General features: G+C 63.9%; 53 protein-coding genes, 1 tRNA gene and 1 pseudogene (1 of these 55 cut by a window edge). 30 read left to right on the forward strand and 25 right to left on the reverse strand.

From position 1 onward, the window contains the following. A pseudogene (locus C486_RS21205) lies at positions 1-196 on the reverse strand (hypothetical protein); the annotation flags it as partial. Between the two features lie 69 nt (positions 197-265). On the opposite strand from C486_RS21205, the gene C486_RS18250 reads away from it, so the two are divergent. Beyond that, positions 266-820: a GNAT family N-acetyltransferase gene (locus tag C486_RS18250; protein WP_008458841.1), complete on the forward strand. Its 555-nt coding sequence runs from the start codon at positions 266-268 to the stop codon at positions 818-820. A gap of 56 nt (positions 821-876) precedes the next feature. Here the strand turns inward: C486_RS18250 and C486_RS18255 are convergent, their stop codons facing one another. Both C486_RS18255 and C486_RS18260 read right to left on the reverse strand, forming a co-directional pair. Beyond that, positions 877-1,737 carry a hypothetical protein gene (locus tag C486_RS18255; RefSeq protein WP_008458843.1) on the reverse strand — a complete coding sequence of 287 codons (861 nt, stop codon included), beginning with the start codon at positions 1,735-1,737 and terminating at the stop codon, positions 877-879. Further along, positions 1,727-3,118 carry an outer membrane protein assembly factor BamB family protein gene (locus C486_RS18260; RefSeq protein ID WP_049910706.1) on the reverse strand — a complete coding sequence of 464 codons (1,392 nt, stop codon included), beginning with the start codon at positions 3,116-3,118 and terminating at the stop codon, positions 1,727-1,729. Before C486_RS18260 ends, C486_RS18255 begins: the two co-directional genes overlap by 11 nt. A 121-nt stretch (positions 3,119-3,239) precedes the next feature. On the opposite strand from C486_RS18260, the gene fen reads away from it, so the two are divergent. After that, the gene (gene fen, locus C486_RS18265; RefSeq protein WP_008458847.1) at positions 3,240-4,217 is read left to right on the forward strand and encodes a flap endonuclease-1; all 978 of its coding nucleotides are present in this window, start codon (positions 3,240-3,242) and stop codon (positions 4,215-4,217) included. A gap of 52 nt (positions 4,218-4,269) precedes the next feature. Here fen and mvaD read toward each other — a convergent pair whose 3' ends face one another. Then, positions 4,270-5,253: a phosphomevalonate decarboxylase MvaD gene (mvaD, locus tag C486_RS18270; RefSeq protein ID WP_008458848.1), complete on the reverse strand. Its 984-nt coding sequence runs from the start codon at positions 5,251-5,253 to the stop codon at positions 4,270-4,272. 204 nt (positions 5,254-5,457) lie between these two features. Between mvaD and nth the strand changes: the two genes are divergently transcribed. Then, a complete protein-coding gene (nth, locus tag C486_RS18275) occupies positions 5,458-6,141 on the forward strand; it encodes an endonuclease III (RefSeq protein ID WP_008458850.1) in 684 nt (227 codons plus the stop codon). Positions 6,142-6,241: 100 nt separating this feature from the next. Then, a complete protein-coding gene (locus tag C486_RS18280; protein WP_008458852.1) occupies positions 6,242-6,502 on the forward strand; it encodes a hypothetical protein in 261 nt (86 codons plus the stop codon). A gap of 82 nt (positions 6,503-6,584) precedes the next feature. On the opposite strand, the gene C486_RS18285 is transcribed toward C486_RS18280, so the two are convergent. Beyond that, positions 6,585-7,382, reverse strand: a complete 798-nt coding sequence (locus tag C486_RS18285; protein WP_008458855.1) for an NAD(+)/NADH kinase — start codon at positions 7,380-7,382, stop codon at positions 6,585-6,587. A gap of 78 nt (positions 7,383-7,460) precedes the next feature. Next, positions 7,461-8,771 carry a M28 family peptidase gene (locus tag C486_RS18290; RefSeq protein WP_008458858.1) on the reverse strand — a complete coding sequence of 437 codons (1,311 nt, stop codon included), beginning with the start codon at positions 8,769-8,771 and terminating at the stop codon, positions 7,461-7,463. 138 nt (positions 8,772-8,909) lie between these two features. On the opposite strand from C486_RS18290, the gene C486_RS18295 reads away from it, so the two are divergent. The 3 genes from C486_RS18295 to C486_RS18305 all read left to right on the forward strand — a co-directional run bounded on the left by C486_RS18295 (position 8,910) and on the right by C486_RS18305 (position 10,823). After that, on the forward strand, positions 8,910-9,974 hold the full coding sequence (locus C486_RS18295) for a polyprenyl synthetase family protein (protein ID WP_008458859.1): 1,065 nt from the start codon (positions 8,910-8,912) through the stop codon (positions 9,972-9,974). 134 nt (positions 9,975-10,108) lie between these two features. Next, positions 10,109-10,525 carry a DUF7541 family protein gene (locus tag C486_RS18300; protein WP_008458861.1) on the forward strand — a complete coding sequence of 139 codons (417 nt, stop codon included), beginning with the start codon at positions 10,109-10,111 and terminating at the stop codon, positions 10,523-10,525. A gap of 49 nt (positions 10,526-10,574) precedes the next feature. Beyond that, entirely contained in the window at positions 10,575-10,823 is a 249-nt protein-coding gene (locus C486_RS18305) for a DUF6684 family protein (RefSeq protein WP_008458863.1), read from the forward strand. Positions 10,824-11,319: 496 nt separating this feature from the next. Here the strand turns inward: C486_RS18305 and C486_RS18310 are convergent, their stop codons facing one another. The 3 genes from C486_RS18310 to C486_RS18320 all read right to left on the reverse strand — a co-directional run bounded on the left by C486_RS18310 (position 11,320) and on the right by C486_RS18320 (position 13,833). Next, positions 11,320-12,060, reverse strand: coding sequence for an NAD(P)-binding oxidoreductase (locus C486_RS18310; protein ID WP_008458867.1), 741 nt, complete (start codon positions 12,058-12,060; stop codon positions 11,320-11,322). A 106-nt stretch (positions 12,061-12,166) separates the two neighbouring features. Next, on the reverse strand, positions 12,167-12,994 hold the full coding sequence (locus C486_RS18315; protein WP_008458869.1) for a CBS domain-containing protein: 828 nt from the start codon (positions 12,992-12,994) through the stop codon (positions 12,167-12,169). 419 nt (positions 12,995-13,413) lie between these two features. Then, positions 13,414-13,833, reverse strand: a complete 420-nt coding sequence (locus tag C486_RS18320) for an SRPBCC family protein (protein ID WP_049910707.1) — start codon at positions 13,831-13,833, stop codon at positions 13,414-13,416. 118 nt (positions 13,834-13,951) lie between these two features. Here C486_RS18320 and C486_RS18325 point away from each other — a divergent pair, with 118 nt between their 5' ends. From C486_RS18325 to C486_RS18340, 4 genes are all read left to right on the forward strand, one after another. Next, positions 13,952-14,872 (forward strand): ABC transporter ATP-binding protein, encoded by a 921-nt coding sequence (locus C486_RS18325; RefSeq protein WP_008458873.1) that lies wholly within the window; start codon positions 13,952-13,954, stop codon positions 14,870-14,872. Next, on the forward strand, positions 14,869-16,725 hold the full coding sequence (locus C486_RS18330; RefSeq protein WP_008458874.1) for an ABC transporter permease subunit: 1,857 nt from the start codon (positions 14,869-14,871) through the stop codon (positions 16,723-16,725). The genes C486_RS18325 and C486_RS18330 overlap by 4 nt, the downstream gene beginning before the upstream one ends. Then, positions 16,715-17,869 carry an ABC transporter permease gene (locus C486_RS18335; protein ID WP_008458876.1) on the forward strand — a complete coding sequence of 385 codons (1,155 nt, stop codon included), beginning with the start codon at positions 16,715-16,717 and terminating at the stop codon, positions 17,867-17,869. The genes C486_RS18330 and C486_RS18335 overlap by 11 nt, the downstream gene beginning before the upstream one ends. Before the next feature lie 82 nt (positions 17,870-17,951). Next, positions 17,952-19,814 (forward strand): formate/nitrite transporter family protein, encoded by a 1,863-nt coding sequence (locus C486_RS18340; RefSeq protein ID WP_008458878.1) that lies wholly within the window; start codon positions 17,952-17,954, stop codon positions 19,812-19,814. 90 nt (positions 19,815-19,904) lie between these two features. Here C486_RS18340 and C486_RS18345 read toward each other — a convergent pair whose 3' ends face one another. After that, the gene (locus C486_RS18345; protein WP_008458881.1) at positions 19,905-20,126 is read right to left on the reverse strand and encodes a YgaP family membrane protein; all 222 of its coding nucleotides are present in this window, start codon (positions 20,124-20,126) and stop codon (positions 19,905-19,907) included. Positions 20,127-20,264: 138 nt separating this feature from the next. On the opposite strand from C486_RS18345, the gene C486_RS18350 reads away from it, so the two are divergent. Continuing rightward, positions 20,265-20,921 (forward strand): helix-turn-helix domain-containing protein, encoded by a 657-nt coding sequence (locus C486_RS18350; RefSeq protein ID WP_008458884.1) that lies wholly within the window; start codon positions 20,265-20,267, stop codon positions 20,919-20,921. Positions 20,922-21,553: 632 nt separating this feature from the next. On the opposite strand, the gene C486_RS18355 is transcribed toward C486_RS18350, so the two are convergent. The 4 genes from C486_RS18355 to C486_RS18370 form a co-directional block, all read right to left on the reverse strand. Further along, positions 21,554-21,796: a hypothetical protein gene (locus tag C486_RS18355; RefSeq protein ID WP_008458887.1), complete on the reverse strand. Its 243-nt coding sequence runs from the start codon at positions 21,794-21,796 to the stop codon at positions 21,554-21,556. Positions 21,797-21,901: 105 nt separating this feature from the next. After that, on the reverse strand, positions 21,902-22,579 hold the full coding sequence (tenA, locus tag C486_RS18360; protein WP_008458888.1) for a thiaminase II: 678 nt from the start codon (positions 22,577-22,579) through the stop codon (positions 21,902-21,904). A gap of 119 nt (positions 22,580-22,698) precedes the next feature. Next, positions 22,699-23,238 (reverse strand): CBS domain-containing protein, encoded by a 540-nt coding sequence (locus tag C486_RS18365; RefSeq protein WP_008458890.1) that lies wholly within the window; start codon positions 23,236-23,238, stop codon positions 22,699-22,701. Positions 23,239-23,421: 183 nt separating this feature from the next. Continuing rightward, complete coding sequence (locus tag C486_RS18370) at positions 23,422-23,778, reverse strand: DUF555 domain-containing protein (RefSeq protein WP_006186775.1); 357 nt, start codon at positions 23,776-23,778, stop codon at positions 23,422-23,424. Between the two features lie 304 nt (positions 23,779-24,082). Here C486_RS18370 and C486_RS21835 point away from each other — a divergent pair, with 304 nt between their 5' ends. Then, complete coding sequence (locus tag C486_RS21835; protein WP_008458893.1) at positions 24,083-24,253, forward strand: hypothetical protein; 171 nt, start codon at positions 24,083-24,085, stop codon at positions 24,251-24,253. 167 nt (positions 24,254-24,420) lie between these two features. Beyond that, a complete protein-coding gene (gene psmB / locus C486_RS18375; RefSeq protein WP_008458895.1) occupies positions 24,421-25,152 on the forward strand; it encodes an archaeal proteasome endopeptidase complex subunit beta in 732 nt (243 codons plus the stop codon). Positions 25,153-25,276: 124 nt separating this feature from the next. Here psmB and C486_RS18380 read toward each other — a convergent pair whose 3' ends face one another. Next, on the reverse strand, positions 25,277-26,401 hold the full coding sequence (locus tag C486_RS18380; protein ID WP_049910711.1) for a Gfo/Idh/MocA family protein: 1,125 nt from the start codon (positions 26,399-26,401) through the stop codon (positions 25,277-25,279). Between the two features lie 342 nt (positions 26,402-26,743). Between C486_RS18380 and C486_RS18385 the strand changes: the two genes are divergently transcribed. Beyond that, positions 26,744-27,439: a ThuA domain-containing protein gene (locus tag C486_RS18385; protein ID WP_008458899.1), complete on the forward strand. Its 696-nt coding sequence runs from the start codon at positions 26,744-26,746 to the stop codon at positions 27,437-27,439. 9 nt (positions 27,440-27,448) lie between these two features. On the opposite strand, the gene C486_RS18390 is transcribed toward C486_RS18385, so the two are convergent. Next, entirely contained in the window at positions 27,449-28,741 is a 1,293-nt protein-coding gene (locus tag C486_RS18390; RefSeq protein ID WP_008458902.1) for a TIGR00341 family protein, read from the reverse strand. Positions 28,742-28,846: 105 nt separating this feature from the next. Next, positions 28,847-29,698 carry a translation initiation factor eIF-2B gene (locus C486_RS18395; protein WP_008458906.1) on the reverse strand — a complete coding sequence of 284 codons (852 nt, stop codon included), beginning with the start codon at positions 29,696-29,698 and terminating at the stop codon, positions 28,847-28,849. 203 nt (positions 29,699-29,901) lie between these two features. On the opposite strand from C486_RS18395, the gene C486_RS18400 reads away from it, so the two are divergent. The 6 genes from C486_RS18400 (at position 29,902) to C486_RS18425 (ending at position 34,920) form a co-directional block, all read left to right on the forward strand. After that, on the forward strand, positions 29,902-30,222 hold the full coding sequence (locus tag C486_RS18400) for a hypothetical protein (RefSeq protein WP_008458907.1): 321 nt from the start codon (positions 29,902-29,904) through the stop codon (positions 30,220-30,222). 312 nt (positions 30,223-30,534) lie between these two features. Continuing rightward, positions 30,535-31,770 carry an eCIS core domain-containing protein gene (locus tag C486_RS18405; protein WP_008458910.1) on the forward strand — a complete coding sequence of 412 codons (1,236 nt, stop codon included), beginning with the start codon at positions 30,535-30,537 and terminating at the stop codon, positions 31,768-31,770. A gap of 87 nt (positions 31,771-31,857) precedes the next feature. Continuing rightward, a complete protein-coding gene (locus tag C486_RS18410) occupies positions 31,858-32,715 on the forward strand; it encodes a hypothetical protein (RefSeq protein ID WP_008458911.1) in 858 nt (285 codons plus the stop codon). 141 nt (positions 32,716-32,856) lie between these two features. Continuing rightward, positions 32,857-33,933 carry an Mrp/NBP35 family ATP-binding protein gene (locus C486_RS18415; RefSeq protein ID WP_008458913.1) on the forward strand — a complete coding sequence of 359 codons (1,077 nt, stop codon included), beginning with the start codon at positions 32,857-32,859 and terminating at the stop codon, positions 33,931-33,933. Next, entirely contained in the window at positions 33,930-34,205 is a 276-nt protein-coding gene (locus C486_RS18420; protein ID WP_008458915.1) for a hypothetical protein, read from the forward strand. The genes C486_RS18415 and C486_RS18420 overlap by 4 nt, the downstream gene beginning before the upstream one ends. A 112-nt stretch (positions 34,206-34,317) precedes the next feature. Further along, the gene (locus tag C486_RS18425) at positions 34,318-34,920 is read left to right on the forward strand and encodes a uracil-DNA glycosylase (protein ID WP_008458917.1); all 603 of its coding nucleotides are present in this window, start codon (positions 34,318-34,320) and stop codon (positions 34,918-34,920) included. A gap of 29 nt (positions 34,921-34,949) precedes the next feature. Here C486_RS18425 and C486_RS18430 read toward each other — a convergent pair whose 3' ends face one another. Further along, a complete protein-coding gene (locus C486_RS18430; protein ID WP_008458918.1) occupies positions 34,950-35,168 on the reverse strand; it encodes a hypothetical protein in 219 nt (72 codons plus the stop codon). A gap of 111 nt (positions 35,169-35,279) precedes the next feature. On the opposite strand from C486_RS18430, the gene C486_RS18435 reads away from it, so the two are divergent. Both C486_RS18435 and C486_RS18440 read left to right on the forward strand, forming a co-directional pair. Next, entirely contained in the window at positions 35,280-36,020 is a 741-nt protein-coding gene (locus tag C486_RS18435) for a DUF2064 domain-containing protein (protein WP_008458920.1), read from the forward strand. Positions 36,021-36,061: 41 nt separating this feature from the next. Continuing rightward, a tRNA-Ser gene (locus tag C486_RS18440) sits at positions 36,062-36,145 on the forward strand. A gap of 306 nt (positions 36,146-36,451) precedes the next feature. Here the strand turns inward: C486_RS18440 and C486_RS18445 are convergent. The 6 genes from C486_RS18445 to glmS form a co-directional block, all read right to left on the reverse strand. Next, the gene (locus C486_RS18445) at positions 36,452-37,864 is read right to left on the reverse strand and encodes a GntP family permease (RefSeq protein ID WP_008458922.1); all 1,413 of its coding nucleotides are present in this window, start codon (positions 37,862-37,864) and stop codon (positions 36,452-36,454) included. Positions 37,865-38,265: 401 nt separating this feature from the next. Continuing rightward, complete coding sequence (gene citE / locus C486_RS18450; protein WP_008458923.1) at positions 38,266-39,309, reverse strand: L-malyl-CoA/beta-methylmalyl-CoA lyase; 1,044 nt, start codon at positions 39,307-39,309, stop codon at positions 38,266-38,268. Positions 39,310-39,360: 51 nt separating this feature from the next. Next, positions 39,361-40,428 carry a 2-methylfumaryl-CoA hydratase gene (gene mch, locus C486_RS18455; protein WP_008458924.1) on the reverse strand — a complete coding sequence of 356 codons (1,068 nt, stop codon included), beginning with the start codon at positions 40,426-40,428 and terminating at the stop codon, positions 39,361-39,363. Then, positions 40,421-41,698 (reverse strand): methylaspartate ammonia-lyase, encoded by a 1,278-nt coding sequence (locus C486_RS18460; protein ID WP_008458928.1) that lies wholly within the window; start codon positions 41,696-41,698, stop codon positions 40,421-40,423. The genes mch and C486_RS18460 overlap by 8 nt, the downstream gene beginning before the upstream one ends. Further along, a complete protein-coding gene (locus C486_RS18465) occupies positions 41,699-43,144 on the reverse strand; it encodes a methylaspartate mutase subunit E (RefSeq protein ID WP_008458930.1) in 1,446 nt (481 codons plus the stop codon). Positions 43,145-43,152: 8 nt separating this feature from the next. Further along, positions 43,153-43,608, reverse strand: a complete 456-nt coding sequence (gene glmS / locus C486_RS18470; RefSeq protein ID WP_008458931.1) for a methylaspartate mutase subunit S — start codon at positions 43,606-43,608, stop codon at positions 43,153-43,155. A 165-nt stretch (positions 43,609-43,773) separates the two neighbouring features. Here glmS and mct point away from each other — a divergent pair, with 165 nt between their 5' ends. From mct to C486_RS18490, 4 genes are all read left to right on the forward strand, one after another. Next, positions 43,774-44,946: a succinyl-CoA:mesaconate CoA-transferase gene (gene mct / locus C486_RS18475; RefSeq protein WP_008458934.1), complete on the forward strand. Its 1,173-nt coding sequence runs from the start codon at positions 43,774-43,776 to the stop codon at positions 44,944-44,946. Between the two features lie 154 nt (positions 44,947-45,100). After that, positions 45,101-49,306 (forward strand): Eco57I restriction-modification methylase domain-containing protein, encoded by a 4,206-nt coding sequence (locus C486_RS18480; RefSeq protein WP_008458936.1) that lies wholly within the window; start codon positions 45,101-45,103, stop codon positions 49,304-49,306. A gap of 862 nt (positions 49,307-50,168) precedes the next feature. After that, positions 50,169-50,387 carry a hypothetical protein gene (locus C486_RS18485; protein ID WP_008458938.1) on the forward strand — a complete coding sequence of 73 codons (219 nt, stop codon included), beginning with the start codon at positions 50,169-50,171 and terminating at the stop codon, positions 50,385-50,387. A gap of 365 nt (positions 50,388-50,752) precedes the next feature. Further along, the gene (locus C486_RS18490) at positions 50,753-51,382 is read left to right on the forward strand and encodes a hypothetical protein (protein ID WP_008458939.1); all 630 of its coding nucleotides are present in this window, start codon (positions 50,753-50,755) and stop codon (positions 51,380-51,382) included. A 408-nt stretch (positions 51,383-51,790) separates the two neighbouring features. Here C486_RS18490 and C486_RS21840 read toward each other — a convergent pair whose 3' ends face one another. After that, positions 51,791-51,952: a hypothetical protein gene (locus C486_RS21840; RefSeq protein ID WP_008458941.1), complete on the reverse strand. Its 162-nt coding sequence runs from the start codon at positions 51,950-51,952 to the stop codon at positions 51,791-51,793. A gap of 707 nt (positions 51,953-52,659) precedes the next feature. Here C486_RS21840 and C486_RS18495 point away from each other — a divergent pair. The 3 genes from C486_RS18495 to C486_RS18505 form a co-directional block, all read left to right on the forward strand. Further along, positions 52,660-54,678, forward strand: a complete 2,019-nt coding sequence (locus C486_RS18495) for a hypothetical protein (RefSeq protein ID WP_241432545.1) — start codon at positions 52,660-52,662, stop codon at positions 54,676-54,678. 110 nt (positions 54,679-54,788) lie between these two features. After that, positions 54,789-55,973, forward strand: coding sequence for a DUF6498-containing protein (locus tag C486_RS18500; protein WP_008458944.1), 1,185 nt, complete (start codon positions 54,789-54,791; stop codon positions 55,971-55,973). A 296-nt stretch (positions 55,974-56,269) separates the two neighbouring features. Beyond that, positions 56,270-57,280, forward strand: partial view of a PAS domain S-box protein gene (locus C486_RS18505; protein WP_008458947.1) — the start only. It continues 1,215 nt past the right edge of the window; only the first 1,011 of its 2,226 coding nucleotides appear in the window; it begins with the start codon at positions 56,270-56,272; its stop codon lies beyond the right edge, outside the window.

Here is a 57,280-nt window from a genome sequence, read left to right on the forward strand (position 1 = left end):
CGGCCGAGAGCACGTTCGGATCGAGCAGCCACATGACGATGCCGAACGCGACCGCACCGATCGCGCCGCCGAGTGTACCGCCGACGAGCCAGTCGGTGTGGCCGCTGAGTCCGTTTGCAGCCATCGTCTCGGAATCGCCGCCTATCATGCCATCAGTTACCACGAACGGCTCCAAAAGGATTGGTTCCGTTAGCATACCGGGATCTCAGGACGGGGAGACGGTCCGATCCCGTGCATTGTAGTGGCTCGCTCGCGAAGCACTCCCGTGAAGTACGAACTGCTCGCGTGGCCGCCGGACGGCCCCAAACTCCGACTCGATCACGAACGGTTCAGCTACGCCGGGAAGTTCGTCATGACAAACACGGGTAAGGCGGTGGCGCGGACGGCCGACGGCCGACTCGTCGCGGCCGTCGCGTTCAACGCGGATCGGACCGACGAGGACACCCTGTGGCTGCGCTACGTGACCGTCGACCGCGAGCGCCGCGGCGAGGGGATCGGTCCCCGACTCTGTCGGCTGGTTCGGGACCGCGCCGTCGACCGCGGCTACGACCGGCTTCGGATCGCCGTCAACAACCCCTTCGCCTACGAGGCGCTCTATCGGACCGGGTTCACCTACACCGGCGAAACGACCGGCATCGCCGAACTGATCCTCGAGTATCCGACGCCGAACTCGGACACGGATGTCGACGCGGACTGGACCGAACGCGAGCGCTATCAGGCCGGTCTCGAAGAGTACCGCGCTCGGGACCTCTCGGCGGACGAGGAGGCGTTCCTCGAATCGCAGCGTGACAGCGAGCCGCCGGAGACCGGCAATGAGTGAGACGGCAAGACCCGGATCGGAAGGGGGCGCGACGCACGGGGTCCCAGCCGACGAAACTACCGCGGTCCCGTCCGATGTAGGGCGGCGACCGCGACGGCGTGGACTGTTCCCGCGACGGTCACGCTGACGACGGTCGCCAGCACGGCCCCGATGAGCGGCGACGACGCAAGCCGCGAGACACCGGTCAGCGCGTACCCGACGTAGCCGAGGCTGACCAATATCACCAGAATCGTGCCGGGACTTGCGACCGCGTAATCGAGGCTCTCGCGCGCGGCCACGACCAGATCGTCGCCGTCGATCACGATGGCCGCGGGAGCGACGAAGAGCGCGACGAAAACGGGAGCGATCACGAGTAGCGCCACGAACGCGAGCCCGATTCCAAACCCGGTCCACGCGCCGGCCAGGACTACCGTGCCGAGCGAGACGCCGTCGACGACCGCGACGAACGCGACAAGTCGGGCGACCCGATCGAGGGGCGGGACGATCCTGCTCGTGTCCGCGGCTGCCAGCCAGAGACACCAGGCGAACGCGACCGCCGTCGCGGCGCTGAGCAGCGCCTGCCAGCCGACGAAGGCGACGAGAAACCGGGGTTTCATCCCGGACAGGATCGCGGGACCGATCTCGATCGTCGGCTCGAGCCGCGGGACGAGCGGCAGCGAAAGCTGGACGAGGCCACGGTCGGGGAACAGCGCGAGGCCAACGGGGTACGGTGACGCGAGCCTAGCGACCGTACTTGCGCCACCGAACACGCCGGCGACGGCGAATGGGCAGACCAGCGATGGCCGCCCGCGGAGCAGGGTGACCACGGTCGCGAAAACCGACCTGAGACCGGGACCGGTCCCGAGACTCGAGACGTCCGGCTCCGACTCCGTCTCGCCCCCGTTGACCGCGTCCGAATCGGAGTCGTCAGTCGCCATCGTCCCCGAGTCCGTAGAGCATCAGCGTCGTTCCGATGACGATTCGATCGCCGGCGACGACCGCGGGCGTCAGGGCGGCGCGTTCGGTTTCGCCGCCGCCCGAGGTCCCGACCGTTTCGGTGAACGTCCACAGCCGTTCGCCGTCCGCCGTCGCGAGGGCGTGGAGACCCGCACCGCCGGGGACGAGCAGGAGGTCGCCAGCGACCGTCGGCGGTGGGCCCCCCTCCGTCAGCATGCTGCCGGGCGTGTCGTCGATTGTCTCCGTCCACCGAACGCCGCCGTCCGCGCGGTCGATGGCCGCGACGCCGATCGGGTCAGCACCCTCGTCGGCTTCGATCACGCCGACGTGGTAGACGGTCGTCTCGTCGACGGCCAACCCGACATGTGCGTCACGCTCGAGCGGGCGAGTCCAGCCGCGATCCCCCGACGCCGCGTCGAGTTCGCGGATCCGAACCGCCCGGCTCGAGTCCGATTCCGTCCATCCGACGGTGTAGACCGTCCCGTCGCGTGCCGCCATACTGTTGCCGGCCTCGACCCGCCACTCGGAGGTCCGCCCCTCGCCGACGGTCCACTCGTGAGTGCCGTTCGCGAGGTCGAGTCCGACGAGCACCGGTCCGCCGAGGACGCGCCCTTTCACGACGACGGTCCCGGTCGCGGTGTCGACGACGTGGTCGATGGGAACGAGCGAGTACTCGTCGTCGGGGTTGGCGGCTGCGAGGCCGTATCGCCAGCGCTCGCCGCCGTCGTCGGGGGTGACGGCCGAAACGGTTCCCCGAGAGTGGAGGGAGACGACAGCCCCGTCCGCGATGACTGGTGTACCGGACAGTGTTACGTCCGCACCGAATCCGCCGGGCGGTGCCACATCGACCCCCTCATCGTTGATCCACCAGCGAGCCAGATTCTCGCCGAGCCCCGAGACGCTCTCGGGCCAGCTGTCAGGGCCAGCGGCGTAGCCGCCGATCACGTTCCCGTACGGGACGAGCAACACGCCGTCCCGGTAGACCGTCGTCGAAGCGAACGCCATGGGGCCGGCGCTCCGGCCGAAGCCACCGTAAGTGTTGGAGACGTCACCGTCACCGGTCTCCGCGTCGACGACGAACAGGCCGTTGGCGTACTGGCAGTAGACGGTCCCGTTCGCGACGACCGGCGGGAGCCACCCGGACGCACTGACCGATCGCGACCACGCGACCTCGACGCCGTCCCGTGGCAGGTCTGCGTCCGGGACGTACCGCGTTCGCCCCGGATCGCGGCCGTACATTCGCCAGTCGATCTCGCTCGCGGCCGGCGTCCGATCTGCGCCGAGACAGCCCGCAGCCGCGCTGAGAACCGTTCCGACGCCGGCAAGCACTGTCCGACGACACGGCCTCGAGGGAGTATCCATACTATCAATTAATATGTTCACTTCTGTTCCGGAATAAATTTTCATCTCGACATCGAGCGGCTCGGTCTCGCGGACGCGACGAAGCCAACGATTCAAATCCCGGTCCGCCCTACTGCCGCCAATGGGAAACGCTGCACTTCGAGACATCGCTGTCATCGAGGAGACCCCCTTCGACGAGATCGAGGGCGTCGTCGCCGTCGACGCGCACAACTGGCTCTACCGGTATCTGACGACGACCGTCAAGTGGACCGACAGCGACACGTACACGACCGCCGACGGGACCGAGGTCGCCAACCTCGTGGGGATCGTACAAGGGCTCCCCAAGTTCTTCGAGCACGATATCACGCCGGTGATGGTCTTCGACGGCGGCCCCTCAGAGCTCAAGCACGACGAGATCGAATCCCGGCGCGAACAGCGCCGCAGCTACGAGGCGCAACTCGAGACCGCTCGCGAGGAGGGTGACGCGGTCGCCATCGCCCAACTCGAGTCCCGAACCCAGCGACTGACGCCGACGATCCAGGAGACCAGCCGCGAACTCCTCCGCTTGCTCGACGTGCCGATCGTCGAAGCGCCCGCGGAGGGCGAGGCTCAGGCCGCCCACATGGTCAAACGGGGCGACGCCGACTACGTGGGGTCCGAGGACTACGACGCCCTGCTCTTTGGCTCGCCGCTGACGCTGCGCCAACTGACGAGCAAGGGTGCCCCCGAACTGATGGATCTCGAGGCGACCCTCGCACATCACGACCTGACCCTCGAGCAACTCATCGACGCGGCGATCCTCATCGGGACGGACTTCAACGAGGGCGTCTCCGGCATCGGCCCGAAGACGGCGATTGCGGCGATCACCGAGCACGGCGACCTCTGGAGCGTGCTCGAGGCTCGCGGTGTGCACGTCGAGTACGGCGACCGCGTCCGACAGCTGTTCCGGGATCCCGACGTGACCGACGACTACGAGTTCGAGTCGACCGTCGACCCGGATCTCGAGGCCGCGAAGTCGTACGTGATCGACGAGTGGAGCGTCGACGCCGGCGAGGTCGAACGCGGCTTCGGGCGCATCGAGGAGAGCGTCACGCAGACGGGGCTGGACCGCTGGACGTAATCAACGTTTTGCCGAGGGCCGCCTTCGGCGACCCGCAGAGCAAAACGTCGTCTCAGAACAAGTGGTCGTCTTCGTCCAGCAGTCGAGCAGGGCCGCCGACGTCCCACGTGGTCGTCGAGACGCCACAGTCGGCGACGGCCTCCTCGACTTCCTCGGCGTGTTCCTCGGTGGTGTTGACGTAGACGCTGGCACCGGTATCGGTCGAGAAGTAGACGGGGATGTCCTCTTCCTCGCGGAGTTCGCGGACCGTGTTGAAGACCGCGAGGGTGGCCGGCTGCCAGTAGACCCAGCCCGAGGGGCCGGTCATCGTGGTCGCCGCGAGCGACAGCGAGTCGTGTTCGGCGAGTTCGAACGCGCGCTCGAACTCGTTGTTTCGCAGTGCGTCACGCATCTCGGCGATCTGGCCGTGAATGTGTGCGTTCCGAGCCTGGAACATGTGACTGTCGGCGGCCTCGCGGTGGGCGTCCTCGGTCTCCTTGTGATAGGGGACGAGGCCGACGATGATCTTCAGCTCCTCGTGGAGGTCCGACGGCACCCGCTTGGAGCGACAGTCCGCGTCGTTCAGACCGGTATGAAGCTGTGAGAACGCGCCGGTGACCGCTCGCGCGGCCGAGGCCGAGCCGACACGGGCGATCGTCGAGATTTCCTGTTTACTGGCGTCTAACTCCGCCGCCTCGGCCAGCGCCATCGCTGCGGCCGCGAACCCCGACGAGGACGATCCCAACCCGACGTTCGACGGGAAACTGTTCTCGCTCTCGAGGCGAACCGGATACACCGTGTGTGCGGCGTCGGACTTCGAACGGGCCTTCTCGACGACGGCCTCGACCCGCTCGTACGCGCGCCCGTCGAGTTCCTCGCCGTCGACGACGAAGGTGTCCTCCTCGTGGTCCATCGAGAACTCGACGGTCGTTCGCGTGTGGCTAGGGGCCGTACAGACGCTGATACTGTCGTGGTAGGGGAGTCGCTCGATATCGTCGCGCATCCCGTGATACTTGACCAGCCCCTGAATGGGGTGGGCCATCGCCGTGGCTTTCATACCCTCATAGGTGGCTGAGGGCCGCTTAAAGCTCACGGCATCCGGCCGACCGGACCGACTCGCGTGCGGAACGACCACTGTCTGTGCCGTCCACATCCATCACTCGAGCCGCGGGCCGAACGCCGGGAACGGATCGTGTCCGTCCGGCTGCGCCCTCGATCCGGAACCCGAACGCTAAACCGAACCGGTTCCCACCACCCTCCTATGGGAACCCCACGCGAAACCACGCAGGCGCAAGCCGAGGCAGTCATCGATCGTCTCGAGGCGGAGTATCCCGAGTCGGCGATTTCGCTGCGGTACTCGAATCGCCTCGAGTTACTGATCGCGGTGATCCTCTCGGCGCAGTGTACGGACGAGCGAGTGAACCAGGAGACGGAACACCTCTTCGAGAAGTACGATGGGGCCGAAGACTACGCCACCGCGGAGCAAGACGAACTCGCCACGGACCTGAACTCGATTACCTACTACAACAACAAGGCCAAATACATCCGGAGCGCCTGTGAGTCGATCCTCGAGGACCACGACGGCGAGGTGCCGGATACGATGGCCGAACTGACCGACCTCTCTGGCGTCGGCCGGAAGACGGCGAACGTCGTCCTCCAGCACGGCCACGACATCGTCGAAGGGATTGTCGTCGACACGCACGTCCAACGGCTCTCGCGTCGGCTCGGACTGACCGAGGAGGAGTACCCTGACCGCATCGAGGAAGACCTGATGGAGATCGTGCCCGAAGACGGGTGGCAGGAGTTTACGCATCTCTGCATCGATCACGGTCGAGCGACCTGTACGGCACAGAACCCCGACTGTGGCGACTGCGTGCTGGCGGACCTCTGCCCGTCTTCAAAGGGCGACAGCGAGATCGATCTCGCCTCCGGCGACCCCTGGTAACTGGCGGCTAGCGGCGTGGACGAACCGAGGTCCCGGGAACCCCGATGTCGCAAGTCCAACGTCTTTTCTGCGACCGCAGATACCCGCACGTGGGGTCACTATGTCCGAGAACTCCGACGAGCGTGAGACTACCGACACGGACGAACACGGGCGCGATGTCCAACTCACACAGGAGCGGACCGATCCCGAAGCGGCCCAGGACGAGGAGGGGCTCACCGAGGAAGAGATGGAAGCCCGTGAGCGGCAGGCCGAAGCGGAGCGCAAGCGGGATATCGACGAGGACTCCGTCGATCGGGAAGACGACGCCCTCGAGAACGCGAACCCGGACCACCATCGGGACGAGGAGCCATACAACAGCTAACCGAGTCGCAGCTGCGGGCCGGCTTCTCCGGTCACCAGGCCCCGAGTCGCGCCGCTTTTCTACGCGCCTACGCGCGCTCGAGTTACACGTCCGGAACGGCCAGCATCGTGAGCGAGTCGGCGAGGGAGACGCTGACCTGCGAGTCGACGGTGACCGCCCCGACCGAGCGACCGTCGACGACGAGGCTCGCATCGCTCTCCTCGCGTTCGACCGCGAACGTCAGCGCATCGGTTGGCAGGACCCACTGTCTGGTCTGTGTGACGAACGGGCCGATCGGGGCGACCGCGACGGCGTCGACGCTCGGCGAAAGGTGGGGTGCGTCGACCGCGCTCGCGTAGCCGTGGCTCCCCGCGGGCGTCGCCGCCACGACGCCGTCGGCGCGAAAGGTCGCGATGTCCGTCTCTCGATCCCGGAGACTGTACTCGGAGATGCGAGCGGGCTCGTCGGTGATGAGCGTCACGTCGAACAGGGCGCGCTCGCTGATCGCGGGCACGTCCCGCTCGTCGCCGGCTGTCGACTCGAGGGTGACCCCCAAAACGGGGCATTCGCGACGGACGGCACGCCCGTCGAGGACGGCCTCGAGTGCGGCGGGAAGCCGCCGGCGATCGACCGATTCGATCCCGGTGAGCGGGCCGACCGGGACCACGGGGGTGTCGACGCCGGCGCGAGCGACGGCCGACAGCGTCGCCTCGCCGCCCGTCACCAGCACCGACGGCTCGGCCGCGAGCACGGTCTCGAGCGTGCCGCTCGTGATCGTCCCGTCGGCGTCGGCCACCACCGACTCGAGGGCCGTGTCGATTTCGATGGCGTCGATCGCAGCCGTCTCGGCATCGACGACGCCGACGACGGGAGAGTCGTCCCCGTCCCACGCGGCATGCATGGCCGTCAGTTCACACGGCCCGGTCAAAAGCGTACGGTTGTCGAACGCGTCCCGGCGGTCGATCGTCCCGACTGTCTCTCAGTCGTCGTACGGCCAGTCGCCGGTGATCCGCATGCCTTCGGCGAGGTCCTGGGACTCGAGGTCGGCCGCGATCGCCTCGCGGTCGCGTCGGGCGACGGATACGTCCTCGCGAGCGAGCGCCACGACGTAGTCGGTCAGGAGGATCGCCTGTTCGCGCAGGGTCCGTGGCTCGAGTTTCTCGATGGTGTCGGCGAAGGTATGGCCCCAGCCCCGCCCCGCGCCGTCCGACATCGACTTGACGTGACAGCCCGGAACGCCCCACTTGACGAACGACCAGTGATCGCTGTGGGGGCCGAGCTTGGGGACGGTTCCGATCGGGTGATCGTACCGGTCGGCGACCTCGTTTGCGGCGTCGGCCAAGGCGTCGAACCCGTGTGTAACGATCGAGAGCGTCCGGTCACGGACGACCCCGTCGCTGTTGACGACCGCCTTGATCGCGTCGTGATCCGCCCGCTCGGCGTACCGCCTCGAGCCGAGGAGGCCGACCTCTTCGGCCCCGAAGCCGACGAACTCGACGCGAGTCTCGAGATCGTCCTCGCGGGCGGCGAGCGCGGTCGCGAGCTCGACGATCATCGCGGTGCCGGCACCGTTGTCCATCGCCCCCTCCGCGATATCGTGGGCGTCGACGTGGCTCGTCACGAGGACGCGCTCGTCGGTGTCGGGGCCGAGTTCAGCGTGGACGTTCTGGCTTTCGGCGGGCTGGATAGTGGCCTCGACGGAGACCGTAATCGACTCGCCGTCGAACCGACGGCCGAGCCGCGCGCCGACCTCGCTCGAGACGCCGACGGCCGGGATCGGACCGATCGGCTCGTCGTGCCAGCCGACGCTCCCGGTCGGCGGGAGACAGCCCTCGACGTGATTGCGGTAGACGAATCCCGCCGCCCCCTGCTCGACCGCGTAGTGGTACTTCTCTCGGCGATGGATGTACCGGTCGTAGTAGTCCGGAACGTCGCTGCGAACCATGACGATCGCGTCCTCGACGTCGGTCTCCTCGAAGTCGGCGGGGAGCCCGTAGCCGAGATCGATCAGCGGCGCGACGACGCGGTCGTCGGGACTGCGCGGCAGCGCGATACAGTCCTGGGTCGTGTCGCCGGCCGTAATCGCGCTGTCTTCCCGCGTCCAGCCCTGTATCTCGAAGGACTCGAGTCGGGCGTTTCGCGCGCCGGCATCGGCCAGTGCGTCCCGCGTCAGTTCGGCGGCCTCCCGTTCACCCTCACTGCCGGCCATCCGGTTGCCGATATCGACCAGTCCTTCGAGGTGATTCCACCCCGCATCGCTCCGAAAGACGGTTCCGATCCAGTCGGACATGAGTGGCTCATGGGCCGACGGGCTGGTAACTGTATCGCTCGCTCGATTCGGCCCGCCGGACCCGATACGGTGGGTGGTACCACCCGTTGACACGACAAACTGCGAATCTTTTTTACCCCGCTCGCACTCGAACTCGATATGCGGGAGACGCTTGCCGACTGGCGGCCGGCCGTCGACGAGGCGATCGCCGACCTGGTCCCACGAGAGATCGACACCGACTACCTCGAGTCTTTCTTCGGTGCGCCCACCTACGAGTACGATCCGACCGGTATCCAGCGCGCGTTAGCGACGCCGCTGTGGGATCTCCTCGACCGCGGCGGGAAACGGTGGCGTGCAGTGCTCTTTCTCGTCTTTGTCGAGGAATTCGGCGAGGACCCGGCGGAGTACTTACCGTATGCCTGTATTCCGGAGATTCTGCACAACGGGACGATCATCGTCGACGACGTCGAAGACGGGGCGACGATCCGGCGCGGCGAGCCGGCACTCCACCGCGTCTACGGGCGCGATATCGCACTCAACGCCGGCAACGCGATGTATTTCTTACCCTTGAAGATCCTCACACAGGACCCCGCCGGGCTTCCGGCCGACCGCCGACTGGCCGCCTACGAGATGCTGATGCACGAACTCAACCGCACACACCTCGGTCAGGGAATGGACATCTGCTGGCACAACGAAGGGGAGGTTCGAATCACCACCGACCAGTACCTCGAGATGTGTGCGTGCAAGACCGGCTGTCTCGGCCGGATCGTGGCCCGCCTCGCCGCGATCATCACCGATCAACCACCCGAAGTCGAGCGAGCCGTCGCCAAGTACGCGGAGCTGACCGCGGTCGCCTTCCAGATCGGTGACGACATTCTGGACGTCGAGCACTCGCTCGGCCAGGCCGGCGAGTTCGGCAAGGAATTCGGCAACGACATCCGCGAGGGCAAGACGACGCTCATGGTCATCCACGCGATCCAGGAGAGCGAGCCTGAACGCGCCCGACGGCTCCAGGAAATCCTCGAGGCCGAGGACAACACCGACGACGAGATCCTCGAGGCCTTCGAGATACTCGCAGCCGCCGGGAGTATCGAGTACGCTCGCGAGCAGGCCCTCGGTCTGGCGGCGCAGGCTCGCGGTGCGATCGACGGGTTGGACTTCGACGCCGAGACGACCCGAAAGCTCGAGGAGTTCACGGAGTTCGTCATCGAGCGCGACGAATAGAATCGGCGTGACTCGTGCAGGCACGCGGCCGCGGTGCCCAGTCCAGTGACCGGGCACGGTGTCCGTCGCCGGTGAACGTCACGCACACCGACGGGTAGGGCTAGATACTACCCCCTCGAGGTGGAACCCCGAGTATGGCAGACCACTCGAGACGGGCGACTGCCGAACGGACCGAGGCCGCGAAACCGTGGCCCGTTCTCGTCGCCGTCGGGCTCACGGGTTCGGAAGTCGGCATCGTCGTCGGCCTGCTTCCCGTCGCCGTCGTCGGGCTCGTGGTGTTCGCCGTGAGCGTCGCCGGCATCCTCGCCGACGCCGACTACGTCGAGCGGCCGCTCGCGCTCGCGATCCAATTCGGCGTCGCGTTCGTCGTCGGCGGCGCGGGGCTGGCGGCCCACGGGACCGGAGCGTTCACCATCGGTCCCCTCGAGCCGCTTTCGGGGCTGACGAGCCGCGGCATCGCGCTCGTCCTCGCCGGCATCGTGACGATCGTCGGGGCCGAGTTCGTGCGATCCCGACGGGCCAAAGAGAGTGGGGGCAGCGTCGAACCGTGATCCGGCACGGATCGTCGACCGACCTGCTCGAGACAGCCACGCCATCCCGATGAGTAGACGTTCCTTCGACGCGGAAATCGCCCTGGACCTCGCGGTCAACGTGATCCCGTTTCTCATCATCGGGTTCTTCGTCGCGGTCTTCGCAGTGTTCAACCCGTGGGGGGTCGACCCGCTTCAGTCGACGCTCCAGTTCGCCGTCCTCCTGGTGACGATGGGTGCACTCGCGGTCGTGACGTACGTCGCGGCTCGCGCGATCGAAACCGACGACCGAACGCGACGCGACACGGCCGAGAACTAGGCCGGAGCCGTCCCAGGCCGGAGCGATCCCGCGCCGGTTCCGGGATCAGTTGATGATGAGGACGAACCCGGTCACCGCCATCATGATCGCGATTCCGACCAGCAGGAGCACGAACAATTCCTTCTCGGAAATTCGCCGGTCGGAGTCGCTCGTATCGGGTCTCACTGGAACAGTACGGCGGTACGACGCTGGCCGACAAGAGCGTTTCCCAGGGCTAACGGTTACCGTCCGCTCGATCGGAGTCCCCGTTTCGCCGGTGGCGCTCGTCGCCTCCAGCGCCGTTGCCGTCGGGGTGGTGTTACTGCGGCCGGGCTCGTCGTCGGCGCTCTCTCGCAGGGCGACGACCGGGCGCGTAGTCGCCCAGTACCCAGTACGGACGTACGGTCACGGCTCGGTTGCTGGCCGCTCTATGCCGGCCCAAGGGTTCGCTCATGGGGGGTCGGAGGGTGATCGCACGGCCTGCAAACCGCGTTCCCGCCTCTTGCGCCGCGAGTCGTCAGGCCCGACGGTGTTCGTGGCCGGTCGTGAGGCGGTCGTCGGCCCAATCGATATCGACGCAATCGGTCGGCGCGGTCGACATCTCGTCACGACTGACGAGTTCGACGGTCCGATTGCGTGCCTCCAGTGTGAACGGCGCTGCGGCCATCACTCGCGCCACGTCGGCCCGCGGGATCGACCCGGAGAGGGACGAACCGTCCGCACCGACCACGACATCGCCGTTCGGCGGCTCGTTGATCAGTTTTCCGGGCCGGACGATCGTATACGTCAGTCCGGACCGGCGAAGCGCCGACTCCGCGTCGCGTTTGGCTCGCAACGAGCCACGAATCAGGAGTCGAGTCGGCAGCGAGAGCGCCCCTTTCGAGTTTCCGACGCCGATCGCGCTCTCGAGGACGAAAAAGGACACGTCGGCCCCCATGGCGGCAGTGACGAGGTTGATGACCCCGGTTCGATCGACCAACTTGCCGCCGATCACGTGGCGCGGGCCCGGCGGCGATCCGACCGCACAGTAGACGATATCACAGCCGTCGACCGCCTCGACGGCGTCCGCCGATTCGAAGAAATCCGCGACGGCCACCTCGTCGGCTCCGTGGCGCTCGAGCGTGTCGACGGTGGCGTACGAGCGCGTGGTCGCGCGAACGGAGAGCTCGGTCGGTCGGAGGACGGAGAGCAACTCCTCGCCGGTCGCCCCGCTGGCACCGGCGACGAGGACGCGGTCGGGTGTCGGTGAGTCAGCCATCGAGCGAGCTACTGTGCGGACACGGATAACGCTCACCAGCATTCGCGAGCGGCGACTGTCGGGCCGTCGTGACTGTGTGGCCGCGTCGGGCCGTCGACCCTCCCCCCTACTCGGCTTCGCCTTCGCGTCCGTCGTTGGATTGGAGTCGCTTGGTCGTCTGCACCAGCGGATGGCGTGCGTAGTCGACGACGTCGATGTCGTCGATCCGCTCGAGGCCCTCTTTATCCGCCGTCCGAGCCATCCCCAGCTCGATTTCGTGGTCGATGACGATGACGTAGGCATCCATCTCGTCGATCTGCAGCCGGTCGGCCGCCAGCACGCGGTGGTGGCCGTCCGCCAGCAAGAGCGTGCCGCCGTTGTCGATAACCACCAGCGGCTCGGCCAGTCCCCGCTCGAGTTCGTAGCGCCGCCCCTCGAGCTCGTCGGCGTAGACCCGGCCCTGCGTGGGGGTGAGGTCCGAGAGCGGGACGGTCCGGCGCTCCTCCGTCAGTTCGATCTCGTGGATCTGCTCGAGGGTTCGCATCAACTTCCCGACCTTCTCGGGGGTCGCACGTTCGATCTGGCTGCGGATGACGTCGGCGTTGGAGATGATTCCGACGAGGTTGCCCGCGTCGTCGACGACCGGGAGTTTCTGGATACCCGACCGAAGGATAACGCGTGCCGCGTCGTTTACCTTCATGTCGGGGTGTGCAACGAGCAGCTCCGTCGCCATGACCTTGAAAATCGGGTCGTCGTCCTCGGCGAGCAGCAAGTCGCGGGCGCTGATGAAGCCCTCTACGCGGCGTCGATCGCAGACGGGAAAACCGCTGTGTTGCTCGCTCTCGGCGATCCGCGTCGCGACCTGGCCGACGGTCTCGTCGGGCGAAACCGTCGCCACGTCGCGTGTCATGTAGTCTTTGACTGTGGGCTTCGTCCGGTCCGACACGACCTCCATGAATAGGTCGAGGACCCCCGCGTGGAAAAGCGTGTCTTCCGGGCGGCCGTTCGTGACTCGAGCACTCGGAATCCCGTTTCAGATGGCAGGGAGGTCCGCAAACGGGCTCGGGAACGATTGGGGGCTCCGACGGCTCTCCAGTGAACGCTTTACCAGTCGCCACGAGAGTGCCGACGGGGTTTGCGAGACCGAGTCGCAGTAGCCCGAGCAGTCTCGCGAGTCGAGGACCGTCCGGTGGACTCGAGACGCGAGCGGCGATCGCAACCCCGGGAACTGAGAGCATATCCCGCCGCCGACTGCGGATTCAATAGAGCCACGAGCGACCGTCCAGACGGGCCGCGAGACGGAGCCGGCGAGAACGCGACAACCGTCCGCCATCGCCGGCCGTGAACGCTCGTCCCGGGCAGCGGTCCGGCTCGCTACTCGACGGCCTGCTCGTCCTCGAGCAGCGACTCGAGGGTTTCCAGCGCCCGCAGGCAGACGGGGACGTATCCCGTGGCGTAACGGGGAAGTTCGACGGCGACGCGACATCGATCGGAGCCGAGATCGTCGACGCGATGGCCGGTGGCGGGAATCCCCAGCACGCGCCAGGTCCACCGCCGTGACGTACACTCGGTGATTCGAAACGGCAGCCAAGCGCCGGGAATCCGGACCCGGCCGGTCGTCCCCGGTCGCAGTCGGCGGTCCGTCGCCTCGACGCCGGTGAGCAGCGGCGACCAGTCGGGCCACCGGGTCGTGTCGACGAGGGCATCCCAGGCGTCGGTCGCGGGGACGGACAGGACGTGCGAGACTTCGAGACGGCGGCCGTCCGGCGTTTGCGTGGTCCCGACTCGGGTCATACGTCCGTCTACGGGGGCCGCGGTCATGGGGTTTGGGCCGCTCGTCGACCGATCGGCCGTCGAGACAGTCACGAGCCGCTAGGTTTTACTCGAGCGGCTCCCTCCGTCGGGCTAACGAATGGCGATCCTCGAAGTCACCGATCTCCGGAAGGTCTACGGCGGGTTCACGGCGGTCGAGGGGAGTTCCTTCGAGATCGAGCGCGGCGAAGTCTTTGGCGTCGTCGGTCCCAACGGCGCGGGCAAGACGACGACGCTAAAGATGCTGGCCGGGTTGATCGAACCCACCGCGGGCACCGCCGTCGTCGCCGGTCACACCCCGGGCGACGCCGAGATGCAGCGACAACTCGGCTTTCTCCCCGAGGAGTCGCCGCTCTACGAGGAGATGACCGCGATCGGCTACCTCGAGTTCTTCGCCGATCTCTACGACGTCCCCGGGGACGTAGCTCGGGAGCGGATTCACGACTCCCTGGATCGGCTCGACCTCGAGCACCGCGACCGACGGATCGGCAACATGTCCAAGGGGATGCAGCGAAAGGTCGCGATCGCGCGGGCGCTGGTGAACGATCCGGACGTGTTGATCTTCGACGAGCCGGCGTCGGGGCTGGACCCGCTGACGACCAACTACATCATCGAGTTTACCCGCGAACTGAGCGATGAGGGGAAGACGATCGTCTTCAGCGCCCATAACCTCTTTCACGTCGAGAGTATCTGCGACCGAATCGTCATCATGAACGACGGGCGGATCGTCGCCCGCGGCACGCTCGAGGAGATTCGGGCGGCCCACGGCGGCACCGAGTACCACGTCTACGCGACCGTCGACGGCAGCGACGGGCTCCCGGACGGCCGCGGTCCGATCGAGGTCTCCCGCGAGAACGGACAGGTCCGTCACCTCGTCGCCGACATGAGCGCCGTCGAGGCCGTCCGGGACGCCGTCGAGGCCGACGGGGGCCGCGTGACCGACATCCAGACGCAGACGCCGAGCCTCGAGGAGATCTTCCTCGACGTCGCGAGCGAGCCGACCGCGGAGGGAGAGCCGTGAGCGACGGCCGCGGTCGTGCGCTCGCCGAGCGACTCGGACGGCTCCGTCATCGTCTCCGCGAGTCCATCGCTCGCACGGGCCGGATCGCCCGCTGGGAAGTCCGCCGGAGCGCGGGCACCGTCGACCGGAAGACGGTGATCGCCCTCGCCGTGATGCTGCTCGCGGTCGGGACCGCCGGGTTCTCCGCCGCCGACGACGGTCTCGGCCTCGAGCGCGAGATTTACGTCGTCGGCGTCGACGAGGAGAGCCGGTACTACGACGTCGCCGCCGACAGCGACCAGTTCCGGCCGGTTCCGCTCGCGGACGTTATCGCCGAGCACGACGGCGACGACATCGTCGTCCACGGCGACGCGACCGTCGACATCGTCGTCACTCGAGACGGCCGGATCGGCCGCGTCGGTGAGAACGGGGCGGCCGCCTACGACGAGTTTCGCACCGCCATCGAGACGTACAACGCGAACTTGATGGCCGATGAGGAGGATCACGCGGCCGCGTATCCGGTGTCCGTCACGCTCGAGTATCGGGATCGCGATGATCCCAGATCGGCCGCGTCGGGAGCCGACGGCGGCGACGAAACCGGGGAGAAGACGGGGGCTGTCGACGGCTCGAGCGGGACCGGCGACGGTGAGAGCGCTGCCGACGATGCCGGTGGCGACGAGCCCTTCCAGGTGCCGGCCATCGGTGGCGGCGGCTCGGGGTCGTCGACGGGGACGCCAGGCTCGATCGCGCCGCCGTTTCCCTTCACGTCGCTCGTCCTCGCGTTCCTGTTCGTCGTGCCGATGAACTTCGTCGTTCAGGCCTACGGGAGCACGATCATGGACGAACGGGTCAAGCGGCGGGGCGAGCTGCTGTTGGTCTCGCCGGCCTCGCGCTCCGAGATCGTCGCGGGCAAGACGCTGCCGTACCTGCTCGGGCTCGTGGGCGTCGTCGTCGCGATCGCGCTGGCGATCGAGGGCGGCCCGGTCGCGGTCGCCGCGGCGCTGCCGATCGCCCTGCTCTTCCTGGCGGCGGCGTTCGTCGGTGCGATGTTCGCCCGGTCGTTCAAGGAACTCACGTTCGTGACGGTCACGATCAGCGTCGCGCTGACGAGCTACACGTTCGTTCCGGCGATCTTTACCGACGTGACCTCGATCGCGTTGATCTCGCCGCTGACGCTGATCGTAATGGACCTCCAGAACGAGCCGGTTCGGCTCGGAGAGTATCTGTTCTCGACCGGCCCGTTCTACCTGAGCGCGGCCGTCTGCTTCCTGCTGGGGCTTGGCGTCTACCGTGAGGAGGACATGTTCGCCCAGAAGCCGATCCCAGCGAAAGTCCTCGACGCGATCGCGAATCGGGTCCGCGGCTCGTGGAGTATCCCGCTGCTGTCGATCCTCTTTCTCCCCTTCGTCTTCGCCAGTCAACTCCTCTCGGTCGCGTTGCTGTTCGCCGTTCCGCAGTCGGTCGCCGTCCCGTTGGTCGTCCTCGCTGCCGCGTTGGTCGAGGAGATCGCAAAGAGCATCCACGTCTACGCCGGCGTGACCCGCTCGCGGTTCGACGCGACGCTGCGGACGGCCGCCGTGGTGGGTGCGCTCTCGGGGAGCGGGTTCTTCGTCGGCGAGAAACTCACTCACGTCGTCCAGTTCGTCGGGCTCCCGGAGCTGGCCGTCGGTACCGCCGCCTTCGGCCCAGCCGTCTCGAGCGAGCCGCTCATACTCGGGGCCGTCTTCCTCGCGCCGCTGGCCTTGCACGTCGGCACGGCCGTCTGCTCAGCAGTCGGCGCGAGCCGTGGTCGGGCCGGCTACGCCCTCGGCCTCCTCACGGCGGTGCTCGTTCACGTGGTCTACAATCTGGGGGTGTTCGTCCTTGTCGCGTGATCGCGATCCCGAACGGACGCGGGACTCGAGCCGCCGAGGGCCCAACCCCCCGACCCGACCGGACGACGAGGGCGAGTCGGGCTCGACGTGGGGTGCGCGGTGGGCGATCGCCCGCCGCGAGTTGCGGTCACTGCGATCCGAGAAGACGATCCTGCTGGCACTCGCCATCCAGCTGTTCATCGCGGCGTTTTCCTCGTTTCTGGTCGTCGGGCTCGTCTCGCTGTACGATCCCGGCTCGATCGACGGCGACCGGACCGAGATCGCCGTCACCGGCACCGACACCGACACGATCCTCGCAGTCGCAAACGAGCAAGCGGGGGTCACAGCCCGACGCTACGACGACCTCGAGCGAGCCCACGAAGCGTTCGACCGCCGGAATGTGTCCGCCGTCGTCGAGGCCAACAGGACCGACGACGGCCGGCTCAGCGCCAGGGTCACTGCCCCCGAAGGGGACCTGCAGACGAGCGTGCTCGTCGTCCAGCTTCGGGAGACCCTGACTGAAGTCGAACGTATCGAGCGCCAGCGCAACGCCGACGCGGGTCGGCTCGAGCGGACGCCCCTGCCGCTGCCGTCGTCGATCCAGGCCAGTCCGTACGTCGGCTTCACCTACACGATCCTGCTGCCGCTGCTGTGCTTCCTCCCGGTGTTCATCAGCGGGTCGATCGCCGTCGACTCGCTGATCGAGGAGCGCCAGCGAGGGACGCTCGAACTGCTCCGGGTCGCGCCGCTCTCGCTCGCGGACGTGATCGACGCGAAGCTGCAGGCGCTCGCAGTGCTGGCACCGCTGCAGGCGCTCGTCTGGCTCCTCTTGCTCGCGGGCAACGGGACGACGATCGCGGCCCCGATCGCACTGGTCGCGCTGGTCGCCGCGCTCTCGCTGCTCGTCGTCACCGCGGGGATCGGGATCGCGCTGTGGGCCCCCGATCGGCGGCAGGCACAGTTGCTCTACGCCACGGCGACCGTCGGCGCGTTGGTCGCCGCGACGGTGTTGCCCGAACACCCTGCGAACACAGTCGCGAAGCTCGCGATCGGCAATCCAACGGCGACGACGTGGGGTCTGCTCGTCGGCTACTGCCTGCTTGCCGTCGGCGCGTTCGCCGCGCTCAGGTGGGCCATCGGCCGCCTCGATCCGGACTCACTCTAAGGCTCACGGGGCCGAAGTCCCGTGACGCGAACGCGACGGCAGACCCGAAACGCTTAGTCTTTCTAGACGTGCGTCCCTGTTAATGAGCAATCCCGATCAAGAGCGACCGGACCGCGATCCGCCCAACCGGGAGCCGCGGACTCGTGAGCCGCCCGAGCAGGAACACGTCCGGGAAGCGGTCGAGCGGTCCAGAAGCGGCGCTCCGGCGGTCGGTGCGGTCGTGCGCGACCGGTTTTCCGCCGACGAGATCTTCCAGCGGATCGTCGCGGCCGCCGACGAGGAGGTCACCTCGGGGGGTCGCGAACTGTTTTTCAGCGGCCTCGCGGCCGGCTTCGCCATCACGATCACGTTTCTGCTGTACGCCACGCTGACCGCCTCGACCAACGGTCACCCGATACTGAGCAAGCTGTTGTATCCGCTGGGGTTCATCTACATTATCATCGGCGGCTACCAGCTCTACACCGAGAACACGCTGCCGCCGGTCGCGCTGACCCTGGAACGGCTGGCCAGCATTCCCGCACTGCTTCGACACTGGTCGATCGTCCTCGCGGGCAACTTCGCCGGCGGCGCGCTCGGTGCGCTCGCGCTCTCCTACGGCGGCGTCTTCGACGACGAGTCGGCGGCCGCCGCGATGGACCTCGCTCGACACGGCATCGAAACGTCGTGGTGGACGCTGTTCTCGAAGGCGGCGTTCGCGGGCCTGATCGTCGCCGGCGTCGTCTGGATCGTCTACGCCTCTCGGGATACGATCTCGCGGCTGGTCGTCGTCTACATGGCCTTCCTGGCGATCCCGCTTGGCGACCTGTTCCACGTCGTCGTCTCCTTTACCGAGATGCTGTACCTGGTCTTTGCCGGCGACCTGCACGTTTTCGTCGGCGTGACCGAGTTCGTTCTCCCGGTCCTACTTGGCAACACCATCGGCGGGATCGCCCTCGTGACCGTTGTCAACTACTTCCAGACCAGTGAACGCCGCCTCGAGTCGGCCCGGTTCGAAGGGGCCGACCGCCAGCTTTCGATTCCGGAGTGGCTGTTCGGCAGCTACGCCGGTCGCTCGTACGTGCCGTTGATCGATACCGCGGAGCCCCACCCAAGCGAGAACGGCGATTATCGGGTTCTCGTTCCGATCGCCAACCCTCGAACGGAGTCGACGATCGTCGATCTGGCCTGTCGGCTCGCCAGCGGCCACGAGAACGCGACGGTCCACGCGGTCCACATCGTCAAGATGCCGGGCCGGTCGTCGATGCGGTACGGTGCGGGACAGACCGAGCGGATCGTCTCCGAGTCCGAGGACCGCATGGAGACCGTCCGGCAGCGTGCGGCCTCCTACGACATCGACTTCGAGACGTCGACGGTCGTCTCCCACCGCTCGTTCGAGGACGTCTTCGACACCGCACAGCGGGAACGGGCCGATCTCGTGGTGCTGGGCTGGGGCGACGACCGGCCGTGGGGTCAGGGTCGCGCCGAGGGTCGGATGGACGAACTGACCAGCAACCTCCCCTGTGACTTCCTCATCCTCAAGGATCGGAGCCTGGATACCTCCCGAATTCTGCTCCCGACCGCCGGCGGCCCGGACTCGGACTTGAGCGCCGCAGTCGCGCGCACGCTCCGGGACCAGTCGGGTGCCGAAATCACGCTGCAACACGTCGTCGCCAGCCCCGACGACCGAGAGCACGGCGAGCAGTTCCTCGCCGAATGGGCCGCCGAACGCGACCTCGAAGACGCCGAACTCGTGGTTGACGACTCCGGCGATGTCGAACACGCGATCTGCCGCCAGTCTCGAGACCACTCGCTCGTTCTCATCGGCGCGACCGAAGAGGGCGTGATCTCGCGGCTGATGAGCGACTCGCTGCATATGGATGTCGTCAACGAGGTCGACAGTTCGGTCCTGTTGGCCGAACGGCCCAGCGAACGCACCGTCATTCAGCGGCTGTTCGGGCACTGGTAGCCGGCGACGCGGTATCTCGCCTGCCCCTCCGAGCCAGTTCCGATGGCCGGACGCGGCTGCAGACGGTCCTCGGACACCACTCCCGTCGCGCTACTCTCGCGAGCAGGACGCCTCGGTCGTATCGATGCCGAGCACGTAGTTCCCGCCGCAGAACTGGGTCGTCGCGTTGAACAGCAAGCCTGCCGCTGCGATTCCCGTCGCGACGGCGGTCCCGCGGCGACCGGCGACGAGTGCCGCGACGGTGACCGCGAGCAACCAGAGCCCCAGGACGCTTCTGACGATTCGATCCAGTCCGCCGACGTTCCGTTCCATATTCGATGGCAGGGTCCAAAGGCAGTAATGAGTACAGCCGAATCGTTCAGGCGAGTTTATATCGCGAGCCGAACCACCCGCTCCCGTGTGGTCCGTGCCCGGACCAGTTATTTTGAACCGCAATCCGAACGACGGATTATGAAACGTGTTCGCATAACCCTCCGTCCGCAAGGCGACTACGCACCGCCGATATACGAACACCTCGCAGGCGGGGCACGCTACCTCGAGCGGGCCGTGATCGTCAACTGGAACGTGTCGGCCCCGCCGACGGCGTTTCTGTTCCGACTCGAGGGAGCGTACGAGCGCTTCGGTCGCGTGCTCGACGAGAGCGAGACGGTTTCGGTCTACGAACTCCTCCCCATCACCGACCGGGAGTGTTACTGCTTCTTCGAGGGGACAGTCTCGCCAGCCGCGCGCTCGTTGTTCGAGACGTTCACGACTGGGAGCCTGATGACGGTTCCGCCCATCGAGTGCAATGAGGACGGAAGTACCACGTACACGATCATCGGGACGGAGGCGGAGATCCAGGCCGCAGTCGACGGGGTTCCCGACGCAGTCGGTGTTACCGTCGAAGCGGTCGGCGGAACACGTGTCGCCGCCGATAGCGTCGGTGGCCGACTGTCTCCACGACAGCGGGACGCGGTCGAAACCGCCCTCGAACTCGGCTATTACGACGTGCCGCGCACGGCGACGAGCGAAGACGTTGCCGAGACACTGGACTGTGCGACCGCGACCGCAGCGGAGCACCTCCAGAAAGCCGAATCGGCTGTGATGGGGTCGCTCTTCAGATCGTGACTACGGGAGCGTCTCCGCGCCTCGACGAGGTCCGCCTCGGTTTCCCACCGGTGCAATCGGTCGTCTCCGTCGAGCAGTTCGAGGACGCCGGCCTCCATCCAGCCGTAGGCCGGGTCTCTTCGGGAGACTCCCGCTCGAGTCCGTGCATCTTTTCGACGTACTCCTCGGTGCCGGCGAGTAGTCCCTGCTCGACGAGAAAGCCGCTGAGTTCTCGCTCGCGACCCCAACGACGTGGGTGACCAGGTCCGCGAGCAGGCAGAACGTCCGGATGCCGTTGTCCCACTCGCTGCAACCGTCTACAAGCACGTCCAGAAGCTGCTCGATGCCGGACTGGTCGACGCAGTCGCGCTTTCCGAGGACGAACGGCCGGGACGACTCCTGGAAGTTCTATCGGCTGACCGACGCGGGACGTGCGTTCCGCGAGATTCATACCTACTTGTGGCCGTGGAGACGCGCCAGCGCGTCTCCGAGACGATTTCCGATACGCCCGAGACGATGAGCCAGAGACGAGAACGCGCCCCGGCCGAAGCGACCGCGAGATGGGCCGCGTCGGTCGGGGCTCAGGCGGCTCGCGAGTCGCCCGACTCGCAATGTGTCTCAGCCGAGCGTTCCGACGGCTCGAGCGGCGTGGCTCACAGCGCCAGCGCGAGCGAGACGAGTAGCCCGCCATGCCAGACGACGGTCGCGGCCGCGTACCCTGGCTCGGACGTCGGAACCGGCGGATTGCGGACGAGCGCCTCCCAGAGGAAGACGGTCGCCAGGAGCGCCCCGCCGAGGAGCCCGTATCGAACGGCGATCGCGGGATGGAGCCCGGCGGCCGCGCCGAGCAGCAGCGACGCGACCATTCCGCCGAGCAGGCGATCGTAGTACTCCATGTTCCTACGAAGGAATACGGGCTCCAGTGGCAAACCTCCTGTGTCGATTCCGACTCGCGCGGAGTCGGGAACCGGTTCTAACTGCGAATCGAACGGAGATGGTATCTACGATCTCGCCGCCGAGAGTCCCCACTCCTCCTGCCGGTACGCCATCTCCCAGAACCGGTACTCGAGGCGCGCGCTCGTGCGGAACGCTGCTTCCATCGCCGGATACTGATCGGGATGGCGGTCGCCACACTGATCGACGAACGCTCGCAACCAGTCGACGACCTCGCGGAACTCGTCGCTCGTGTACTTCTCGATGAAGGGCGTGTATCGGTGGTCCGCCATGGGTGCCAGGTCAGCCATGTGATCGGCGATATCGAGATAGCCCTGCCCGCAGGGATAGATCGCGGCCGCGATTTCCGGGAGCGTCCCCTCGTAGGCGGTTCGCAACAGGAAGTTGGTGTAGGCGACGCAGGTCGGCGCTTTGTCGACCGACTCGAGGGCCCCCCGAGAGAGTCCGTACTCGGCGGCGAACGTGCGGTGGAGGTCCAACTCCTCGGCGAGCGTTGTGTGGGCGATGTCGAACAGTCGGGTCATCGTTTCCTCGTCCCGAGCCCTCGCGCCCGCGATAGCGAACACGCGGGCGTAGTCGAGCAGGTAGCGGTAATCCTGCCGGACCCAGGTCAGAAAGGCGTCTTCGTCGAGGGTTCCGTCCGCGAGCTCCGTGACGAACGGGTGGCGTTTCTGTGCGTCCCAGATGTCCGCGCCCGCGTCGAGGAGTCGATCGCTGGTTGCCATGGTCGCTCGAAGGTACGGCCGCGATGCTAATATTACTAGCTAATACAATCGCATGATTGGCCGCAGTGTGACCCCCTCGACTCGAAGCGCAATCGATCGGGAGTGTCCCCCGGGCGGCGTCAGGACAGCCGCGCGGCGATGTCCGCCTCGGTGATGATCCCGACGGTTTCGCCGGCTTCGGTAATCATCACGGCTTTGTAGTGCTCGAGCAGATTGCTGATCTCGTCCAAGGTCGCGTCCTTCGAAACGGTCGGGAAGCTCTCGCTCATGTGGGTTTCGATGGGTTCGTCGCGATCCTTGGAATCGAGGTGGACGAGGTCGCTCTGGCTGATCGATCCCACGGGGATGCCGTCCTGAATGACTGCCAGTTGCGAGTAGGCTTCCTCTTCCATCCGCTGGGCGGCCTCGCTGACGGGGTCGTCGGGGGCGACGCTGACGACGTCCTCGTTCATCAGGTCCGCCGCACGGATGACATCGCTTTCGGCTTTCTCCAGGGCGTTGACGATTCGTCGGAGCGTCGACAGCCGCGGGTCCACGTCGCCGCCTTCGATCCGCGCGATCAGCGGCTGGGAGACGTCGGCCGTGTCCGCGAGTTCGCTCTGCGTGAGCCCGAGTTCGGTACGGCGCTGCCGGAGATCAGCGGGCGTCGGGAGTTCCATACGAATGAATAACTACCGGTTATAGAAAGTACTTTGGGTTACATTCGATCCGGGACCCACCCGGCGAGCCGGGGACACGTCGCGCCCGCTCGCGGGGGTCGCCACTCGAGACCCGTACTGCGAGTCGACTCAAGTGGTGGACGTGAGAGACCAGTCCGCGATGCGACGTGTGCCCGACGGACGCTACTCGTCGTCCGCTTCGGTCTCGACGATGTCGACGACCGATAGCGGCACGTCGCGCAGCGCCCCACCGACTTCGCTCTTTGCGATTCGAGAGGCGTGCTCTTCGCTGTCGGCGTTGAAGACCTCCATCTCGAGTGCGAGGCCGACTAACGCGGTGTCGGCCGCGATGAAGGCCGAATCGAACGGCTCCCCACAGGCCGGACAGCCCGTCGCACCGACCTCGACTTCGACGTAGTCCATGTCTTCGCTGTTGAGTCGCTTCCCGGCTTCGCTGACGGCGACGCCGATCGCGTCGTCGATCGCATCGACGTCACGAACGAGCCATGCCGCTTCCATCGCGACGAGATAATTGCCCATATGCTCCGGTCGGTCCGGGGGGTTTCCTGCTTTGCGGTTCGTCCGCGCCAGCGTTCGCTCGTACTGACCCCAGCATCGCAGCGCGCACGTCAACCGGATGATTCGCATAACTTACGAGAAATCCCCCGGTCAATTGCCACCGACATACCCGTGGATCGACTCGAGTACGCCTCGAGTTGTCTCCCCAGCAAGCACGGTTGAATCGCAAGCGGGCGTCGACCCAAAAGTGCATTAACTATCGTTATGATATTGCTTCTTCAAGAAGGCTTATATATACCCTCCGTCTGGGCATCGATGAACGCTGATGATATCCCGCGCGTACCACGCGACCCTGTTCGCCCTGTACCAACTGTGCATTATGATCGGCATCGTCGCGATGCCGCTTGCGATCGCTGCCCGCCAGGCCGGCATCACCCTGCCGGTCCACCGCGTCCTCGAGAACGTCGAGGGGGCCTACGAAGCCGCACAGCGCTGATCCACCGCCCGACGCTGACTGGTTTTCCCCACGCCGATCCCCAACTCAGGAGCCGACGCCGCGGTCCGACTCGTTGCTCGAGCCGCCGGTCCTCGCAGCCGGTGAAAGCGGAAACGGCAGTGGTGACCGCCGGTGTTTTATACCGTCCCGGTCGTAGAGTTCGATCAATGCGTACGCCCACACACGACTCCGACTTCTCTCGGACGGTCGACCAGTTGGCCGACGATCCGAACCCCTACGAGCCGGAGGTCGGATCGATGCCCCAGAACGACCTGACGCAGGCCGATCTGGACAACGTCAACAAGACCGGGACGACGACGATCGGCATCTCCACCGCCGACGGCGTCATCATCGCGACGGACATGCGCGCCAGTCTCGGCGGGCGCTTCGTCTCGAACAAGAACGTCCAGAAGGTCGAACAGATCCACCCGACCGCCGCGCTCACGCTCGTCGGCAGCGTCGGCGGTGCCCAGTCGTTCATCTCGACGCTCCGTGCCGAGGTCAACCTCTACGAGGCCCGACGCGGCGAGCGGATGAACATCGACGCGCTGGCGACGCTTGCGGGTAACTTCGCCCGCGGCGGCCCGTTCTTCGCCATCCACCCCATTCTGGGCGGCGTCGACGACGAAGGCAGCCACGTCTACAGCATCGACCCCGCCGGCGGCGTTATGGAAGACGACTACACCGTCACCGGCAGCGGGATGCAACTCGCGTACGGCCACCTCGAGCAGGCCTACGAGCCGGACATGTCCAACGAAGAAGCCAAGACCGTCGCCGCACGGGGCATCAAGTCCGCCGTCGAGCGCGACACCGGCTCCGGGAACGGCGTCTTCCTCGCGGAGATCACCGACGAGGGCGTCGACATCCACGGGCACCACGATTTCGACGACGTCCTCTAACCCGGCCGACACGGGCGGCTTTTCGGCGTTCGACGAACGAAAAGCGGTCGCACTGTCGTTTCAGTCCGCATCGAACGTGACCACTCACCGGTCGTCGGAAACGGACCACGGCAACCCGACGCAATCAGTCGAGCCGCGCTGACCGCTCGAGTCGGGCCTCGGCCAGCGGGGACTCCTCGAGTTGGACTGCACGTCCCGTCTCGCTCGAGCGGTAGATCGCGTCGATCACGCGTTGGACGGTCAGGGCTTCCGCGACGGTGTTCGTCTTCGGGGCGTCGTCCGTTGCGATCGCCTCGAGGAACTGCTCGTCCTGTTCGGCGTAGCCGGTGACGGCCGCGTCGCCGGTCATGGCGACATCGGCGTAGTGATCGCAGCCCGTGGTTCCGGCCTCGAGAATCCGGAGATCGGTGTCGCCGATGTCGAACTGGGCACCGGATCGCGTGCCGCGCACGCGGAAATCCATGCTCTCCTCGCGGTTCGTCGCCCACGCGGCCTCGAGCGAGATCGTCTGGCCGTCCACTGTGCGGATGAAGGTGCTGACGGAATCGTCGACCTCGTACGTCTCGGCCTCCGCGTCCCAGTTGTCGCCAAACCCCTCGGGATCGGCGTACTCCTCTCTGGTGCCAAACGTCGTCCGGGTGACGCCGCTGACTTCGGCGATGTCGGGGAAGTCAAGCGCGTACAGCGCGAGATCCAGCGCGTGAACGCCGATATCGAGCAAGGCACCACCGCCCGCGAGTTCGGGATCGGTGAACCACGACCCGGGCCCGGGGACCCCCCGCCGGCGAACGTAATTCGCCTCGATGTGCGTCAGATCGCCGAACCGGCCGCGCGCGTGCTGTTCGTCGAACATGGCCATCGACGCCGCGTGACGGTTGTGAAAGCCGACCATACAGATGCCGTCCGAACGAGCCGCCGTCTCGGCGATCCGTTCCGCGCTCTCGAGCGTGTGTGAGAGGGGCTTTTCGACGAGGACATCCAGTCCCGCCTCGAGAGCTGTGACAGCGATCGGTTCGTGGAACCGGTTCGGCGTCGTCACGATGACGGCGTCGACCGCGTCGTCATCGACGAGTTCCTCGTGAGTCTCGTAGGTCCGCGCGCCGAATTCGCCGGCAAATCGATCGCGTTGCTCCGGGACGAGGTCCACACCTGCGACGATCTCAGCGCCGAGGTCGCGGATGCTTCGCGCGTGGAGATTGCCCATGCCGCCGAGGCCGACGATACCGACCCCGATTCCGTCGCCGATCATGTCCAACCCCACGATTTCGTCGGAGTAGCGATGGCAGTAAAACGAGAAACCGGCCATTTCGCTATCGTTGGCGTTCGATTCCGGTCCATATGGGGAAAGAGTGGGCGACCAAAATAAGGGTTGTGACCGATTAATCTGTACAATCGCGCCGTATTTCAGTTTTTAGGATACGATTTCATCCCTCTATACTCTATTCCTACAGAATATAGGAAATTCCAATTAGGCAGACTGTCGCTGGTTTCTCGACCGATCTGTCGACGCAGTTCTGTACCGGTCGGATCGCTCGGCCCGATCCGCTGGAACGACCGATACTATAAGCTCTCGCAGGTGGAGACACCCGCTATGGCCGACGTCACGATCTGGAACGAGTTCCGTCACGAGCGCGAAGACGACGCGGTCGCGGCCGTCTACCCGGACGGCATTCACGCCCCCATCGCCGACGCGCTCGCCGACGACCACGCGGTCCGAACCGCGACGCTCGACGACCCCGAGCACGGACTCACCGCGTCGGTCCTCGACGCGACGGACGTCCTGCTGTGGTGGGGACACGAGGCCCACGACGAGGTCCGAACCGAGGTCGTCGATCGGGTCCACGAGCGCGTACTCGAGGGCATGGGACTGATCCCGCTTCACTCGAGCCATTACTCGAAGCTCTTCAAGCGACTCATGGGAACGTCCTGTCGCTTGCAGTACCGCGAAGACGGGGGGACCGAGCGGCTGTGGGTCGTCGATCCCGGACACCCGATCGCCGACGGACTCGACGAATCCATCGAGCTCCCCGAATCGGAGATGTACGGCGAGCCGTTCGATATCCCCGAGCCCGATCGGCAGGTGTTCATTAGCTGGTTCGAGGGCGGAGAAGTGTTCCGAAGCGGCTGCTGCTACCGACGCGGCAACGGCCGGATCTTCTACTTCCGCCCGGGCCACGAGACGTATCCGATCTACGAGCACGACGGCGTTCGGCGGGTGCTCCGCAACGCGGTCGACTGGGCCGCCCCGACCGAGGGCTCGCCGCGAACGTTCGGAGAACGCGAGTAACGGTCCGACTCACCCGCTCCGTTGGGTCTCGACCAGTTCGACGACGACCTCGAGATCGACGCCGGTCGCCGACTCCAGGCGCTCGCGAACATCACCGGCGAAGTCATTGGGGAGTTGCTCGCCTGGCGGTCGTTCGACGAGGACGGTAACCACCGGGTCAGCGCCAGTATAGACGTCGACGAGTTCGTAATCGACGGCGAGTTCCCGAAACTGAAGGGCGGTGCCGTCGGCCAGTCGGTCTTCGCTCATCGTCTCGAGTTCGATCCGGACGTCGTGTTCGACCGCCGCAGTTCGGTACGTCCCGTAGGTGACGCCGCTGAGAACGGCGGTGAGGATGGCGATCGCGACGAAGAGGACGACGATTCGCGAACGCAGTCGCCCATAAGCACGCTCGATGTCCGCGCTCCGGTGCGGTCGGTAGCCCGAGAACCACAACAGGAGCAACGCCGCGAAATTGATCGAGAGCATGTTGACCAACACGAGCGTGCCGGCAGTGAGTACGACCTCCGGGCGGCCCCAGGCGATGCCGAGTCCCGCGGTGGCCGCCGGCGGAACGAGCGCGACGGCGATCGCCACCCCGACGAGAACCGACCCGACGTTGCGAGTGAGGCTGACGACTGCGGCCACGCCGGAACCCAACGCGAGAAACAACGCGAGGAGATCGGGCGTGATCCGCTCGTGGATCTGGGGCACCGTCGTGATGTCGAACCCCGGCGGGAGCAATATCGTCCCCCTGAGCGCCCAGCCGATCACCGCCGCCGTCGCGATCGAGGCCACGAGTCCAACTCCCTGGAGCACGACGCCCCGCGTCGCGAGTTGTTCGTCGTCGACGACGACACCGACGCTCGCCGACAGCGCCGGCCCCATCAGCGGTGCGACGACCATCGCACCGATGATCGTCGCCGCGGAATCGAGCAACAACCCCGCCGTCGCGATCGCCGTACTCACGACGAGCAGGCTGAAATAGGTCGAGACGGCCGGTGCGAGGTCGGCCGCTCGCGACCGGAGTTCCTCTCGAGAGATCCGCGTCCCCGACACTCGCGTAGACAGGGCATCGGTCCGCTCCGAGACGATCGTCTCCGCGGCAGTGACGACCGTGTACGAGCGTTCGTCGAGCCCGGCAGCTCGAAAGTCGGCCAACAGCCCCTCGACGGCCGGCGGCGGGACGGGGATCGAAACAAGGGCCTCGAACTCGCCGCGGTCCGTATCCCGTGAGACGGTGTAGTCGACGCCGGCTTCCTCGGCTGCCTCGAGAACGAGGTCCAACTCGCCTCGCGGCACGAATACCTGAACGAGACGCATACGGCCAGTACATCCGAGACCGGCATAGGCTGTTGCCACACGACGGCGACTGTCAGGCCTAGCGACCGCTTCGAGCGGCTTCGGTCGTCACTCCCGGTGAACGGTTCAGAACTCCTGTCGGCCCTCGTCCGTAATCACGCTCTCAAGCAGGTCGACCGGCGTCGCGTCGTAGGCGGGGTTCTCGATGGCGAATCCGTCGGCCGGCTCGGGCAGCACCTCGCTGCTCGGCCGATACTCGTTCTCGAACATGAACCCCTCGCTGACGATTTTCGAGGCCGAACCCAGGACAGTGACCGGAACGTCGAGTCGCGCGGCCGTCGACGCGATCGGGAACGTCCCGACGCGGTTGTACAGCGTCTCGTCGACGATACAGTCCATGCCGACGACGACCCGATCGCACTCCTCGAGGAGAAGTCCGTGCGCGTTGTCGGTGATCAGCGTCGTCTTGATCCCGTCGAACTCGGCGAGGGTTCGGGCCGTCTTGCGCCCGATGTATCGGGGCCGCGCCTCCGTGACGTAGACGTCGAACGCCTTGCCGGCGTCGGTCGCCTGCTCGAGCGCCTCGACCACCGTCGAGGAGTAGTCGTGGGTCAAGAGGGTCGTACCGTCCTCGAGCACCGCCGCGGCGTTTTCCGCGGCCAGTCGTTTGCCGGCCTCGATCCGCGAGACGACCGCGTCGATCCGCTCGCTGGTGAGCCGCTGAGCCGCCTCCACGCTGTCCGGATCGGCCTCGGTCACGTCGTCGACGACCTCCCGGACGGCGTTCTGTAGCGAGGCGTGCGAGGGATTCGCCCGCCGCAGGACGGAGCCGTTGCGCTCGAGGGCGCGCGTGTACTCCTCGACGGTCGCGAACTCCCGCCCGACCAGTTCCTCGAGGGCCTGGGCCGCGTGGACCGCGACCACCGAGGAACTGTGCGTCTGCATTTCACGGATTTCCTCGGCCGTCTCGTCGATCATACTCCGATGGTTTTCGGTCAGCGCAAAAGGTGTTCCGGGTGCTCTCAGTCGTTCCGTCACAGATCGGTCACCCGGTCGCCGTCACGTACACTCGGCGACCCCGAAACAGTCCCACGGCCCGTTACGGGACGACTCGGCATCGAGTCGCTGACGGGTTCTCCGCTGCCCGCAGGCTTACGTCCTCGAGTCCCCTAGTGCCGCCGATGACCGTCACCGTCCGGTACACGTGTCCACACTGCGGAGCCGTCGTCAGCGTCGAGCGCCGCCCGGACCTCGCGGATCGATCCGTGACCACACTGCCCCAGCCGGGATGGGAGTACGCCGGCCCCGACGAGGAGTTCGAGGCGGTCGACGGGATCGAGTTCCACTGTGGCGAGGACGGCACCGTCACCGATCCCGAGGGCAACCCCATCCAGGGCTGTGGCCGGCCGTTCTACCTCAACTTCGTCCGGTACGAGCAGGGGGTCGAACTCGAGCCGGAGCCGCCGACCTACGGCGGGCCGCGGTTCGATTTCAGTTCGTGACCCCGGCCCGCGATCGACGCACCCTGGGGCGCTTCGCTCGCGGTCGCTGCACGTGAGGAGCCGTCCGCGTCGGATTGCGATCCTCGAGACCGCCGAACAATGCCTGTCGCGCCCCTGATGACGGCGTCGGTATAGTCGAGTTCGGCGAGACGTGTCGGTGAGCCGTGGCGCAATGCAGTGCGTTACATTCCGGATCGACCATCTCAACGCCTTCGTGCCGACGGAACGTAATCTTGACTCAGTGTTTATTTAAGAGCGTTTTCTGACAACCTTTATGCTATCCGGGGCTGAATATCTCGCCACGAGTCTTACATGGGGTTTCGATCAGCGAGGGACGCCACGACGACCGGTGACGACCGACAGTCTCAGCAAATCGAGACCGTCCGGTCGTTGCCCGACCACGAGTCGGACGCCGGCGGCTGGGCCCACCGGATGCCACTCACGGAGGCGGAAGAGGAGTACGGAATGTCGATTCCGAACGACGAGACGCTGTTCGAGTTACAACGACTCGAGGCGTCGAACCCGATCCGGGTCCACGAGTGGATCGAGGAGGGGATGACCGTCGAGGACATGCGAGATCCGAAAGCGGCCGAGGCGTTCCGCGAGCGCCAGGCCGCCCGTCCCGAGGCTGTACCCGACGATATCGAACGCCGCAACANGGGCGTTCCAGACCCGGTCCGAGACGTGATACAGTCGACAGGGCAGCCCCTGGATGACGGCATCCAACAGGCGATGGAAGAGCGGATGGGTGATTCGTTCGGCGACGTACGCATTCACGCCGGCGCGACTGCAGCGACCGCCTGCGAGGCAATCAATGCGCGGGCGTTCACCGTCGGGAACCACATCGCGTTCAATCACGGCGAGTACGATCCCAAATCACCGGCGGGGCAGCACATCCTTGCCCACGAACTCGCCCACGTCCGCCAGCAGACCGGTGCGGACATCAGCATGATGCCCCAAGACGATAGCGGACTCGCAATCGATCCAGATCCCTCTCTCGAGCGGGAAGCCGAGGACGCGGCCCAGCAGGCGCTGGCCGACGGGCCGGTGACGATCAACCGGAAAGGGACCGAGACGCATATTCAGCGATCCGCCAAGGGTAGCGGGAGTATGACCTACGAGGGGCTGGAGCACCTCTCAGAAGAGGTCGCTGAGCTCAGGGAAACCGTTAGCCAGAATCAGCAGGCTATTCAGGAGACGCAGTCGAACGTAGGTGCGCTCGAAGACGAGGTCAACAGTGGGTTCGACGACAAAGCGAAAGGGATTCTGGGTGGTGGCGCTGCTGCTGGAACGATTGCACTTGGCCGGGCGATGAGCGAACCTGCGCTTCAGGATGTCCTGCAAGATACGGCAGCCAACCCCGAAGTAGCTGCACCCGCCATCGCTGCTGCCGTGATGGCTGCTGGCGTGGGCACTGCCAGTGAAGGTCTGAAAAGTGCCCTCGGTGGAATCAGAGATCGTCTCTTCAGCGCCGATGATGATGCGGAGGGGAACCGTGAGGAAGAGAATACCGATGGAGACGATGATAGTCGGTTAGGGATCTTCTAAAATATGACTGTGTCTGTTGAAGAGGAAACAGAAGAGGGGATCGGAGTACGGGTTATCGATAATAGTGGCGCTGAGCATAAGATCGAGATGCTCTTCGATGGAGAAATTGTTTACCATTATCAGGATTCGTATCCTGACGACGCATCAAAGCGGACAAACCAAGAAGACGAAAGTGTCTCTCAAGCCCGCCGACTTGCCCGCTATCACGTCTACCGGGAGCGGGGCTATGACACACTCCCGCCAATCGAGAACCCGGACCGAATCGCTGCGGTCTTGCTTGCACTGCTGGATCTCAGCGACGCACAGTTCGCGGGGTACTTCCAGACACTGTACGAGCAGGCGGCCAGCCACGACCGATCCGATATCGTTCCGCCACTCGAGTTGCCATCGGCGGTCTACAACGAGGAGTTCCTGCTCTACAAGCAGAATATCTACCTCGAGGAGGATCTCGAGGCGATACAGGAGCAACTCACCCGACCCGCGACGGAGGTCCTCGGGGAGCAGGATCTCGAGGAGGTAGCCACGGCGACGAGTGAGGGACTCGTCTCGAAAGCGACCTCCCTCGTTGGTGGTGGCGGCGAGTCCGATGGCGCTGGCGCTGCGCTCACGATCGAGGGCGTGTCGGGAATCGACACCATGTATTACGAGGACACGAACGAGGACCGGACGATCGAAGGCGACGATCCGTTCGATCGCGACCCCGATGCCCGTCTCGAGATCGTGCCGACGAACTACGCCCAGGATCGGTTCCGCTATCACGTCGGCCACAATCTGGTCTGCCAGATCAGGGATTGTTTTATCGGGATGGGGCTGGAACCGCCTGAACCCTACCGCGTGCTCGGCCACGGCAAGTACAAATACACGGGGAAGTACCGCCACTTCGACTTCTACGAGCCGTACTTCGATCACGAGGCCGACATCGACGGGTACGTCGCTCCGGGCTAATCCGTTCTTGGGGAACCGACTCGCGGCGGTCTACACGAAAGCGGCTCACGGTCAGACCGACCGTGTTGTCCTCGCACCTCGTGAAACACGGGTCCGTTGACCGAACACAATCCTTTTCGACGCTGGCAAGTAGCTAGTGACATGGACGAAACCGCCGTTCGCGACCGGCTCCGGACGGTCGACGATCCGGAACTCGGCGATGACATCGTTTCGCTCGGGCTCGTCAACGAGATCGACATCGACGGCGAGCAGGTCGATGTCGATCTCGCGTTGGGTGCCCCGTACTCCCCCAGCGAGAGCGATATTGCCGCCGCGGTTCGCGAGGTCCTCACCGAGGCGGGCCTCGAGCCCGATCTCACCGCGAGCGTGCCCGATCGCGACGATCTCACCACCGAGGAACAGGTGCTGCCGAACGTCAAGAACGTCATCGCCGTCGCCTCCGGGAAGGGCGGCGTCGGCAAGTCGACCGTCGCGGTCAATCTCGCGGCCGGGCTCTCACAACTGGGTGCTCGCGTCGGCCTGTTCGACGCCGACGTTTACGGGCCGAACGTCCCGCGGATGGTCGACGCCGACGAGCCGCCGATGGCGACCGAGGACGAGACGCTCGTCCCGCCCGAGAAGTACGGCGTGAAGCTCATGAGCATGGCCTTCCTCACCGGCGAGGATGACCCGGTCATCTGGCGCGGGCCGATGGTTCACAAGGTCATCACGCAACTGACTGAAGACGTCGAGTGGGGCCACCTCGATTACCTCGTGGTCGACCTGCCGCCGGGGACCGGCGACACCCAGCTGACGATGCTCCAGACCATGCCGGTCACCGGTGCGGTCATCGTCACGACCCCACAGGATGTCGCACTGGACGACGCTCGGAAGGGCCTCGAGATGTTCGCCAAACACGACACGGTCGTGCTGGGCATCGCCGAGAACATGTCGACGTTCGCCTGTCCCGACTGTGGCGGCGAACACGACATCTTTGGCTCCGGCGGCGGCGAGGACTTCGCCGAGGAACACGAACTGCCGTTCCTCGGCTCGATTCCGCTCGACCCGGCCGTCCGTGAGGGCGGCGACGGAGGCAAGCCAACGGTCCTCACAGACGGGGACGTGACCAGCGACGCCCTCCGGACGATCACCGAGAACGTGGCGAATAACACGGGTATCGTCCACCGACAGGCCATCTCCCAGAGCCGACACAGCGAGACTACATCACCGGACCAATGAGCGACGACCAAGACGACACCGAGAGCGGAATCGCGGCGGCCGACACCGCCGACTCGGAGACCGGATTCGCGCCCGATCCCGAGCGCGTCGAGTCGCTCCGCGAGATCGCGGACGACGTACGCGGCGACACCAGCGAGAGCAAACAGCTCGCGAACATCCTGTATCGAACCAGCGACCTCTACGACGAGCGCGAGGAGACCTCTCCCGAGGAGATCGTCCGCAACGTGAAGTTCATTCTCGAGGTCAACGAACGCGGCGGCCTCGGTCGCTGAGTCGAGCGGCTCGAGACCGATCGGCCGGCCGCCGGGGCGCGTCGCTTTTGCGTCTGCCCCTCGAGACACGAGTGTGGACGCGAATCAACGGTCTCGGGCGAACCCCTACGGCATGGACGAGGAGTGTCGGAACTGCCCGGCGCTCTGTGAGACGCGCAGTCGGGTCGTCCACGGCTACGGCGATGTCGACGCCGACTTCCTGTTCGTCGGCGAGCGGCCGACGGCGCGCGCCGACGACACGGGCGTTCCGTTCGCCGGAGCGGGCGGCAGCGACGGCGACGGTGGACTGCGACGGATGCTCGAGCGGCTCGGTCTCTGTGACGTGACCTCGCCGGCCGATGCACCCACCCTCGAGAACGTCTACCTGACGAATCTCACCCGCTGTCGCGATCCCGATCGGCGACCGACCGACGAGGAGATCGGTACCTGCGAGCCCTATCTCAACGCCGAGATCCGGATGATCAATCCGGAAATCCTCGTGCCGGTCGGCGAGCGCGCGCTGACGGAACTCGGCATCGAGTACACCACGACCCCGGTCGACGACCTCTCGCTGCCCGCCGACCATGCGACGCGGATTCGGGGCCGCGGGTTCGAACTCGTCCCCATGATCGACCCGCAGGCGCAGACGACAGACCAGACACAGGCGTGGCTCGAGGCGTTCGTGGACCTGATGGCGTCGGACTATCGGCAGACGAAGGGACGGCAGGAACGGTGAGAAAGCGGCGGTGACTGTGGCTCGAGCGGTTACCAGTACGGGTTCTCGCGCCAGCGTTTCGAGCCGACGCCGGAGGCGATCAACGCCGCGACGGTGAGGACCGCGACGGCGACAACGCCAATCGTCGGGGCGAAGAGGGGTCCGGGTGAGTTGAGTAGGTAGCCAGTGCTGAATCCGTACACGCCAAGCGCTGCCAGCGCGGCGATCACGAGCGTCGCGAGCAGTCCGGCGAGCGACCGTTCGTCCATACCGTCCCGGAGGGGCTACACCGTTATAATTCATCTTCATTTCCCATCGGTTTCGGTCCCGCAACCCCCGAAAGCGCCGCGTTCAAGGACCGTGCGCTCGGAGGATGGGGCATGATCGTCGTCGTCCCGATCGACCCGCCGCGCGACGGACTCGTCCTCCCGTCGCTCGTCGACGGATCGCCGTTGACCGAAGCCGAGGCCGCATCGCTCTACGAGGCCGCCGTCGCCGACGTCTGCTGGGCCGTCACACGCAGCGGCGGCGACCTCCTGCTCAACTACCGCGACGCCGAGACTCTGCCAGAGGCACACGCGGACGGGGACCCCGAAGCCGAGGTTCGGGCGCTCGCGCTCGACGCGCTCGGCGAGGACGCGGCGGTCCGGTTCGAACGGCAGGTCGGTTCGAACCGCGCTGCTCGCGTCGGCAACACCGTCACGCACCTGCTCGAGCAGGAGGGTGCCCAGAGCGTGGGCGTCCTCGAGCCGACGGTGCCGCTGGTCAACCGAACGGAAATCGACGGGGCGGCGATGTCGCTCCGGCGCCACGAGGTCGTGTTGGGGCCGTCGACAGAGGGGAGCAGTTACCTCGCCGGCTTTACCGCGCCGATCGATTTCACTGACGCATACGCGACGCCGGAACTGTCGACGCTCGCGGAAAAAGCGGCGGCCGCGGGTCTCGGCGTCGGCTTCGCGCCGATGCTCCCGTCCGTCGCGACGCCGGCCGGGTTGCGGGCGACCGTCGCCGGACTCGAGGCCCGACGGGCGGCCGACCGACCGGGTGCCGAGGCGACGGCCGCGTTCGTCGACGAGTTGGGACTCACCGTCGGAGCCGACGGCTCGCTCGAGCGCGAATAGACCGACAACCCTTTTTGAACGTGCGGAGAACGTGCAGGTGAGGTGGGGTGGCAGAGCGGCCTAACGCGCCTGCCTTGAGAGCAGGTGGCTGTCAAGCCTCATGGGTTCAAATCCCATCCCCACCGCTTCTGTGACGAACGGACGTGAGGAGCGAAGCGGAAACAGTGGGATTTGAATCAGGGAGGAGCTTCGGTCCGACCGTGGTTCAAATCCCGTCCCCACTGTCTTCTTACGAGAACTACACGACGAGTACCATGAGGTGTCTCTCGAGCGGAAACCGAAACGGGTGGATTCGACCGGGGGGAGACGACCGATCGTGAGTGCAGCAAACGAGACGGGCTTCAGGAGGATGTCGGTCGGTTCGGAATCCGGATGCAGAGGTAATCTGCAGAGGGGGAACTATCTCGACAAAACGGGAGAGCCGTTTTGGATTACGCGAACGGGAAGAGCGTCGAGAAGATGAGGGTCGTTAGCAGCCCCGAGATGGAGATGATCGTCGTCAAGACAGTCCACGTCTGGAGTGTCTCGGCCTGCGTTAGGCCGCCGATCTCCTTTACCAGCCAGAAGCCGGAGTCGTTGTACCACGAGAAGATGTTGGCACCCGCACCGATCACCATCACAAGGTAGGCGGGGTGGACGGCGAGTTGGCTAGTGAGCGGGGCCATGATACCGGCGGCGGTGAGCATCGCGGCCGTCGCCGATCCCTGTGCGATGCGAACGATCGCGGCGATAAGCCAGGCGGTGACCAGCAGGCCGATACCGACGCCCTCGAGGGCTCCTGCGAGATAGTCACCGATCCCCGAGGCCGCAAGGAGAGCACCGAAGGCACCACCGGCGGCGGTGATGGCAGCGATGTTCCCACCGCTTTTCAGCGCCTCGGTAAGCTCGTCGGCCCACTCGCTACGTGAGAGGTCGTTGTGTCGCCTAAAGGAGTACGCCGCGGCGAGGGCGGCGACGGTAAGTGCGACATTCTTGTCCCCGAGGAAGGCGGCGATCGGCCGAATCGCTTCGATCGACGGCAAGACGTCCCCGAATCCCTCGACGATGGTCAACGACCCGATGAGGACGACCGCCAGAATAATCGGTGCCGCGGACTCGAGCATGCCCGGCAGGGAGTTCGTCGGTTTGTCGGCGACATCCTCGAGTTCCTCGGTCGTTGTCGACATGGTGTCACGAAGCGGGATATCGAGCCTGGCGTTGATCCATCGGCCGTAGACGAGGCCAGCGAGGATCGCCGCCGGGAGCGCAGTAGCGATTCCGATGGCGATCGTCATTCCCAGATCCGTCTCGAGCTCCGCTGCGACGGCCAGCGGTCCCGGCGTCGGGGGGACGAAGACGTGCGTGGTCGCTGCACCGGCTCCGACGACGACGAGGAACAGGGTATAATCTCGACCCACACGGGCTCGCATCGAACGCGCGAGGGGTGCCATGAGGTAGAAGACGCTGTCGAAGAAGACGGGGACGGCGAGGAAGGTACTGCTTCCCAGCAGAGAGATGTCCGAGTTGGACTCGCCGAGAACGTTCTGGAAGCCCCGAACGATCCGCTGGGCCGCCCCGCTTTCGAGCATCGATTTGCCGATGACTGCGGCCATCAAGATCGGAATACCGATCCCGGCCATGTTGTCACCGAACGCGGTCGCGACTCGAGACCCGGCGTCCGCTGCGCCGAAGTCGGGGACGAAGACCGAGTTGACGACGCCGACGGTGAACGCAGCCATGATCAGCCCGACAAACGCCGGAAGATCGAGCCACACCAGCAACGCGATGACTGCAATAAGGCCGATGATAAACGTGATTAATGGACTATACGAGAGCTTCACCGTCTGTAGCGGCACATACACCATGTGAATCGCACTCAATCATTTCCTATTATTAGTATTTACGATTATAGTAAATTATCATAGTCTGCTTGTCAATGATGAACGACAATCAGTAGTCAGAACGAGTATGAGATGAGAGCGTCCTCTTGTCGGAATAGGACGCCCAAGATGCCCGTCTCGAACCGTCATACCGGACTCGATCCCCACCGATCATCCGAGTCGATACGAACTCTCGACCGATGGAGATAATTGTTTGACATATACGTGGAAGTTCCAATCGGCGTATCCAGCACCATCTGTGAACGTCGGACAGCCTGGCCTCCCGCTCGATGAGTGAAAAAAAGTCGAACGCTGTCCGGTGATTCACCGGGGCCGAAACCGAAATCAGTCAGTCAACCGAACCGGTACAGCCTCGAGTCCGCAGTTCAGCGATACGACAGCTCGAGGTCGCGCGCTCGGTCGAGTAGCGCCGCGTCGTAGTATTCCTCGGTCTGTGCGGGTCGCATGTCGTCGATCGCGCGGACCTGCTGGACGGTGTTACGGAAGTTCTTGAACGTAGCCTCGTCGACCATCTGGCCGTCGATGGTGACCGCGCCGGTCCCCTCGCGTTTGGCTTCGTTGAAGCGTTCGATCTTGTGCACGTCGCGCTCGAGTTCGTCGGGCGTGGGCATGTGGACGGTGTTGGCCTGGATCGTTTGCTTGGGGTACAGCGACCAGGAGCCGTCGAGCCCGAGCTGGGCCTCGTGTTCGATCTGATCGGCGTACTCGTCGGCGTTGTAGTATGTCAGCCCGGCACGTTCCTTGAACAGGTCGTCGAAGGGGCCGCCGATCGAGAGCAGGCCGCCGGCGCTGGCCTCGTTCGAGAGGGCCTCGAGCAGGCCGTCCCACCGGGGCATGCCGTCGCCGAGATCGCGGCCGCCGAGTTCGGCGGCGTAGTCGACGGGGCCGAAGACGAGCGCGGTGAGCCGGGAGTCCGTGCCGAATTTGGAGATGTCGCGCAGATCGGATCGGGCACGACCGGTTTCGACGATGACCGAGAGGCCGATCGAGCCGTCGTCGTAGCCGTGTTCGGCCTCCGCCTCGGCGACGACCTTGGCAGCGCGTTTCACGTCCTCGAGACGGCCGACCTTGGGGACGACGACGCCGTCGATCTCGTCGCCGATCTCGGCGACGAGGCGGTCGATCTGGTCGCGGCCCTTCTCGCGGTACTCCGCGTCCTCGTAGCTCCACTCGACGCGGGGCCAGATCTCGCCGGGGAAGTCGTACTCGGGAACCGTCTCGATGGTGTTCTCGAGGCCCTCGGCTTTCATATCGGGTGCCGTTCCGTCCTCCATGTCGGGGACGAGCCAGTCCGGGGCCTGGAACCCCTCCGCCTCGAGCGCGGAGGTGAGGTACTTCGCCGAGTCGTCTTTTGGAACGGCGGCCGGTGCAGTCTGGAACGTACGGCAGAGTCGAATGTCGTCGGTCATGTGTTGTATCGGTGTGTGTCTGTCTGTGGTCGTCTCCGATGGTGGTTCGTCTCAGTTCGAGCGCTTTCGAATCTCGGCGGTTCGCGTCCCCGAGTAGACGGGTTCGTCGTGCTGGTTGAACGCGATGTGCTCGAAGGTGACCGTTCCCGCCCCGTCGCTCGAGGCGTCGTCGTCGGCCTCGAGAACGCGCGTGAAGGCGTAGACGGTGTCGCCGACGGCGACGAACGTGTGGAAGGATTCGTCGTCGAAGCCGACCTCGCGCCAGGTCCGCTCGTCCGAGCGGGCGTGGCCCAGCGCGGTCGAGCGGGTCACGTCACCGTAGGTGACGATGTTGCCCGACGGCGAGTCGGCCATGACGTCGACGTTGTGGTGTTGCTTGGCCGTGTTCAGCGTCGCCAACGGCAGCGAGGCGACGGTCACGTCGTCCTGGGTGCGGCCGCGCTCGTGCCGGTAGGCGACGGCCGCATCGCGGTCCGCGGCCTCCTCGAGCGCCACGACGAAGTCCTCGTAGTAGCCGCCCGCGGGGGCGACGAACTCCTCGGGGAGGTCGGGTTCGTCGTCGCCGTCCCCGTCGGCGGTTGCGGCTCCGCTCCCGTCCGTGGCCAGCGGCTCGCGGCGCGGGATCATATTCGTCCGCTCGTAGGAACAGAGGACGTCGCCGGTTTCGGCGTCCATGCCGCGGGTGCGCCAGGAGACGATACCGTACTCGGGTCGGGAACTCGAGGTCGCCGTGTTGACGACCTCGCTCTCGACGTGGAGTTCGGTGCCCGCGTAGACCGGTGCTCCGGGGAACCGAACGTCGGTTCGCCCGAGGAAGTAGCCGCCCTTCTCGCTCAAATCCTCGACGGTGATCCCGAGCGTCGCGGCAGTGAGATAGTCCGGGTGGATCGGCGGTTCGTCGAACCCGCGCGCGTCGGCGGCATCGGTGCGCCAGTAGGCGGGGTCGTGGTTCAAAGTCTGGCTCATCCACTGCTCGTTGCCCCACTCGGTGAGAGTGAGTCCGGGATCGTGTTCGACGAGGTCTCCCTCCTCGAAGTCCTCGAAGCAGTTGCCCTTCTCCTTGGTCTCGACGTCCTCGAGCGCCCGTGCGAACGTGTCCGGATCGGTCCACTCAGTCATCTGCGGTCACCTCGTCAGTGTCGGTTCGCTGCTGGTCCCGCTCGCGGCGGGCGATCGTCCGCCGCATCTCGTTTTCGACGATCATGTATCCCTCGTCGAAGCCCATGCCGGGCTTGGCGAGCACCTGCGCGGCGTCGGTCGCGAGCGCGACGTGGGCACAGGCCCGCGCGGCGGTCTCCGTCTCGTTGCAGGTGCCGCCGAGGTAGGCGCGCGTGTCGGTCCCCTCGCAGTAGCGGACCGCCTGCCCGCTGCGGTGGATGCCGCCCAGATCGGGCGTCTTCACCTGCACGAGGTCAGCCGCGCCCGCGTCGACGAACGCCTGCACGTCCGCGAACGTGTTACACCACTCATCGGCGACGATATCGACGCCGACGCCCGCGTCGGCGAGCCCCTCGCGGAGCTCGACCATCGCCGCGATCTGCTCCTCGCGGTCGCCGACATCCATCGGCCCCTCGATCTGGATCGGGACGGGGTCGGCGGCGTCCTCGAGCGCGGCGAAGTAGTCGACGACCTCGTCGCGGTCGTAGGGCGCGCCGAAGAGTTCCCCGATCATCCCGTACACGTCGATGTGGAATCGGGGGTCGTAGCCGTCCGGACCGAGCTCCTGCGAGCGCTCGACGAGCCACTCGACGTACTCGAGGAGGGTCTCGCCGTTCTCGCCGATCTTCTCGACGCTGTTGATGAGCGCATGGGGCAGGACGGGGACGCCCTTGACGAACATTTTCTCCGTGTTGGTGTAGCGATCGTCGCCGGACTGGCCGAAGACAGGGACCGGCTCCGTGGCGGGCTCGGTGCCCAGCGCGTCGGCCAGCACGTCCGTTTTCGTGGTGTTTTCGGCCTCAGCTGCGGCGGCGAGTAAGGCCTGCGAAACGCCGTAGCGGATCGCCGTGTGGAGCCGGTCGCCGTCGACCTGCATCTCCTCGAGCAGTTCGGCGTTGGCGAGGAAGTCGGTCGCGTCCCGGCCCTCGAGCGCGTCGCCGACGGGGTCCTCGACGACGGGGGCGTACTCGTCAGCTTTGAACAGCGGGTCGCGCCCGCCGGCACCGGAGTACTGGACCGCGGCGCAGTCGCCCCGGACCACGGTCCCGTCGCCGAGTTCGATGTCGACGATGATCGACTCGCCGGCCTGGCGGATCTCGTCGAAGCCGGCGGTGACGGGGTCGCCCTCGTAGGTAAACCCGTCCTGTGTTGCTCCCTGTTTGATCGCGCGCTGGTCGTCGAAGAAGAACCCGGAGTAGCCGGGCGTGGCGTGTAGTCCTGTAATCTCCATTTAGACGTCACCCTGTGGCTGTGACTGCGGTCGGCCGATGAGCTTCCCGTCGCTGATCGCGTCGACGTCGTCCGCGACCATGCGGAACGACTGGTCGCGGCCCTCGGTCGTGGCGCGTTGCGAGAGCCGTGCCTTGTGAATCTCCTTGATGTCGTCATCCATCTCGAGGTCGGCCCACTCGAAGATGCGGACGCGACCGTCGTCGTCTCGAGCAGGCAGGACGGCCCCGGCCGCGCTGTCGCTGGGTGCGAAGGGCACGTCAAGGGCCCCGGAATCGAATGCCCTGAGCGTCCCCTGGACGACGTCGCCGTCGCCGTGCTCGAAGATGGTGTCCATCAGACAGCGGGTCTCGCGCTCGATGAGGTCCTGTTCCTCCGCGATGCCGTCGATGTCGATCTGTTGCTCGATGGCCATGTCGATGACCTGCCGCGTCGTACGCAGGCCGGCGGAGTTGGCCTCCTTGGTCGGGACGCCCTGGAACTCCTGTGGGGATTTGGTGATGACCTTGTCCGGCCGGGCGATGGCGGCGGTCATGCCGCCGAGGCTGATGACGCCGTTGGCGCGGGCCTCGTCCGGCGGGAAGCCGCCCATCCACTCGTGGAAGACCGTCGTGACCACGACCTCGTCGGGCAGGTACTCGTTGCCCAACTTCTTGAGGGCGTTCAGGGCAGCCACGTCCTGGACGACGTTGCCGACCTGCCCGTAGCCGAGCGTGATCGAGCGCACGCCCTGGGTCGCGGCGAGTTTCCCCTCGACCAGCATGATCGCGATCGCGATCGACGGCGGGACCAGGGTCCCCGTGAGGGGCCCGAACGGCTCGCGGTTGATCCGCACGCCGCGTTCGGTGTAAGCCCCCGCCAGCCGGTCGACGAACTGCCACTTCTCGATGGTCTCCTCGAGCCCGTGGCGCTTCGTGTACGGGATGTTGTAGGAGATCGGGCCGCCCTCGAAGCTCTGGAAGCCGCCGGCGAAGGTGATCGCCGCCAGCAGGCGGGCATCGGGCGTCCCGTGGCGGACCTCGATCGGCGCGTCGATCGTGTCGATCAGTTCCCGGCAGCCATCGATGCCGTGATTGACCGCCGGGAAGCCGTTCAACGTATCGTCGCCCGTCTCGAGGGCTTTCTCGAGGCCTTGCTGGGCCTTCTCGTACTCGTTGTCGCGCGTGTACGAGTCGATCGTGGTCGGGAGGAGGTCCGCCTGCCCCTCCTCGTGGAGGTACTGCAGGAGTTCGATCTGGTCGTCGAGCCGCGGAACGCCGGCCCGTGGTTGGAGGAGCGGTTTCTCAGCCGACTCGAGGACGTCCGCGAATCGCTTGTGGTCGGGCAGCGACTCGTGATACTCGATCGCGTCCTCGAAGTCGACGTCCGCACCCGTCGGCCAATTCGACCGAATCTCCTCGTCGATACGCCGTAGCTCGTCGGATGGAATGCGTTCGTCTCGTATCATCTAGCCATCTAGGAGGTAATTGTGGCCCGCTCCGATTCGGTCGGCGAGAGCTGGAGATCCTCGCGGAGCGCGGCGATCGCGTCCTCGGGGTCGGTCTCGGAGTCGAAGACGCGGTCGAACCCGAGCTCTCGGAACGTTTTCCGGGTTTGCTCGAAGTCGTCCTGGCCGACGGCGAGGTTGCCGCCGATGTAGCTGACCGCGTCGACGCCCGCGTCCTCGAGAACGCTGTGGAATCCCTGGCAGTCCTGCTCGGCGTGGCCGTAGAGCGAGGAGACGAGTACAGCGCTTGCATCGTGGGCTTTGGCGGCCTCCGCGAACTCCTCCTGAGAGGTCTGAACGCCGAGGTTCACGACATCGAAGCCGGCTGCACTGAAGGCTTGCTCTAAGATCGTGATGCCAACGACGTGGGCATCGGAGCCGATAACGCCGAGGACGACCGTTTGGGACATCGTATCCAAAACCATGAGGAACTCCGATATAAACCTAATGATCTTCCATGATAATACTCCTTAAGGATGTTAACAGCGTCTCTATGTCGGGTGCTCACAATCCTCGTGGCATACGGGAACATCTACATAATCGATGGTAAGGGTTTTGGTACTGGTTTCGGAAGGGGGGCATGCACACACATGGGAGCACTCTCGAACCTTCGCGTGCTGGATCTGACCCAGGTGCTGGCCGGGCCGTACTGCACGATGTTGCTCGCGGATATGGGCGCGGACGTGGTCAAGATCGAGCGCCCGGGCGGGGACATGATCCGGTCGAACCCGCCGTTCGTCGACGACCCCGACGAGGAGGCCTACGGCGGCTACTTCCAGAGCGTCAACCGCGGTAAGAAGAGCATCGAGCTGGACTTAGGCGATGACGAGGACCGCGCGGACTTCCTCTCGCTCGTCGAGGAGGCCGACATCGTCATCGAGAACTACCGTGCCGGGACGATGGAAAAGTACGATCTGGGGTACGAAACCCTCACGGAGTACAACGAAAACATCATCTACTCGTCGATTCGGGGCTTTGGCGACCCGCGGACCGGCGAGACGCACCGACAGGGCCAGCCCTCGTTCGACCTCATCGCGCAGGCGCTTGGCGGCGTCATGGAAACCACCGGCCAGCCCGACGGCCCGCCGACCAAGACCGGCCCCGGCGTCGGCGATCTCTTTACGGCCACGCTGAACTGTATCGGCGTCCTCGCCGCCGTCAACCACCGCGAGCAGACCGGCGAGGGACAGTACGTCGACACCGCGATGTACGACTCGATGCTCAGCTTCACCGAACGCGCCATCTACCAGCAATCCTACACTGGCGAGGCCCCCACCCGCCGGGGCAACTCCCACCCCACGCTGTTTCCGTACAACGCCTTCGAGACCGCCGACGGCTACGCCGTCATCGCCGCGTTCAACAACAACCACTGGGCCGAACTCTGTGACGTGATGGACCGCCCGGACCTCGCCGAGGAGTATCCCACGACCGCCGACCGACTCGAGCACCGCGGGACGCTTCGCGAGGAGTTGGCCGACTGGGCGCTCGCGTTGTCCAACGACGAACTCGTCGGGCGTCTCGAGGGCCGGGTCCCGGCCGCGCCGGTCCAGACCACGGAAGAGATCTTCGCCGACGAGCACGTCCATGCCCGGGACATGCTCGTCTCGGTCGACCAGCCGGGTGCCGAGCGGGACGTCGAGATCGCGGGCACCCCGATCAAGATGAGCGAGACCGAGCCCGAACCACGCGGTCGCGCCCCGCTGCTCGACGAGCACCGCGCGGAGGTGCTGGGCGAGCGGGCGGAGGAGACGGCCGACGACTGAGCGACCGGCTGCCGATCGCGTGTCCGGCGACAACTGCGCCATCGGCTCGCACACAGCGTGCTCTCCAGTTCGCTGTCCGCGTCGTGGCGTTCGGAGCCCGCCCGACACCCATGCTACCAGTGGATTCTTGGTGTGACAATTCAAGGAGACAGGCATGAGTCAGGCGACGCTATCGGACCGCCCGTACACGAACTCGAATCTCTTCTCCGGCTATTATCTCGACGAGCGGATTCAGGACCGCGAGGAATGGGACTGCGACGACGCCGCACGGGCGGCCATGGACGACCTCCAGGAGCTATACGACCTCGAGTCGGGGCTGGTCGACGGCTACAAGGAAGACCCGCTGATCGACAACTGGATCGACGAGGTGCTCGAGGTGTTGGGGTTCGGGACGAACGTCGAGACGACGCTGCCCGAGGGCGGGGGCTACGTCGACGTGTTGCTGTTCGAGACCACCGAGGCGCGCCGTGACGCGGCGGAGGTCTATCTGAGTTCCGAGGACACGACCGACCTGTTCGAGCGGGGTGTCGGACTGGTCGAGGCCAAGCAGTGGGACGCCGACTTCACGACCCGATTCAGCGACCAGCGGCCGTATCGGAACGCCTCCCATCAGATCAAACACTACCTCGAGCGGACGCCCGAGCGGATTCAGTGGGGCGTGTTGACCAACGGCCGCAAATGGCGACTCTACGGGACGAACGACTACGAGACCCAGACCTACTACGAGATCGATCTGCCGGAACTGCTCGAGCGCGGCGATCTCGAGGCGTTCAAGTACTTCTATACGTTCTTCCGGCCGGCGGCGTTCCGCGAGTCGGGAGGAACGACGTTTCTCGATTCGGTCTGGTCGGAGAGCGAGACGGTCGCGCAGGAACTCGGCGAAGACCTACAGGACAACGTCTTCACAGCGCTGCGGGTGCTTGGCCGTGGCTTTGCCGAGACGAACGATCTGGCGATCGAGCCGGACGACGATGCGGGGCTCGGGGAACTCAAGGAGCAATCGCTCGTGTTGCTCTATCGGTTGATGTTCGTCCTCTACGCCGAGTCGCGGGGGTTGATCCACCCGGAGGGTGGGGACGCGGTCGCGGAGTACGAGGAGAACTTCAGCCTCGACGAACTGCGCCTCGAGATTCACGAGGAGATCGGCGAGGTCGACGCCGGATTCGACGACGCCTACAGCGAGCACTCCACGACAATGTGGAGTCGGCTCGAGGACCTGTTTCGCCTGATCGACGAGGGCGAGGAGTCACTGGGGATTCCGCCGTACAACGGCGGGCTGTTCAATCGGGAGACCCACGATTTCCTGGCCGAGCACGAGGTTAGCAACCGTTATCTCGCGGAGGTCATCTATCGGATTTCGACGACGGAGAACGACGAGGGGCGATACGTGCTGGCCGACTATGCCGATCTCGATACGCGCCATCTGGGCAGCGTCTACGAGGGGCTGCTCGAGCACCAGTTCCGGATCGCGCCGGAGGCGTACGCGGCGGTGGCGGCGGACGGCGGGCAGGTCTGGAAGCCGGCCACGGAGGTGTCCGTCGCGGAGGCGGTCGAAACGGTCGACGAGGGCGGACTGTACGTCGTCAACGACGAGGGCGAGCGGAAGGCCACGGGGGCGTACTACACGCCGGACTACGTGGTGACCTACATCGTCGAGGAGACGGTGGGGCCGCTGGTCGACGAGATCAAAGCCGATCTCGAGGCACAGGGCCTCGAGCCGGGCACCCACGAGTATCTCGGGGCCTTCTATCGGCGGGTGACGGACCTGAAGATTCTCGATCCGGCGATGGGGAGCGGACACTTCCTGACGCGGGCGACGGAGTACCTCGCACAGCAGGTGATGGAGGAGGTGCGCGAGATCGAGGGGGCGACGGCCTTCGACGAGCAGCGGGTGCGTCGGGACGTGGCCAAGGAGTGTATTTACGGCGTCGATCTGAACGGGATGGCCGTCGAACTCGCGAAGCTGTCGATGTGGCTCGAGACGCTCGCTGCGGATCAGCCGCTGGCCTTCCTCGATCACCACCTCAAGGCGGGGAACTCGTTGGTGGGGTCGGACGTGACCGACGTGCTCTCGAGCGAGAGCGCCGACGGCGACGGGCAGTTGACCCTCCACCAGGCGCTGGCGCGGGTCCGGCAGGACACGCTGGAACACGTCATGGAGCGGATGCAGGAGTTGCTCGAGATCGACAACGAGTCGCTCGCGGACGTGAAGTCGATGGAGGAGATTTACGACGAAGTGCGGGCTGACCCGTTCTACCAGCGGTTGTTCGAGGTGGCGAACGTCCACACCGCGGAGCGGTTCGACCTGGACGTGCCAGAGGGGGCGTACGAGCGGATGGCGGGGGCGATCGACGACGCGGACGAGTGGGCCGACGTTCGCGAGGAGCCGTGGTTCCAGACGGCGCAGGCGATGAGCGAGGACGAGGCGTTCTTCCACTGGGAACTGGAGTATCCCGAGGTGTTCTTCGATGATGATGGGGAGAAGCGTCCTGACTCAGGGTTTGATGCTGTAATTGGAAATCCACCTTGGGTCAATGCTTGGGAGATGACTGATTCGGAGAAGGGTGATCTGGTCAGAGAAGCGATCGAAGCCCTTCGAGAGGACAATGAAATCCTTAAAGGGCATTGGGACCTCTATGTTCCATTTATTCTCCTATCTTCGGAGATATTAAGGGATGATGGGTTCTTTTCGTTTATAATTCCAAATGCATTCTGCAGAGAGAAGTATGCTGAAGAAATCCGAGAAAGGTATTTATCTAAGTACCAATTGCGGAGTGTAACTCCATCTGGTGCTAAAAACGTATTTACTGGGGTTAGTCGACAAACCGTTATTCCTGTGTTCAAAAAATCGAAGCCAGATCTCGAAACAGACTCAGTAACCGTTGATGAAAATTTCATTCAACAATCTGTTCGAAGTTCTAATCTTAAAAAAGTCACTCAACAGGTGTTCTATGACACGCCAGGGTGTCAAATTCGATACGGATCGGGACTTCGTGAATTAGAACTTTTGGAAGAGATAGAACGTAAAGCTATTCGAGTTGGGGATATTTGTTATGTTAACTATGGTGCACAGATATCTAGTAAGCAAAAAGGTGGGTTTGGGAAAGAGAAATTTTTGTCTGAAGACGATAATGAAAACACAGTCAAGTTCTTTGAAGGGAAAAATATCGAACGATATCAGATCTCATGGCCAGGATTACATCTAGATTATCGACCGAATGAAATCTATGGTCCACGACATCCCCAATTATTCGAATCGGAGAAGATAGCAGTCCGGTATGTATCTGATGATGATGATTCGTTACTTGCCGCATATGACGATGAAGGAATGTATACAGACCATTTAGTCGTTCTTTGTACTCATTACGAGAATATTTCTGGAACCGGTTTACAAGATGAGTTTGATGGATTCTCCCAATTAAATAAGCCATATTCATTAAGGTCAATACTTGCAATAATCAATTCCAGTTTGACTAATTTCTACTATGCTAACAGATTCGCCACAGGTAGTCTTCAAGGTAACTACTCTCACGTTTATCCACGTTCTGTCCGTAGATTCCCAATTCCAGACATCTCATTTTCATCTAATAGTGAACAGCGGGAGAATATCGATAGTATTGAAGATAGTAGTGATGAGAACTATTTTGAAGAAGTTCAAAGTGTATTAAAATCAAATGAGATGGTTGACGGAGAACAAGCACACGACTGTTTAGAAGAGCTCTGTAAAATTATGATTAGAACTAAGCAAGAAAGAGAGAGTCTTAATCTTGTTCTTCGAGATCATATTGGTCCCTATTCTGATGGTCCCTCTCTCTCTGACGTTGGCCTCACACAACCTCCAGAAGAATTAGCTGACTCGATCCTCAGCGACACAACTGAAGACTGGGAAAATCTCCGCATCGGTACTGTTAGGGTTATTCGTGAGTCCGCTACTTCCATCGAAATTCGCCAGACAGCCCGTTACAAACCGGAAAACGAGGATAAACACGAGACCGACCGTTGGGGTTACACCGAAACCGAGCCCCTGCCGGCGCTGAAAATTTCGGATCTCACGGAAACCGAGGCCGACCTGATCGAGGCCTTCGTCCCCGTCGCCGTCGACGAGGCCGGCGGCTTCGCGAACTTCCGCGAGAACGCCACCAAAACTAACTCCCCTGTCGATCGGCTCCGAAAGCTCACCCTGCCCGCCGTCGACGACGTTCGGGACGGCCTCGAGAGCTACCTTGAGACGAAAGCGCGAGCCGAGGAACTCGAGGCGAAGATCGAAAAGACGGACGAGTTGATCGATGAAATCGTCTACGAACTGTACGGGCTGACTGAGGAGGAAATCGAGATCGTTGAGGAAACCGTTGAGAACTGATCCCCAGTAGTCTCCTGTAATCCTGTACAGAGCGTGGATGTATCAGTCCAGGGGGCATCGTTACACCTGTCGAACAGCACTGTACGTACAGTTCAGCTGTTTTGCTATGAGATGAATGGCAGCCCGTTCCAACGCACCGCTCGCAGTATCATGGCAACGGCCATCATAACCCACACAACAGCCCAAACGGTGTCCGGAACTGGGTCTTGAATAGTGTCGGTGAGAATTGCTCCAGCAGACACGACACTGACCACTACAAACCCGATTTTGATGCCCCAGGGAAGTCGAGTCAGCAGGCCGGTCCTTGAACCATTACTATTTTCCGACATATCACTCAGTAACATGTCTACTCGTATACTTGTTCTGGTAGGATAGAATAGCTAACACCATGCGAACATACTCCTGTCACAAACTGTGGCGATGCCCGCTAACTGGCCCATTAGTAAACAAAATATATGGTAGATGGGTTAAAATACCCACATAATGAATGATAATTCGATTATTTTACGCCTCAATCTGATTATCGCACTTTTGCTTAGCAAGCTTGTGCTGCTGCTTACCTTTATTTTCCCTCTAGAACTGTTTCTTATGGGAGGGACTTTGATTGTATTCCTCAGTCCTTACTGGCTGTGCTACTGATCCGATTTCTTCGATAAGTTCGCAGGTCTGCTGAACAGTTGGTTCAACACTAAGCGCTTGGAAGAAACAAAGTCGATCTGTTACAACTATCCTCTCTATTCAGCACGCGACTGCTACCAGAATCCGGACAGGTGGGGCCCGAGCTTGCTGAATAGAGGGCCCGTATCGAGTGAGTCAGGACTGGTTGATTCGTTTTATTTGACTGGCCTTCGACCAAACCAGTATGGTCATCTCAACCGAGTCAGCGTGGGAACAGGTTGCTGAGGAGTTCGCCCGGGAGTATCAAGATGCAGTCGTCTACGGCGACCGCCAACAGGAGGTCGTTCTCCACGACGGTGCCCTCCGGTTATTGATGAACGGGTGGGTCGAACTCCCGTCAGGTCGTCTGCTTTCTCCTGATGCCGTCCACCACGTCGACCCCGTCCCGGAGCAAGAGCCATAGAACGTCATTGCCTGCTAGATACAACTTCTATATTCAGCACGTCCTCCTCAAACTATCAGTAGTTGAGGATTTCAACAGAGCCCAGTTCGTATACCTTTGCTGTGACTACTCGGCAAGCGGTACGTATCGGTGATACAGATATCGTTGTATTACGAATTTTCGGTCTGCAATTGGGTGCGGGAAACAGAACTACGGTGCCGACGGCGCACATGCGAAAACTGCTAGGAGAAATGGGGATGTATCGATCTCTCTCAGAAATTGTCCGTTCGGATGTTCCATATTCAAACTTGAATCCCCTTGGTTGTTGGGGTACATTTTGCAGCATTGACATCTCTTTTTCCTCTGGGTGCAGAAGATATGAACGCATGCAACAAATTAGTGAAGTCCACTTTACGACTCACGGCAAGACCGACAACCGACAACTCATCGACCGATACATCTTAGACGCAGTCGAGAGACTCCCGCAGCAGGAGTTCTGCGATCACGCGGCGTTCATGCCCTTGACACACGACGCAGTCGGTGGCGGCAACGTCTGGATCACGGTTGCAGGCGACATGGAAACTCTCGTCGACCACGAGTCCGACGACTGGGACTACCTTGTCGAGGAAGGGCTCGTGTCGGAGTGGGACGTGACCGAGGTGACGGAGGACTGGTACGAAATTGCAGGGGAACAGGGTGGAGAGTTACTACTCCAACTCCATCGCGTTGCGAATCAGGCGACTAAGGCCGCTTTCGAGGAATTCGAGACCCCACCAGCGCCAGTTGACACCTATCCAGAAGAGGATGCAAAACACCCGGTCGGGTGGTGGATGGTGCTTGACACTATGTCGGGGCATCAAGAGTATACCTTCGAGGAAAGAGTGGAAGCGTTCTTGCACGGCATTCGGCACAAGTATAAGGATATTTCTAAGTTGGAATCGCCTGAAAAGGCGGCCCAGCAAATCGATGAGTGCATTCAATCACTCGAAACGTTCCGAAACGAGATCCAAGACTGACGACATCATCGCGATAAATTCGCACGTGTAGTGTACAGTAGATTCACGAGCACAAGTCTCTAAAGAAGAGGATTTCAACAGAGCCACTTCAGCGAAGACTCCGCTCCACTTGTTGTTGCCCTTTGAGAGAGCGCTTCTCACTGTTTACTCGTCTCGAGCAGCGTCCTTCTGAACGTCTTCGCTTTGACTAGGCCGGTCGTCTGAATCGTTGTTGTTGGATATAGTATAAAATTAGTAATTCGACATAGGTCTGTTGCGGTCAATCCGTCTCTCCGACAGTTGCTTCAAAATATATCCACTCGAGGCCCCGATTACAGCCCGGTCGACCGACGTGTGATGTCGACGTGGTGGTGGTTCCGAAGGCCCCCGCCGATCGACCGGGTGACTGTCGGGGCTCGAGCGAGCCCCTTAGTCGGTGTGGACGAGGTTCGGCGGCACGGTACAGCCACAGGGGCTCGCCAGAGCGGTCATGGGGCCGGAGACGGTGAGGAACCCGATGGGGGTGCCACAGCGCGGGCACTCCGGGGGCGGCGAGTCGGCGTCCGGATCGCCGTCGCGACCGCTAGGCATGGGTCGCACACCTCGAGCAAGCGAGCAGCGATGACACTCCTGCAGTGGGGCGATTCCGCGGTCGTGCGGGACGTTTATATCCCGGTAGAATGTACGCAATCATTGCTTGCAAATCCCGCCTGGGATTTGGAAGCGAGTCTCGAGTGCTGGTTCCACCCGGGACGTTTCGATACGTCCCCTTTCCTTTGGAGACTGCTTCCAGTATATCCGTTGACTCGTTGGCACTTATATCTACTGCAAGCGGCGCGAAATCGACCGTCGCCGCCCGCGCTCCTCGGCGCTCGAGCACCCCTTGCTTGCGGCGGGTCACGGCCCGTGGCGCGACTCGAGGCCCGCCCTGCGGACGCGGCTGTGCGCCTCGGGGTTGATTTGGACGGGGTTCAGTCTCCGCTCAATAGAACGGATCTCGCCCTCTGTGAGAGTGTCCGGAACCGTCCTGTCTATGGTTCCGTCGAACGGTGAAGCAGTCATCGAATCGACTGTCAAATATTATTTCAGGTTCTAGTGGTAGCCACTGAAATACTGCACCCGGTTTCGTCTACCGATCCAATGAGGCCTCAGCACCTCTGTCTGCAAATAATATGGATTGTATTGTTGTACTAGAGGTTTCATGTAAGTAGTTGTAAGATAAATACTCGTACCTGTCCCTAATTTTTACATTCAACAGGTTAGTAAATTATATATTGTTTCAGTTGAATGTCTAATGTGTGGCACCCAACAATACCAATAGCGATCCGACTAGGCGAAAAGTCCTTCAACGTACTGCAGCCGCAGGCACGGCGGTTATTGGCTCCTCAATCAGTGCAAGTGCGTCCTCGAACAGTCTTAACGATATCAATGAACGGGGATCACCCGAATTAGATACCGGTAACGGTGATCGGACTGTCACGATCCGCTCGAATGAGACAGCGTCGTATACCTTCCAAGTGACAGGAACGATAACGCCGACAGGGGCACCAAATAGGGCACTTGATCACGGCACAGCGTCGGTCACGCTGTCAAATGACACCCACGAATACACGTTCGCCGGTGAGTTCACTGAGTTTGAGGTCGAAGGAGAGGCAGCTGTCTTTGTCGACGGTGACCCCTTCGACGTTGAGGCATTCCCTCAAACCACCCTGTCAATTGTTCCTCAGGAACCGATAGAGGTGGATGTGTCTGCGAGCGGGAGACTCGAGACTGAATCCAACTCCCTCGACAAGCCGAATAAGCGAACCGTTCAAGGAACGATTCGCAACCGAACGGTTCTCTCTTATGCTGGCGAACTCACACACTTCGATATCAACGGCCGTGCGGAAGTGCAGAAAAACGGCCACTCGGTCGATCCATCCGAAGTTCTTCCATCGTCGCTCCCGGGCGAAGTATCTCTCACCGGTCCTGACATCGATGTGACCGTCGGTGTTTCGGGTGAAGCCGCTTCTGACCACCCCTCTGTTCATTCCAGCGACGGGAACATTACTGCGCCTGCGACCGGCTCCGGGACGACTGCTAGGTACGACGGCCGTGTCGAATCCATCGAACTCGAGAACGGTGCCTCGGCGGAGATCGTCCCTGAGTCGAAGCGTGTGGTCTGTACGGCACCTGAAGAGCAGGCGATTACGTTCTCGACGCAGTCAACGGAAGCGTTCATTTACAACGAGGAAGTCCACAAGAACCCAGAGGTCACGGTTGCTGCCGGGGAAACAGAACGAATACAGTACTTCGGTGATGTAACTACTGTTTCCATCAACCAAGTTGAGGTGTCATTCGACTACGAACGCTACGAGGATGCGAAGTCGTCAGCACGCCTCCAGATGGCCGCGGAGTTCGAACGACAGGACGCTTATAATCGCCTCCGTGCTGAGGTAGCAGGGCGGGTCCGCCACGACGCCGCTGGTATCTACGCTATCTCGGCAGACGCTGAGCCCCGTCCTGTTGATGCCGTGGTGTTCAAACTGACTGATGTTCACCACGGAAATGAGGGTTCAATGAGCATCACGAAACACCGAAACTCTGGGTCCATAGTCGCCGGGAAGAATACCTACCACTGGCGAACAGACGATGGTCTCCTCGAAAAGATGCAACTTGACACGCTTGAAGTTGGGTCGGCGACAACCATGTCGTCCGCGGGGCTTGCCACCGAAACGTTCGATTTCGACGTTCCACAAGGAGTGTCAACCCAGCAAGTGGAAACGCCGGATTTGGCTTCGAACGTTCAATGGAGTGACTGGATTGGAGACATCTACGATGAGCTGAAAGATGTCGCTTCCGGGATTGCCGGCGTCAGTGCCGATTATCTGGCCAGGGCGATCGAGTACGCCGAGATAACCGCCACAGAAATTGCGGTCACCAGTGGGAAAATCCTGTGTAACACGCTTAACTCGTTCCAAGAACTGGCAACGAAGTTCATCGACGACGCTAACCTCAAAGCGTTTTGGAAAGTCCGTATTACGGGTTATTCGTCGATGATTTCACTTATTGGGAGTGGAGTATTCGAAGCTATTGGTAATGAGAACTACGACTGTGGGGCTTGTGTCGCATTTATACGGTTATCGCTGGATGTTGGGCTTTGTGGAGGCGGGGTGAGCGCATTCTGCTCGGCCTTCTCATTAACGACACTCGGTCTCGGGACGGTTCCGTGCGTGGCTTTGGGTGAGGCGATCTGTTCGTATACCATCATGGCTCTCCCTGATGCAAAGGATATCTGTAGTGGCCATACAGAACCGGATGAAGCAGCCTTCTGTTAGCCGGTAGCTCGTCCAGCATCGGCTACTCTGCAGATATTTCGGCAATTGAATAAATGTGTTTCGTATAATGGCAAGTAAGTTTATTATAACTATGTCGCGGATATGAGTCCATGGGAAGTGACTCCCTCCGCCGTCGGCTGCCGGCCGTCCTGGCGATCGGAGCCACACTCAGTCCGGCCATCGGAATCGGCTGGTTCGGCTGGGACTTGCTCCCGCTCCTGGTCGTCTACTGGCTCGAGGCGGTCGTCTACGTCACCCGCTGTTCGCTCGAGTCGCTGTTTGCCGGTCGCCCCGTCGACGACGACTACTACGGGCTCTTCCTCCCTCTCGAACGCCTCCGCGAGAAACGTGGGAGCGTGCGCGTTGTCGAGTGGCTCCCGCCGGTCTTCCCGCGAAACGTGCCGTTCGCGCTCAACGGCGGGTGGCTGCTCTTCGCGCTCGGGACGCTCGGGGCTCTTACCATGCTCTTCGCTCGTCCCCCGGGCACCCTCGAGCGAGGGACGTTGGTCGGCATCGGCGGCGCGACCGTGCTCGTCGTGGGCAGGCACGCGGCCACGCTCCTCGAGTCGATCCGCTCCGACCGGTACAAAACATGGACGGCACTGTCGCCGTTCGCCCGTCGGCGCAGGCTTGCCGTCGGTATCGTCGCCGTTCTCGTCCCGATCGTGGGTCTCGGGGCCACCCGGACCGAGCTTGGGCTCACGGCGACGGTCGGCCTGCTTCTCGCGACGAAACTCTGGTACGATCTCCTCGACCTCCGCACGCCCGACGACCAGCCGACCGACCCCCAGCGGGACGAGACCGCGATCGACGTGCCCGAGACTGCGCCACTCGCCGTCGGCCACACCGACGGACGCGGGATCGCCCTCGACGCGCTCGTCCTCGGCGCGATGCTGGCGCTGCTCCCGCCGGTCGGGTTCGTGATCCTGTTCTCGAGTGTCGCGGTTGGTCTCTGGGTCGGCCTTCCCGCGGGTGTCGCGACGGTCGTGCTCCTCGTCGCCGCCCGCGCGGCGTTGGAACTCCCGATCGCGTCTCTCAGGGTCGGTGCCGTGGAGTACCGCGTGTACGATGCCGCCGTGATTGCGTACGATACGAGGCTCGACGCGCCGCAGTGGCGGCTGCCCCGATGCGAGATTACGGACGTCCGGACGGACACTGCGTTCATGAGCCCCCTCCTGTCCGGGGCCGTCGGCACCGTCCGGATCGACTGTGCGGATGGCTCGTCGCGCTCGCTCTCACTGGTCCGGAACCCGGAGGCGGTCGGTCGGGCCCTCGCTGTCGGAGCGACCGCCTGAATCGATGCCGACCGGTTGTCGCCGCGCGCGGACCAAGCCTTAAGCACGTCACATCAGGAGCCACTCGAGACCTGGCGTCGCGAGCACCGCGGTCCCGTCGGCAGGTCGTCCCTCCCTCGGCCCGCCGATCGACTCGCGCCGCCGAACCCGCCGACGGCTCCCCGATCGACCCCGTTCGACGCGACGGTCGTTCGTTATCGAAAATGGGGAATGTCGGCGGCACGGACGCAATGGCCGCTGAAACGCGGGTCATGGTTGGCCCCAACGTATATCCCTGTGGTCCCGAGAGTCGAGCCATGAGCATTCGAGACGACCCCCGGCGCGGGCGTGTCTCGATGGACCCGATTCGCGTCCTCCACGTCGATGCCGACCCGGCGTGGACGACTGCGGTCGCCGACTGCCTCGAGCGAGCGGCCGTCCCCATCGAGACGCTCAGTGTGGACAGCGCCAGCGACGCGCTCGAGCGGCTCGAGCACGCCGACATCGACTGTCTCGTCTCGGAGTACGACCTGCCCGACACGGACGGGCTGTCGTTGTTCGATGCCGTCCGAGCGACCCACGACGCGCTGCCGTTCGTCCTGTGTCCCAGAGCGGGCTCGGAGGCCGTCGCGAGCGAGGCGATCGGTGCCGGGGTGACGGACTACGTCCCGAAAGGCGAGGGGGCCGCGACGCTTCGGGACCGCCTCGTCGAGGCCGTCAGCACGATCCGCGACCGCTCACGCCGCGAGCGCCAACTCTGTGCCGTCGAAACCGCACGGGAGGGCATCAGCCTGCTCGACGCTGAGGGGCGGTTTATCTACGTGAACCAGGCCTACGCCGACCTCTACGGCTACGAGCCGTCGACCCTGATCGGCGAACACTGGGAACGGCTCTACCCCGACGAGGACGTCGAGACCGTCCGCGAAGAGATTATTCCGACGGTGCTGTCCGAGGGCGACTGGTTCGGCGAAACGACCGGCCTCCGGGCCGACGGCACCACCTTCGTCGAGGCCCACTCGCTGTCGATGACCGGCAACGGCGATCTCATCTGTACGGTCCGGGACGTGACCGACCGCGAGGAACGCAAGCGCAACCTCGAGCGCTACGAGACGATCATCGACGCGCTGGGCGATCCGGTTTACACGGTCGATTCGGAAGGGCGGTACGCGTTCGTCAACGACGCCTACGCCGCGATGACGGGGTACGAGAAGGACGACATCGTCGGCCGCCACATCTCGTTTCTCCTCGACGAGCCGTCCGTAGCGCGCGGCGAGGACTGCGTCCGGTCGCTGCTCTCCGACGACACCGACGCCCGCCAGCGGACCTAC

Origin of the sequence: Natrinema gari JCM 14663 (assembly GCF_000337175.1) — an archaeon.
In the GTDB taxonomy this organism is placed as follows: Archaea; Halobacteriota; Halobacteria; order Halobacteriales; family Natrialbaceae; genus Natrinema; species Natrinema gari.

Bases quoted from the DNA above. Each gene is read 5' to 3' on its own strand.
- C486_RS18365 (WP_008458890.1), bottom strand. From the start codon at position 23,238: ATGGAACTCCCGACGCCCGCTGATCTCCGGCAGCGCCGTACCGAACTC.
- mch (WP_008458924.1), bottom strand. From the start codon at position 40,428: ATGACTGAGTGGACCGATCCGGACACGTTCGCACGGGCGCTCGAGGAC.
- C486_RS21835 (WP_008458893.1), top strand. From the start codon at position 24,083: ATGATATCCCGCGCGTACCACGCGACCCTGTTCGCCCTGTACCAACTG.
- nth (WP_008458850.1), top strand. From the start codon at position 5,458: ATGGGAACCCCACGCGAAACCACGCAGGCGCAAGCCGAGGCAGTCATC.
- C486_RS18460 (WP_008458928.1), bottom strand. From the start codon at position 41,698: ATGGAGATTACAGGACTACACGCCACGCCCGGCTACTCCGGGTTCTTC.
- C486_RS18400 (WP_008458907.1), top strand. From the start codon at position 29,902: ATGACCGTCACCGTCCGGTACACGTGTCCACACTGCGGAGCCGTCGTC.
- C486_RS18490 (WP_008458939.1), top strand. From the start codon at position 50,753: ATGCAACAAATTAGTGAAGTCCACTTTACGACTCACGGCAAGACCGAC.
- C486_RS18430 (WP_008458918.1), bottom strand. From the start codon at position 35,168: ATGGACGAACGGTCGCTCGCCGGACTGCTCGCGACGCTCGTGATCGCC.
- tenA (WP_008458888.1), bottom strand. From the start codon at position 22,579: ATGGCAACCAGCGATCGACTCCTCGACGCGGGCGCGGACATCTGGGAC.
- C486_RS18255 (WP_008458843.1), bottom strand. From the start codon at position 1,737: ATGGCGACTGACGACTCCGATTCGGACGCGGTCAACGGGGGCGAGACG.
- C486_RS18380 (WP_049910711.1), bottom strand. From the start codon at position 26,401: ATGATCGGCGACGGAATCGGGGTCGGTATCGTCGGCCTCGGCGGCATG.
- C486_RS18280 (WP_008458852.1), top strand. From the start codon at position 6,242: ATGTCCGAGAACTCCGACGAGCGTGAGACTACCGACACGGACGAACAC.
- C486_RS18425 (WP_008458917.1), top strand. From the start codon at position 34,318: ATGGACGAGGAGTGTCGGAACTGCCCGGCGCTCTGTGAGACGCGCAGT.
- C486_RS18415 (WP_008458913.1), top strand. From the start codon at position 32,857: ATGGACGAAACCGCCGTTCGCGACCGGCTCCGGACGGTCGACGATCCG.
- C486_RS18345 (WP_008458881.1), bottom strand. From the start codon at position 20,126: ATGGAACGGAACGTCGGCGGACTGGATCGAATCGTCAGAAGCGTCCTG.
- mvaD (WP_008458848.1), bottom strand. From the start codon at position 5,253: ATGAAAGCCACGGCGATGGCCCACCCCATTCAGGGGCTGGTCAAGTAT.
- C486_RS18285 (WP_008458855.1), bottom strand. From the start codon at position 7,382: ATGCATGCCGCGTGGGACGGGGACGACTCTCCCGTCGTCGGCGTCGTC.
- C486_RS18350 (WP_008458884.1), top strand. From the start codon at position 20,265: ATGAAACGTGTTCGCATAACCCTCCGTCCGCAAGGCGACTACGCACCG.
- C486_RS18395 (WP_008458906.1), bottom strand. From the start codon at position 29,698: ATGATCGACGAGACGGCCGAGGAAATCCGTGAAATGCAGACGCACAGT.
- glmS (WP_008458931.1), bottom strand. From the start codon at position 43,608: ATGGTTTTGGATACGATGTCCCAAACGGTCGTCCTCGGCGTTATCGGC.
- C486_RS18465 (WP_008458930.1), bottom strand. From the start codon at position 43,144: ATGATACGAGACGAACGCATTCCATCCGACGAGCTACGGCGTATCGAC.
- C486_RS18390 (WP_008458902.1), bottom strand. From the start codon at position 28,741: ATGCGTCTCGTTCAGGTATTCGTGCCGCGAGGCGAGTTGGACCTCGTT.
- C486_RS18340 (WP_008458878.1), top strand. From the start codon at position 17,952: ATGAGCAATCCCGATCAAGAGCGACCGGACCGCGATCCGCCCAACCGG.
- C486_RS18290 (WP_008458858.1), bottom strand. From the start codon at position 8,771: ATGTCCGACTGGATCGGAACCGTCTTTCGGAGCGATGCGGGGTGGAAT.
- C486_RS18355 (WP_008458887.1), bottom strand. From the start codon at position 21,796: ATGGAGTACTACGATCGCCTGCTCGGCGGAATGGTCGCGTCGCTGCTG.
- C486_RS18420 (WP_008458915.1), top strand. From the start codon at position 33,930: ATGAGCGACGACCAAGACGACACCGAGAGCGGAATCGCGGCGGCCGAC.
- C486_RS18445 (WP_008458922.1), bottom strand. From the start codon at position 37,864: ATGGTGTATGTGCCGCTACAGACGGTGAAGCTCTCGTATAGTCCATTA.
- psmB (WP_008458895.1), top strand. From the start codon at position 24,421: ATGCGTACGCCCACACACGACTCCGACTTCTCTCGGACGGTCGACCAG.
- mct (WP_008458934.1), top strand. From the start codon at position 43,774: ATGGGAGCACTCTCGAACCTTCGCGTGCTGGATCTGACCCAGGTGCTG.
- C486_RS18370 (WP_006186775.1), bottom strand. From the start codon at position 23,778: ATGGGCAATTATCTCGTCGCGATGGAAGCGGCATGGCTCGTTCGTGAC.
- C486_RS18325 (WP_008458873.1), top strand. From the start codon at position 13,952: ATGGCGATCCTCGAAGTCACCGATCTCCGGAAGGTCTACGGCGGGTTC.
- C486_RS18310 (WP_008458867.1), bottom strand. From the start codon at position 12,060: ATGGCTGACTCACCGACACCCGACCGCGTCCTCGTCGCCGGTGCCAGC.
- C486_RS18385 (WP_008458899.1), top strand. From the start codon at position 26,744: ATGGCCGACGTCACGATCTGGAACGAGTTCCGTCACGAGCGCGAAGAC.
- C486_RS18305 (WP_008458863.1), top strand. From the start codon at position 10,575: ATGAGTAGACGTTCCTTCGACGCGGAAATCGCCCTGGACCTCGCGGTC.
- C486_RS18300 (WP_008458861.1), top strand. From the start codon at position 10,109: ATGGCAGACCACTCGAGACGGGCGACTGCCGAACGGACCGAGGCCGCG.
- fen (WP_008458847.1), top strand. From the start codon at position 3,240: ATGGGAAACGCTGCACTTCGAGACATCGCTGTCATCGAGGAGACCCCC.
- C486_RS18320 (WP_049910707.1), bottom strand. From the start codon at position 13,833: ATGACCCGAGTCGGGACCACGCAAACGCCGGACGGCCGCCGTCTCGAA.
- C486_RS18410 (WP_008458911.1), top strand. From the start codon at position 31,858: ATGCTCTTCGATGGAGAAATTGTTTACCATTATCAGGATTCGTATCCT.
- C486_RS18435 (WP_008458920.1), top strand. From the start codon at position 35,280: ATGATCGTCGTCGTCCCGATCGACCCGCCGCGCGACGGACTCGTCCTC.
- C486_RS18295 (WP_008458859.1), top strand. From the start codon at position 8,910: ATGCGGGAGACGCTTGCCGACTGGCGGCCGGCCGTCGACGAGGCGATC.
- C486_RS18480 (WP_008458936.1), top strand. From the start codon at position 45,101: ATGAGTCAGGCGACGCTATCGGACCGCCCGTACACGAACTCGAATCTC.
- C486_RS18500 (WP_008458944.1), top strand. From the start codon at position 54,789: ATGGGAAGTGACTCCCTCCGCCGTCGGCTGCCGGCCGTCCTGGCGATC.
- C486_RS18315 (WP_008458869.1), bottom strand. From the start codon at position 12,994: ATGGAGGTCGTGTCGGACCGGACGAAGCCCACAGTCAAAGACTACATG.
- C486_RS21840 (WP_008458941.1), bottom strand. From the start codon at position 51,952: ATGCCTAGCGGTCGCGACGGCGATCCGGACGCCGACTCGCCGCCCCCG.
- C486_RS18260 (WP_049910706.1), bottom strand. From the start codon at position 3,118: ATGGATACTCCCTCGAGGCCGTGTCGTCGGACAGTGCTTGCCGGCGTC.
- C486_RS18485 (WP_008458938.1), top strand. From the start codon at position 50,169: ATGGTCATCTCAACCGAGTCAGCGTGGGAACAGGTTGCTGAGGAGTTC.
- citE (WP_008458923.1), bottom strand. From the start codon at position 39,309: ATGACCGACGACATTCGACTCTGCCGTACGTTCCAGACTGCACCGGCC.